The sequence below is a fragment of the Luteibacter rhizovicinus genome, from assembly GCF_004342265.1.
In the GTDB taxonomy this organism is placed as follows: domain Bacteria; phylum Pseudomonadota; class Gammaproteobacteria; order Xanthomonadales; family Rhodanobacteraceae; genus Luteibacter; species Luteibacter rhizovicinus_B.
In genome coordinates this window covers 1-57131 of record NZ_SMCS01000008.1, presented here as the reverse complement: position 1 = coordinate 57131, position 57131 = coordinate 1, and the positions used below count along the sequence as shown (strand labels likewise).

55 protein-coding genes (1 of these 55 running past the window's edge) are annotated in these 57131 nt (G+C 62.9%); 19 read left to right on the top strand and 36 right to left on the bottom strand.

Going from position 1 to position 57131, the window contains the following annotated elements; translation table 11 throughout:
* On the top strand, nucleotides 1-417 hold the 3' portion of the coding sequence (gene coq7 / locus EC912_RS16620; RefSeq protein WP_132146220.1) for a 2-polyprenyl-3-methyl-6-methoxy-1,4-benzoquinone monooxygenase. 225 nt of this gene lie to the left of the window's left edge; 417 of the gene's 642 nt are visible here — the last part of the coding sequence; its start codon lies off the left edge, out of view; the stop codon is at nucleotides 415-417.
* A gap of 226 nt (nucleotides 418-643) precedes the next feature.
* On the opposite strand, the gene speD is transcribed toward coq7, so the two are convergent.
* On the bottom strand, nucleotides 644-1429 hold the full coding sequence (speD, locus tag EC912_RS16615; protein ID WP_036109987.1) for an adenosylmethionine decarboxylase: 786 nt from the start codon (nucleotides 1427-1429) through the stop codon (nucleotides 644-646).
* A 316-nt stretch (nucleotides 1430-1745) separates the two neighbouring features.
* On the opposite strand from speD, the gene crp reads away from it, so the two are divergent.
* Nucleotides 1746-2441 (top strand): cAMP-activated global transcriptional regulator CRP, encoded by a 696-nt coding sequence (gene crp / locus EC912_RS16610; protein WP_132146217.1) that lies wholly within the window; start codon nucleotides 1746-1748, stop codon nucleotides 2439-2441.
* Nucleotides 2442-2451: 10 nt separating this feature from the next.
* On the opposite strand, the gene EC912_RS16605 is transcribed toward crp, so the two are convergent.
* Nucleotides 2452-3399 carry a bifunctional helix-turn-helix transcriptional regulator/GNAT family N-acetyltransferase gene (locus EC912_RS16605; protein WP_132146214.1) on the bottom strand — a complete coding sequence of 316 codons (948 nt, stop codon included), beginning with the start codon at nucleotides 3397-3399 and terminating at the stop codon, nucleotides 2452-2454.
* Nucleotides 3400-3534: 135 nt separating this feature from the next.
* Here EC912_RS16605 and EC912_RS16600 point away from each other — a divergent pair, with 135 nt between their 5' ends.
* Entirely contained in the window at nucleotides 3535-4284 is a 750-nt protein-coding gene (locus tag EC912_RS16600) for a sulfite exporter TauE/SafE family protein (protein WP_132146211.1), read from the top strand.
* 17 nt (nucleotides 4285-4301) lie between these two features.
* On the opposite strand, the gene EC912_RS16595 is transcribed toward EC912_RS16600, so the two are convergent.
* From EC912_RS16595 to EC912_RS16580, 4 genes are read right to left on the bottom strand one after another with little or no spacing between them, the layout of a single operon-like run.
* The gene (locus tag EC912_RS16595; protein ID WP_165973652.1) at nucleotides 4302-5006 is read right to left on the bottom strand and encodes an HAD family hydrolase; all 705 of its coding nucleotides are present in this window, start codon (nucleotides 5004-5006) and stop codon (nucleotides 4302-4304) included.
* Between the two features lie 4 nt (nucleotides 5007-5010).
* Complete coding sequence (gene trpC / locus EC912_RS16590) at nucleotides 5011-5805, bottom strand: indole-3-glycerol phosphate synthase TrpC (RefSeq protein WP_132146205.1); 795 nt, start codon at nucleotides 5803-5805, stop codon at nucleotides 5011-5013.
* Nucleotides 5806-5865: 60 nt separating this feature from the next.
* Nucleotides 5866-6897, bottom strand: a complete 1032-nt coding sequence (gene trpD, locus EC912_RS16585; protein WP_132146202.1) for an anthranilate phosphoribosyltransferase — start codon at nucleotides 6895-6897, stop codon at nucleotides 5866-5868.
* Nucleotides 6898-6912: 15 nt separating this feature from the next.
* Complete coding sequence (locus EC912_RS16580; RefSeq protein WP_132146199.1) at nucleotides 6913-7509, bottom strand: anthranilate synthase component II; 597 nt, start codon at nucleotides 7507-7509, stop codon at nucleotides 6913-6915.
* A 101-nt stretch (nucleotides 7510-7610) separates the two neighbouring features.
* Between EC912_RS16580 and EC912_RS16575 the strand changes: the two genes are divergently transcribed.
* Nucleotides 7611-9071, top strand: coding sequence for a S41 family peptidase (locus EC912_RS16575; RefSeq protein ID WP_132146196.1), 1461 nt, complete (start codon nucleotides 7611-7613; stop codon nucleotides 9069-9071).
* A 53-nt stretch (nucleotides 9072-9124) separates the two neighbouring features.
* Here the strand turns inward: EC912_RS16575 and aqpZ are convergent, their stop codons facing one another.
* Both aqpZ and EC912_RS16565 read right to left on the bottom strand, forming a co-directional pair.
* A complete protein-coding gene (gene aqpZ / locus EC912_RS16570) occupies nucleotides 9125-9823 on the bottom strand; it encodes an aquaporin Z (RefSeq protein ID WP_207906876.1) in 699 nt (232 codons plus the stop codon).
* 169 nt (nucleotides 9824-9992) lie between these two features.
* Nucleotides 9993-11438: a PLP-dependent aminotransferase family protein gene (locus EC912_RS16565; protein WP_132146193.1), complete on the bottom strand. Its 1446-nt coding sequence runs from the start codon at nucleotides 11436-11438 to the stop codon at nucleotides 9993-9995.
* 90 nt (nucleotides 11439-11528) lie between these two features.
* On the opposite strand from EC912_RS16565, the gene EC912_RS16560 reads away from it, so the two are divergent.
* Both EC912_RS16560 and EC912_RS16555 read left to right on the top strand, forming a co-directional pair.
* Nucleotides 11529-11996, top strand: a complete 468-nt coding sequence (locus EC912_RS16560; protein ID WP_132146190.1) for a cupin domain-containing protein — start codon at nucleotides 11529-11531, stop codon at nucleotides 11994-11996.
* A gap of 216 nt (nucleotides 11997-12212) precedes the next feature.
* Nucleotides 12213-12914: a hypothetical protein gene (locus EC912_RS16555; protein ID WP_132146187.1), complete on the top strand. Its 702-nt coding sequence runs from the start codon at nucleotides 12213-12215 to the stop codon at nucleotides 12912-12914.
* A 551-nt stretch (nucleotides 12915-13465) separates the two neighbouring features.
* On the opposite strand, the gene EC912_RS16550 is transcribed toward EC912_RS16555, so the two are convergent.
* From EC912_RS16550 to EC912_RS16540, 3 genes are all read right to left on the bottom strand, one after another.
* Entirely contained in the window at nucleotides 13466-14287 is an 822-nt protein-coding gene (locus EC912_RS16550; protein WP_165973651.1) for a DUF2884 family protein, read from the bottom strand.
* A 90-nt stretch (nucleotides 14288-14377) separates the two neighbouring features.
* A complete protein-coding gene (locus EC912_RS16545; protein WP_243649332.1) occupies nucleotides 14378-15070 on the bottom strand; it encodes a M24 family metallopeptidase in 693 nt (230 codons plus the stop codon).
* A complete protein-coding gene (locus tag EC912_RS16540; RefSeq protein WP_165973650.1) occupies nucleotides 15067-15708 on the bottom strand; it encodes a response regulator in 642 nt (213 codons plus the stop codon). Before EC912_RS16540 ends, EC912_RS16545 begins: the two co-directional genes overlap by 4 nt.
* A 113-nt stretch (nucleotides 15709-15821) precedes the next feature.
* On the opposite strand from EC912_RS16540, the gene EC912_RS16535 reads away from it, so the two are divergent.
* Entirely contained in the window at nucleotides 15822-19391 is a 3570-nt protein-coding gene (locus EC912_RS16535; protein WP_165973649.1) for a transporter substrate-binding domain-containing protein, read from the top strand.
* Between the two features lie 133 nt (nucleotides 19392-19524).
* A complete protein-coding gene (locus EC912_RS16530) occupies nucleotides 19525-19746 on the top strand; it encodes a hypothetical protein (RefSeq protein ID WP_132146175.1) in 222 nt (73 codons plus the stop codon).
* A gap of 3 nt (nucleotides 19747-19749) precedes the next feature.
* Here EC912_RS16530 and EC912_RS16525 read toward each other — a convergent pair whose 3' ends face one another.
* The 5 genes from EC912_RS16525 to EC912_RS16505 all read right to left on the bottom strand — a co-directional run bounded on the left by EC912_RS16525 (nucleotide 19750) and on the right by EC912_RS16505 (nucleotide 22706).
* The gene (locus EC912_RS16525; protein ID WP_132146172.1) at nucleotides 19750-20187 is read right to left on the bottom strand and encodes a PA2169 family four-helix-bundle protein; all 438 of its coding nucleotides are present in this window, start codon (nucleotides 20185-20187) and stop codon (nucleotides 19750-19752) included.
* Between the two features lie 67 nt (nucleotides 20188-20254).
* A complete protein-coding gene (locus tag EC912_RS16520; protein ID WP_132146169.1) occupies nucleotides 20255-21010 on the bottom strand; it encodes a DUF2884 family protein in 756 nt (251 codons plus the stop codon).
* A gap of 59 nt (nucleotides 21011-21069) precedes the next feature.
* Complete coding sequence (locus EC912_RS16515) at nucleotides 21070-21612, bottom strand: hypothetical protein (protein ID WP_132146166.1); 543 nt, start codon at nucleotides 21610-21612, stop codon at nucleotides 21070-21072.
* On the bottom strand, nucleotides 21612-22136 hold the full coding sequence (locus tag EC912_RS16510; RefSeq protein WP_132146163.1) for a peroxiredoxin: 525 nt from the start codon (nucleotides 22134-22136) through the stop codon (nucleotides 21612-21614). Before EC912_RS16510 ends, EC912_RS16515 begins: the two co-directional genes overlap by 1 nt.
* A 117-nt stretch (nucleotides 22137-22253) precedes the next feature.
* Entirely contained in the window at nucleotides 22254-22706 is a 453-nt protein-coding gene (locus EC912_RS16505) for a hypothetical protein (RefSeq protein ID WP_132146160.1), read from the bottom strand.
* A gap of 202 nt (nucleotides 22707-22908) precedes the next feature.
* Here EC912_RS16505 and EC912_RS16500 point away from each other — a divergent pair, with 202 nt between their 5' ends.
* Entirely contained in the window at nucleotides 22909-23325 is a 417-nt protein-coding gene (locus EC912_RS16500) for a universal stress protein (protein WP_132146157.1), read from the top strand.
* A 187-nt stretch (nucleotides 23326-23512) separates the two neighbouring features.
* Nucleotides 23513-24334 (top strand): ferritin-like domain-containing protein, encoded by an 822-nt coding sequence (locus EC912_RS16495; protein WP_132146154.1) that lies wholly within the window; start codon nucleotides 23513-23515, stop codon nucleotides 24332-24334.
* A gap of 18 nt (nucleotides 24335-24352) precedes the next feature.
* Here the strand turns inward: EC912_RS16495 and EC912_RS16490 are convergent, their stop codons facing one another.
* Nucleotides 24353-25069: a hypothetical protein gene (locus tag EC912_RS16490; protein ID WP_132146151.1), complete on the bottom strand. Its 717-nt coding sequence runs from the start codon at nucleotides 25067-25069 to the stop codon at nucleotides 24353-24355.
* 121 nt (nucleotides 25070-25190) lie between these two features.
* On the opposite strand from EC912_RS16490, the gene EC912_RS16485 reads away from it, so the two are divergent.
* Both EC912_RS16485 and EC912_RS16480 read left to right on the top strand, forming a co-directional pair.
* Complete coding sequence (locus EC912_RS16485; protein WP_132146148.1) at nucleotides 25191-26450, top strand: MFS transporter; 1260 nt, start codon at nucleotides 25191-25193, stop codon at nucleotides 26448-26450.
* An 82-nt stretch (nucleotides 26451-26532) separates the two neighbouring features.
* Complete coding sequence (locus tag EC912_RS16480) at nucleotides 26533-27831, top strand: thioredoxin family protein (protein ID WP_132146145.1); 1299 nt, start codon at nucleotides 26533-26535, stop codon at nucleotides 27829-27831.
* A gap of 27 nt (nucleotides 27832-27858) precedes the next feature.
* Here the strand turns inward: EC912_RS16480 and EC912_RS16475 are convergent, their stop codons facing one another.
* Nucleotides 27859-28167, bottom strand: coding sequence for a DUF3247 family protein (locus EC912_RS16475; RefSeq protein ID WP_165973648.1), 309 nt, complete (start codon nucleotides 28165-28167; stop codon nucleotides 27859-27861).
* A gap of 114 nt (nucleotides 28168-28281) precedes the next feature.
* Between EC912_RS16475 and EC912_RS16470 the strand changes: the two genes are divergently transcribed.
* Nucleotides 28282-28965 (top strand): glutathione S-transferase, encoded by a 684-nt coding sequence (locus EC912_RS16470; protein ID WP_132146139.1) that lies wholly within the window; start codon nucleotides 28282-28284, stop codon nucleotides 28963-28965.
* A gap of 95 nt (nucleotides 28966-29060) precedes the next feature.
* Nucleotides 29061-29393 (top strand): hypothetical protein, encoded by a 333-nt coding sequence (locus tag EC912_RS16465; protein ID WP_132146136.1) that lies wholly within the window; start codon nucleotides 29061-29063, stop codon nucleotides 29391-29393.
* A gap of 85 nt (nucleotides 29394-29478) precedes the next feature.
* On the opposite strand, the gene EC912_RS16460 is transcribed toward EC912_RS16465, so the two are convergent.
* The 3 genes from EC912_RS16460 to EC912_RS16450 form a co-directional block, all read right to left on the bottom strand.
* Nucleotides 29479-29808, bottom strand: coding sequence for a DUF4377 domain-containing protein (locus EC912_RS16460; RefSeq protein WP_165973647.1), 330 nt, complete (start codon nucleotides 29806-29808; stop codon nucleotides 29479-29481).
* A gap of 110 nt (nucleotides 29809-29918) precedes the next feature.
* Nucleotides 29919-32612, bottom strand: a complete 2694-nt coding sequence (gene aceE, locus EC912_RS16455) for a pyruvate dehydrogenase (acetyl-transferring), homodimeric type (RefSeq protein WP_132146130.1) — start codon at nucleotides 32610-32612, stop codon at nucleotides 29919-29921.
* 181 nt (nucleotides 32613-32793) lie between these two features.
* Complete coding sequence (locus tag EC912_RS16450; RefSeq protein ID WP_132146127.1) at nucleotides 32794-35079, bottom strand: NADP-dependent malic enzyme; 2286 nt, start codon at nucleotides 35077-35079, stop codon at nucleotides 32794-32796.
* A 487-nt stretch (nucleotides 35080-35566) separates the two neighbouring features.
* Between EC912_RS16450 and EC912_RS16445 the strand changes: the two genes are divergently transcribed.
* Nucleotides 35567-37369 (top strand): reprolysin-like metallopeptidase, encoded by a 1803-nt coding sequence (locus tag EC912_RS16445; protein ID WP_165973646.1) that lies wholly within the window; start codon nucleotides 35567-35569, stop codon nucleotides 37367-37369.
* Between the two features lie 21 nt (nucleotides 37370-37390).
* Here EC912_RS16445 and EC912_RS16440 read toward each other — a convergent pair whose 3' ends face one another.
* Both EC912_RS16440 and EC912_RS16435 read right to left on the bottom strand, forming a co-directional pair.
* Nucleotides 37391-38671 (bottom strand): flavohemoglobin expression-modulating QEGLA motif protein, encoded by a 1281-nt coding sequence (locus EC912_RS16440; protein WP_132146121.1) that lies wholly within the window; start codon nucleotides 38669-38671, stop codon nucleotides 37391-37393.
* Nucleotides 38672-38710: 39 nt separating this feature from the next.
* Nucleotides 38711-39457, bottom strand: a complete 747-nt coding sequence (locus EC912_RS16435) for an FAD-binding oxidoreductase (protein ID WP_132146118.1) — start codon at nucleotides 39455-39457, stop codon at nucleotides 38711-38713.
* Between the two features lie 83 nt (nucleotides 39458-39540).
* On the opposite strand from EC912_RS16435, the gene EC912_RS16430 reads away from it, so the two are divergent.
* Genes EC912_RS16430 through EC912_RS16420 form a run of 3 tightly spaced genes read left to right on the top strand, consistent with a single transcriptional unit; the run spans nucleotide 39541 to nucleotide 41966 of the window.
* Nucleotides 39541-40473, top strand: a complete 933-nt coding sequence (locus tag EC912_RS16430) for an ABC transporter ATP-binding protein (protein WP_132146115.1) — start codon at nucleotides 39541-39543, stop codon at nucleotides 40471-40473.
* On the top strand, nucleotides 40470-41243 hold the full coding sequence (locus tag EC912_RS16425) for an ABC transporter permease (protein ID WP_132146112.1): 774 nt from the start codon (nucleotides 40470-40472) through the stop codon (nucleotides 41241-41243). The genes EC912_RS16430 and EC912_RS16425 overlap by 4 nt, the downstream gene beginning before the upstream one ends.
* Nucleotides 41244-41246: 3 nt before the next feature.
* Nucleotides 41247-41966 (top strand): pseudouridine synthase, encoded by a 720-nt coding sequence (locus EC912_RS16420; protein ID WP_132146109.1) that lies wholly within the window; start codon nucleotides 41247-41249, stop codon nucleotides 41964-41966.
* Here the strand turns inward: EC912_RS16420 and EC912_RS16415 are convergent.
* The 4 genes from EC912_RS16415 to EC912_RS16400 form a co-directional block, all read right to left on the bottom strand.
* Nucleotides 41932-42828, bottom strand: a complete 897-nt coding sequence (locus tag EC912_RS16415; protein WP_132146106.1) for a hypothetical protein — start codon at nucleotides 42826-42828, stop codon at nucleotides 41932-41934. The two genes, EC912_RS16420 and EC912_RS16415, sit on opposite strands and share 35 nt — an antisense overlap.
* Before the next feature lie 35 nt (nucleotides 42829-42863).
* On the bottom strand, nucleotides 42864-44123 hold the full coding sequence (locus EC912_RS16410) for a hypothetical protein (protein ID WP_132146103.1): 1260 nt from the start codon (nucleotides 44121-44123) through the stop codon (nucleotides 42864-42866).
* A gap of 80 nt (nucleotides 44124-44203) precedes the next feature.
* Nucleotides 44204-45043, bottom strand: coding sequence for a hypothetical protein (locus EC912_RS16405; protein ID WP_132146100.1), 840 nt, complete (start codon nucleotides 45041-45043; stop codon nucleotides 44204-44206).
* Complete coding sequence (locus tag EC912_RS16400) at nucleotides 45040-46161, bottom strand: hypothetical protein (RefSeq protein WP_132146097.1); 1122 nt, start codon at nucleotides 46159-46161, stop codon at nucleotides 45040-45042. Before EC912_RS16400 ends, EC912_RS16405 begins: the two co-directional genes overlap by 4 nt.
* Nucleotides 46162-46397: 236 nt before the next feature.
* Here EC912_RS16400 and dbpA point away from each other — a divergent pair, with 236 nt between their 5' ends.
* Entirely contained in the window at nucleotides 46398-47774 is a 1377-nt protein-coding gene (gene dbpA, locus EC912_RS16395) for an ATP-dependent RNA helicase DbpA (RefSeq protein WP_132146094.1), read from the top strand.
* Between the two features lie 55 nt (nucleotides 47775-47829).
* Here the strand turns inward: dbpA and hrpB are convergent, their stop codons facing one another.
* The 9 genes from hrpB to EC912_RS19690 all read right to left on the bottom strand — a co-directional run.
* Complete coding sequence (gene hrpB, locus EC912_RS16390) at nucleotides 47830-50337, bottom strand: ATP-dependent helicase HrpB (protein WP_132146091.1); 2508 nt, start codon at nucleotides 50335-50337, stop codon at nucleotides 47830-47832.
* A gap of 46 nt (nucleotides 50338-50383) precedes the next feature.
* Nucleotides 50384-52552 (bottom strand): type II secretion system secretin GspD, encoded by a 2169-nt coding sequence (gene gspD / locus EC912_RS16385; RefSeq protein WP_132146088.1) that lies wholly within the window; start codon nucleotides 52550-52552, stop codon nucleotides 50384-50386.
* 3 nt (nucleotides 52553-52555) lie between these two features.
* On the bottom strand, nucleotides 52556-53299 hold the full coding sequence (locus EC912_RS16380) for a general secretion pathway protein GspN (RefSeq protein WP_132146085.1): 744 nt from the start codon (nucleotides 53297-53299) through the stop codon (nucleotides 52556-52558).
* Entirely contained in the window at nucleotides 53296-53904 is a 609-nt protein-coding gene (gspM, locus tag EC912_RS16375) for a type II secretion system protein GspM (protein WP_132146082.1), read from the bottom strand. The genes EC912_RS16380 and gspM overlap by 4 nt, the downstream gene beginning before the upstream one ends.
* On the bottom strand, nucleotides 53885-55033 hold the full coding sequence (locus EC912_RS16370; protein ID WP_132146079.1) for a type II secretion system protein GspL: 1149 nt from the start codon (nucleotides 55031-55033) through the stop codon (nucleotides 53885-53887). Before EC912_RS16370 ends, gspM begins: the two co-directional genes overlap by 20 nt.
* Entirely contained in the window at nucleotides 55030-55890 is an 861-nt protein-coding gene (locus EC912_RS16365; protein WP_132146076.1) for a general secretion pathway protein GspK, read from the bottom strand. The genes EC912_RS16370 and EC912_RS16365 overlap by 4 nt, the downstream gene beginning before the upstream one ends.
* Nucleotides 55887-56552: a prepilin-type N-terminal cleavage/methylation domain-containing protein gene (locus EC912_RS16360; protein ID WP_132146062.1), complete on the bottom strand. Its 666-nt coding sequence runs from the start codon at nucleotides 56550-56552 to the stop codon at nucleotides 55887-55889. The genes EC912_RS16365 and EC912_RS16360 overlap by 4 nt, the downstream gene beginning before the upstream one ends.
* Nucleotides 56549-56974 carry a prepilin-type N-terminal cleavage/methylation domain-containing protein gene (locus EC912_RS16355; protein ID WP_132146060.1) on the bottom strand — a complete coding sequence of 142 codons (426 nt, stop codon included), beginning with the start codon at nucleotides 56972-56974 and terminating at the stop codon, nucleotides 56549-56551. The genes EC912_RS16360 and EC912_RS16355 overlap by 4 nt, the downstream gene beginning before the upstream one ends.
* A partial coding sequence (locus tag EC912_RS19690) for a GspH/FimT family pseudopilin (protein WP_243649337.1) occupies nucleotides 56971-57131 on the bottom strand: 161 nt, incomplete at its 5' end. The genes EC912_RS16355 and EC912_RS19690, both read right to left, overlap by 4 nt.

The window sequence follows — 57131 nt, the reverse complement described above, 5'->3', positions numbered from 1 at the left end:
GCGCGCACGCCGGAGACCCGCGAGCACCTGATGCATGCGGCGGCCGAGGAAACCGATCATCTGGCCTGGTGCGCCGAGCGGCTGAAGCAGCTCGACAGCCGCCCCAGCCTGCTGAACCCGCTCTGGTATGCCGGCAGCTACGCCATCGGCGTGGCGGCGGCGGCCGTCGGCGACCCGATCAGCCTGGGCTTCGTCGTGGAAACGGAACGCCAGGTGGAGGCGCATCTGGCCGAGCATCTGGAGCGCCTTCCCGCCGAAGACGAACGCTCGCGGGCGATCCTGCGACAGATGCAGACCGACGAGATTCGTCATGCCGAAAGCGCCCAGGCACGCGGCGGTGTCGACCTGCCCTGGCCGATTCCCGGCGTGATGCACGCCGCCTCGGCCGTGATGAAGGCGGTCGCTTACCGGATCTGACCTCGTCGACACATCGGGTGCTATTAAGAGCGCTTCATTATGACGAGAGGAGGCCCTCGGCCGCCGCTGCGCGGCTCGTCTTAGGCAGTGTCCGCTTTCACCGCTCCGTTGGCTTTTCGCGCGCAGGCGCGCCCCCACCGAGCCGGCTCCGTCAGGAAGCGTAGATGAAACCCTGCAGTGGTCCCATAACGCGAAAGCCCCGCTTTCGGCGGGGCTTTCCAGGCGATTACATCAGGTTGCGGCCGTGGAACAGTTCTTCGATTTCCCGGCGCAGCAGCGATTCGATGCGCTGACGCTCCTTGAACGAGAGATCGTCGGCCTGGGCCTCGAACAGGTAGGTGTCGAGGTCGAAGTCCTTGATGTGCATCTTCGTGTGGAAGATGTTTTCCTGGTAGACGTTCACGTCGAACATCTCGTACTTCTGACGGATGTGCTTGGCCAGGTAGTCCTGCACCGAATTGATCTTGTGATCGATGAAGTGCTTCTTGCCCTTCACGTCGCGCGTGAACCCGCGGACCCGGTAGTCGGCGATGACGATGTCCGACTCGAAGCTGTCGATCAGATAATTCAGGGCCTTCAGCGGCGAAATGACGCCACAGGTGGCTACATCGATGTCCGCGCGGAAGGTGGCGATACCGTTGTGCGGGTGCGTTTCCGGGTAGGTATGGACGGTGATGTGGCTCTTGTCCATGTGCGCCACGACGGCGCCCGAGATGGTATCGCGGCCGAGCTTTTCGACCACCGGCTCCTCGGAAATGAGGATGGTGACCGACGCACCCTGCGGATCGTAGTCCTGACGTGCGATATTGAGGATGTTCGCGCCGATGATCTCGGCGACGTCCGTCAGTATCTGGGTCAGGCGATCGGCGTCATACTGCTCGTCGATGTATTCGATGTAGTTCTGACGCTGCTGCTCCGAGACGGCGTAGCAGATGTCGTAGATGTTGAAGCTCAGGGCCTTGGTCAGGTTGTTGAAACCCTGCAGGCGAAGGCGAGGAAGCGGTTTAACCACAGCGGCTCTCCGAGGCCGCGATGGCGGCCAGCAGTAGACGCGGGTTAGCTACATGGGTCCCCGCAAGATGGATAGAGGCGTCGAACGCTTTAAGTGTCCGCGACTCGTGTTACCGGCTCGCGACCCGAGGGGGCCGCCGTCCGAAGGGGGGAAATTATGGGGCAAGATGCTCGAAATTTGAACAAGCAGGCTCAGACATCATTGATTGCCCTAACTCTGCAATAATCCTCGATGGACGTGGCGGATGGATGCTACCGGTCACTCGACCGGCCCATCGAAGGGGCCGCCACCCCCCATTCGGATGACGGAATCAGCTGTGGCTCAACTTAAATATCTGCTGCAACAGGCGTTCGAACGATCACAGGCACCTCTGGGCTTCGCTCCCGATCCCGCATCGATGGAGCGTTTTCTCGAGGCCTGTCATCGCCGGCGCTATCCCGGAAAGACCGCAATCATCCGACCCGGAGACCCGGCGAACACCCTTTACTACGTTGTCGAGGGCTCTCTCGCCGTGTGCACGGAGGACGAGGAAGGCCGTGAGCTGATCCTTGCCTACATCAACCGCGGGCAGTTCATCGGGGAGATGGGCTTGTTCGTGGAACAGGCGCAACGCGAGTCGCTGGTGCGTACGCGAACCGCCGTCGAGATGGCGGAAATCAGCTACGAGCGCCTTTTCCAGCTACTGGAAGGCTCGCTGGCGGCCGAATGCCCGAAGCTGCTGTTCGCTATCGGTTCGCAGCTGACCCAGCGTCTGCTGCGCACCTCGCGTCAGGTCAGCCGCATGGCGTTCATGGACGTCACGAACCGGGTGTCCCGCACCCTGCTCGATCTCTGCACCGAGCCGGACGCCATGTCGCATCCGGACGGCACGCAGATCCGCATCTCCCGTCAGGAAGTCAGCCGTATCGTGGGCTGCTCCCGCGAAATGGTCGGTCGCGTCCTGAAGCAGTTGGAAGAAGAGCGGATGATCGACGTCGCCGGTAAGACGATCGTCGTTCGCGGCACCCGCTAAGCGCTCCCGGTCAGCCCTTCCAGATCATGTAGACGTCGGCTCGCGCGTAATGCGAGCCGGCGCGTACCTGCGCCTGGCGTTCGAAGCCCGCGCGTTCGTACATGCCCAGCGCGCGTTGCAGCACGCTGTTGGACTCCAGGAACAGTGTCTGTCCGTTGAGACGGCGGAACTCGGCGATCGCCGCATCCAGCAGTTTCCGGCCGGCTCCCAGGCCCCGGTAGTTCTCGTCCACGCCCATCTTCGAAAGCTCGTAGACGCCCTCGGATTCGCGCAGCAGCGCGCAAGTACCGACGACCTCGCCGGAGAACAGCGCGAAGAAGATGGCACCGCCCGGCGCCAGCACGGTGTTTTCGGGGTCGGCGAACATCGCGCGATCCAGGTCCTCGACGGCGAAATGCCGTTCGAGCCATTGCTGGTTGAGGCGGCGGAAATGATCGCGCAACGCCGGATCGAACGGCACGACCTCGATCTCCAGTTCGGCCAGCGCGTGCCGGTGAGCGAGAATGGATGAGACCAGTGGCCGCTTGGCCAGCGTCTGTTCGCAGCCATCGATCGCTTCGAGCAAAGCCGCCGCTTGCGGCCCCAGCGAACCGACGATACCGCGGCGAATAGCCAGCCAGACCGGACCCAGTGCCGCCAATGCGCGGTCGGCCTCGTCGGTCAGAGCCAGCACACTGCGCCGCCCATCCTGGGGATCGCGCTGACGCGTGACCATGCCGGCCTCGACCAGACGGTCGGCAAGCTGGCTCACGGCCGAATGCGTCTGACCAATCGCGGAGGCTACGTCGGTCACCGTGCTGGGACCGGCGTCGCGCAGCAGGCGCAGGACGGGAAACCAGCGCGATTCGATGCGGGCATCGCACGCGCGGTAAACCTCGTCGACGGCCTGGTAGAAGTGGTCGCTTAGTGCCTTGAGACGACTTCCTAGCGCGAGTTCACGCAATGTGGGGAGATACATGTATGCCCGTTCGTTCCCTGTGGTTGGTCTAAGCTAGCTGCGGGCCTTTGCCATAAGCAAGCGCCATCCTTCATCCCGTGTACGCATCGTTCTCGCTTATGTTGGTGCCGCGCTCTCAATATCGTTGCGACACTTATGGACTGGACCCAATTTCTCATCTTCGTTGGCGTCGGCCTGCTCGCCCAGTTGGTCGACGGCGCGCTGGGCATGGCCTATGGGCTGGTGTCCAATGCCGTATTGCTTTCGATCGGCCTTCCGCCGGCCGTGGCGAGCGCGACCGTGCACACGGCCGAGGTTTTCACCACGGGCGTTTCCTGCGGTTCCCATGCATTTTTCGGCAATGTCGACTGGAAGATCTTCCGGCGGCTGGCCATTCCCGGCGTGATCGGCGGCATCGCCGGTGCCTGGTTCCTCGCCAGTGTGCCGGGCGAGGCCCTCAAACCCTTCGTCTACGCCTACCTTCTGATCCTTGGCATCGTCGTTCTGCTACGCGCCTTCGGCCGCGCGGTCTCGCACCACCGGGTACGCCACAAAGGGTGGCTCGGCTTCTTCGCGGGACTGCTGGATGCCATCGGCGGTGGCGGCTGGGGCCCGATCGCCACGTCGACACTGCTGGCCCGCGGGGGCGCGGTGCGGACCACCATTGGCTCGGTCAACGCCGCGGAATTCGTGGTGACCGTCGCCATTTCGGCAACGCTGATCTTCCACATCGGCATCCCGCACTGGCCCATCGTGGCGGGCCTGCTGACCGGCGGCGTGATCGCGGCACCGGTCGCCGCCTGGCTGGTCAAGCACCTGCCACCACGTGGCGTGATGGGCGCGGTAGGCGTGCTGATTATCGGTATCAGTCTGTATCAGCTATCCGCGTATGCCCTGAAGCTGTAGTAGGAACACGGAACGACTCAGAACCAGTGCACCACTTCGAGCGACTTGCCGACCGCCTTCGCTGCCTTCCTCGCCAGCTTGGGCGTCGGATTCACGATGAACGCCGTTTCCGCAGCGCGCAGCAACGGCACGTCGGACAGTGAATCGCTGTAGGCGATAGCCGCGGGCAATGGCACACCGGCCGATTTCAGCGCCGCGACCTTGGCCTTGCCCACGTTGTGGAAGGTCATCCGCATGCCGAACAGGCCACCGCGGGTCCGCGACGTCAGTAACTCGACGCCCGAAAGCCTGACCTCGTCGAGGATCGCCTCGATCAGGGTAGGGTCGTTGCCCGTCACGATGACCACGCGATCGCCCGCATCGACATGGCGACGCATCGTGGCGACCGCATCGCGCAGGAAGACACCCGGGCGACGTGCGTAGGTGCGACCGAACTCGGCGGCGCGGCGGCGATAGACGGCTTCGCTGCGACCGAAGGTCGCCACACGAAGGAAGACCCGCGCGAGAAACCGGTTGCCCGCCGGAGACGGCAACAGCAACGGCACGAACGGAATCAGCGGCAACACCGTGAGCAGGCGCCAGCGGCCCCGTGCGATGCGCTCGCGAATAAAGAGTTCGAGTGTCTGGTGGCGCACGATGACGCCGTCGAAATCGAACAATACGACGCGCTGCGCGTCCGCGACCGCCTCGGGAGCGGTCGCTTCGAGAATCCCCTGATTCATGTCGTCAGCGCGGGCCGAAGAGCTTTTGCAGCTCCGCACCGGGGTCGACGGCGCGCATGAAGGCTTCGCCGACCAGGAACGAATCGATGCCCGCCTTACGCAACCGGCGAACGTCCTCATGGGTACTGATGCCGGACTCGGCGATCAGGACGACATCGTTACCGACGTATTCCTTCAGCTTTTCCGAGGTACCCAGCTCGGTCTCGAACGTGCGCAGATTGCGGTTGTTTACGCCGAACAAAGGTGCCGGCACCTCGAGAGCGCGTTGCAGCTCTTCCAGGTTGTGCACTTCGACGAGGACGTCGAGTTCGAGTTCGGCCGCCAGCATCGTGAGATTCATGAGCGCGCTGTCGTCGAGCGCAGCCGCGATGAGCAGGATGCAGTCGGCGCCGATGACACGCGCCTCATACACCTGATATTCGTCGATGATGAAATCCTTGCGCAGCACGGGCAACTTGCAGGATTCGCGGGCGATATGCAGGTAGTCCTCGCAGCCCTGGAAAAAATCGGCGTCGGTCAGCACGGACAGGCACGCCGCGCCGCCCGCTTCGTAGCTGCGCGCAATGGCGGCAGGGTCGAAGTCCGGGCGAATGAGGCCCTTGCTCGGGCTGGCTTTCTTGATCTCGGCGATGACCGCCGACTGGCCGGCATGCAGCTTCGCGTCGATCGCCGCGGCGAACCCGCGCGTGCCGGGAAGATCCGCGGCTTTCGCAGCTAGCTCGGCAAGAGGCGTCCGGGCGCTGCGCTCGGTGATTTCCTCTCGCTTGCGAGTGAGGATGCGGTCGAGAATATCGGACATCGGGGAAGCTTCCTTGGGGTATGCGGGAACGAAAGGAGGCGTCCGTTCCCGTCTACGACATCAGGCGCCGAGCCGCTGGGTTGCGGCCACGAACGCGTCCATTTTTACACGAGCCGCGCCACTGGCAATGGTGGCGCGTGCCAACTCGATGCCCTCGGCGATCGACGCGCTGACATCGGCCGCGTACAGGGCCGCGCCAGCGTTGAGACAGACGATGTCATGAGCGACCCCCGGAACGCCAGAGATGGCTTCCAGAAGCATGGCCTTCGACTCCTCTGCGTTCTCCACGCGAAGGTTGCGGCTGGAGGCCATGGCAAGCCCGAAATCTTCCGGCTCGACCTCGTATTCCCGCACTTCTCCGTTGCGAAGCTCACCTACAAGCGTAGCAGCGCCCAGGGATATCTCGTCCATGCCGTCACGCCCCCACACGACCAGCGCATGCTTCGTCCCCAGGGCCTGGAGCACACGCACCTGGATGCCGACGAGGTCGGGATGGAACACACCCATGAGGATATTCGGAGCGCCCGCGGGATTGGTCAGTGGCCCCAGGATATTGAACAGCGTACGCACGCCCATCTCGCGCCGTACCGGCCCGACGACCTTCATCGCCGGATGGTGGTTGGGCGCGAACATGAAGCCGATATCGGTTTCTTCCATGCAGGCGGCGACCTGGGTGGGCGAAAGGTCGATGCGCGCCCCCAGAACCTCCAGCACGTCGGCGCTGCCCGACTTCGACGACACGCTGCGCCCGCCATGTTTGGCGACGCGCGCACCCGCCGCCGCCGCGACGAACATCGACGCGGTGGAGATATTGAACGTGGACGCACCGTCGCCACCCGTACCGACGATATCGACGAAATGCGGATGCGGCGCCGTATCGACCGTGGCGGCCAGCTCGCGCATCACGCGCGCGGCACCGGTGATCTCGCCGACGGTTTCCTTCTTCACGCGCAAGCCGGTCATGATGGCCGCGGTCATCAGCGGGCTGACGTCGCCGCGCATGATCTGACGCATCAGTTCGATCATCTCGTCATGGAAGATCTCGCGATGTTCGATGGTGCGCTGGAGCGCCTCGGAGGGGGTGATCGGCATGCGGGACACTCGGAATCAGGCCGCCAGCGGAAGAGGCAGGCCCAGGAAATTGCGCAGCAGGTCGTGACCATGCTGGGTGAGGATCGACTCGGGGTGAAACTGCACGCCCTCGATCGGCAACGTGCGGTGGCGCAGGCCCATGATCTCGTCGATCGAGCCATCCTCGCGCTCGGTCCATGCCGTGACTTCGAGGCAATCGGGCACCGAGGTCTTCTCCACGACCAGCGAGTGATAACGCGTGGCCTCGAACGGATCGGGCAAACCGGCAAACACGCCCCGTCCGCGATGGCGAACCGGCGAGGTCTTGCCGTGCATGATCTCGCGGGCCCGGATGACCTTGCCGCCGAACACCTGGCCAATCGCCTGATGCCCAAGGCAGACACCGAAGATGGGGATCTCGCTGGCCAGCTCACGGAGAATATCGAGCGATACGCCAGCATCGTCCGGCGTACCCGGCCCCGGCGAAATCATGATGCGCGACGGCGCCAGCGCGCGGATATCCGCGACAGTCAGCGCATCGTTCCGCATGACTTTCACTTCCTGCCCCAGCTCGCCCAGGTACTGGACGAGGTTGAAGGTGAAGCTGTCGTAGTTGTCGATCATCAGGAGCATGGGCGGGCACGGCACAGGCAGGAACGATCGGCGATTGTAGCCCTACCGGCGCGTCTGGCACCCTCTGTCGACGCACCATCCTGTCATCTCAAGGACTTCCGATGCTCCGACGGGTAGCCGCCCTCTTCTTGCTCGCCCCTGCCCTCGCCGCCGCCCAGACCGCCGATCGCGACTGGGCGCAGGCGCTTCGCCAGGACGCTACAGCCCTGCACGACGATGTCGCGGCCAATCATCCGGGGCCGGTCGATCCGCTGAACCCGCGCTTCGCCACCGCGAACGATGCGGGCCTCGCCATGGCACTGGACCGGGCGAAGCGGACGAAGGACTTCGCCGGCTACTGGTATGCCATGCGTGCGTACGCCGCCGGGTTCGACGACGGGCATCTCAATTTCTCCGAGGCTAAAGGCACGAAAGTCCCGGTGATGGCATCGCGCTGGCCGGGTTTTCTGACCGCCTTCGACAACGAGGGAAAGCAGCGCGTCGTAACGCGCGACGATCGGGCGCCTCTCCCGTTGGACGCCACCCTGCTGGCCTGCGATGGTCGACCCGCCGACCGGCTGGCAGCGGAAAACGTGGGTGCGTTCACCGGTCGCTGGAACCTCAAGGCACAGCGCGCATGGGCCGGCGGCCGGCTCTTTCTCGACAACGGCAATCCGTGGATCGCGCGGCCATCCGTATGCACGTTCGATGTCGCTGGCGAGCAACGCTCGATAACGCTGACATGGATTCCCATCGACCAGGCGGCACTGAAGGAACGGCTCGCTGCCACTTCCCGTCGCGCCCACGATCCCATCGGCATGCGCAAGCTTCCCGACGGCACGATCTGGCTGGCCCTGAGCGACTTCGACGGCGATCCCAGCGGAGCCGCCGCGAAGGCACTCGTCCCTCTGATCGCCGATCTGGCGAAACAGCGCGACGCGATCGTCGCCGCGCCAGCCATCGTGCTGGACCTGCGCGGCAACAACGGCGGCTCTTCCGACTGGAGCCTGCAGATCGCGCGCGCGCTTTGGGGCGCGGCACACGTCGATGCGGCGAACGTCGACTCGACCACCGTCGAATGGCGCGCCTCCGCGGCCAACATCGCGACCATGAGCGAACTCGCGGACAAACTTCGCGCGAGCCCCGATGGGTCGCATGAAGTCCTTGCCTGGGTAGACGGCACCGTCGCCGGCATGACAGCGGCGAAGAAGAACGGACAGGCGCTCTGGCAAGCACCGAAAGAAGCCGAAGCAAAATCTGCCGCACAAGCTCCGGTCGCGCCGCCGCGCGCCCGCATCTTCATGGTGACGGACGCCGGCTGCGGGTCCGCGTGCCTCGACGCCGCCGATCTCTGGCTTGCCCTGGGCGTTATCCACGTCGGCGAGGAAACGAGCGCGGACACGCTCTACATGGACATCCGCAAGGACGACCTCCCGAGTGGTGTCGGACGCGTAGTCGTCCCGATGAAGGTGTACCGCGGCCGCAAGCGAGGCGCGAACGTGCCCATCGTTCCCGCCCACATCTTCCCGGGCACCGTGGCGGACACGCCCGCACTGGAACGCTGGATAGCGACCCTGCACTGACAACTGAAGCACCCCAGTGGCACGACGGCTCCGTCGCCGTCGTGCCGGCGCGATCAATCCTTGCTCTCAAGCAGATAGCGATAGATCAAGCCGCCCACGATGCCGCCAACCAGCGGCACCAGCCAGAACATCCACAGCTGCTGGATCGCCCAGCTCCCCTGGAACAGCGCCACGCCCGTGCTGCGCGCGGGATTCACCGAGGTATTGGTAACCGGAATGCTGATCAGATGGATCAGGGTCAGGGACAGGCCGATCGCCAACGGACCGAAGCCCGCCGGTGCGCGCTTGTCGGTCGAGCCATGGATAACGATCAGGAAGAATGCGGTCAGCACCAACTCCGCGACCATGCATGCGTGCAGGGAGTAGCTTCCGGGCGAATGGGCACCGTAGCCGTTGGACGCAAAACCGAGGCTGGCGTCGAAATTGGGTCCGCCGCTCGCGATCGTATAGAGCACAGCGCCGGCGGCAATGCCGCCGATGACCTGGACGACGATGTAGGGAACGACATCCCTGGCCGGAAAGCGACCACCCGCACAGAGCCCCAGGGTGACCGCGGGATTGAAATGCCCGCCCGAAATATGACCCACGGCGTACGCCATGGTCACGACGGTCAGACCGAACGCGAGAGCGACGCCAGCGAAACCGATGCCCGTATCGGGAAACTTCGCGGCCAGGACCGCGCTGCCGCAACCACCGAAGACCAACCAGAAGGTGCCGAAAAACTCGGCGCCCAGACGCTTGCCCATGCTCATGACAGCTCTCCTCGGATACGTAGGAAGGTACGAAAAACTTCCGTGCGCTACATCCATGTAGGGACTGCAATGTCGGCGCTGCAGCGGAAAGACCCGCGGACGCGGGAGCAGGCTAGCAAAAGTATCGTTCGGCGTCTCCGGTAGCTTTACCGTTGACAGGAAAGCCGCATCAGCGACGTATCGCCAGCGCGGCCGCCAGACTTCGAAGCGCGACCACGGCGCCGTCGACGTCGATACAGCCAAACCCGAAAGAAACACCGCTCGCGGTCGATGTCGTTTTGCCGAAATCGCTCATCGATTGCGCGCCTGGCGCATGACGACGGATATGCGGAAGCATCCAGCCCGCATCGTCGGCATCGCGATAGCGAACCGACAAATGGATGCCTGCTTCCGATGCGATGGGTTCGAACCACGGACTCAGCTCGGCGGCGAACACGTCGAGCATCGCTGTGCGACGTTCGGCATACACCTTGCGCATGCGCCGCACGTGACGCAGCAGATGACCTTCGGCGATGAAGTGCGCAAGCGCATCCTGCACCTGCACATTCCCGTGGGTGTCGATGCATTGTTTCGCGGAGACCAACGCATCCCGCGCCCACGGAGGGGTCACGATGTAGCCGACACGCAACGCGGGAAACAGGCTCTTGGAAAAGGTACCTACGTAAAGAACGCTGGCGTCGCGATCGAGTGTCCGCAATGCATCCAGTGGCCGGCCGCCGTAGCGGAACTCGCCATCGTAGTCGTCTTCGATAACGACGGCGCCACGCTGGCGCGCGAAGTCGAGCAACGCTTTGCGGCGATCCATCGACATCGCGACACCGGCCGGAAACTGATGGGATGGCGTGACGCAGACGACGCGTACATCGTCGGGAAGACGATCCACGCATAGTCCCTGGTCGTCGACCGGCACGGGAACCAGTTGCGCGCCAGCCGCGGCCATCGCACTACGCAACGGCGGATAGCCGGGATCTTCGACAGCGACACGGGTTTCGCCCGGCGTCACCAGAACGCGCGCGAGAAGGTCGAACGCCTGCTGCGCACCGCTGGTCACGACGACATCGTCGGCGTGACAGGCCACCGCGCGCGCGAACGACACATGCCGGGCAATACCCGCGCGCAGTAGCGGGCGCCCTTCCGGCGCCTGATAGCCCAGCGAAGTCAGCGACGCAGGGCCCGATGCCCTCACAAGCAACCGGCGCCATACGTCGAAAGGAAACTGTCGGCAGTCCGGCATACCGAGATAGAAGCCCGGTTGCCCGTCGTTGGCATGGCGGGTGGCTGGCCAGATGGGCGCGCGCCATGCGGGAGCGAGACGCGTGTCCTCCATCGGATGGGCAAGACGAACGGCGGCCCCCTTTCCCATCGCAACGTCCGCCACGACAGCGCGGGCGCCCACCCGCGTCAGCAAATAGCCCTCGGCCATGAGAAGGTCGTAAGCGGCGATGACGGTGTTGCGTGCGATGCCGTAGCCCGCAGCCACTTTACGGGTGGACGGCAACTCCGCGCCGGGCAGAATGCGACGATCGAGAATGGCGCCGCGCAAGGCCTCGTGCAGCGTCCGCCTGCGGCCACCCTCACCGTCGAGGTCCAACGGGAACGCAAAAACTGGTTCCATTGAATTCATCTGCATTGGCACTTTTTAGGGACCAGTCCAAGCGTACGGTATTCCTCACCGGCTACCAAGCCATCCGAAGGAAACCACGCCATGAACCACCCCGCCCCCAGCCTCTCCGACTACCTCCCCGCCCGTATCGCCGGCACGGCGGGCATCCCATGGATTCCGATGTCCGCCCAGAAGTCGTGGAAGCCGCTGCGTTTCTTCGCCGACGACCGGGGTTTCGTCGAACTGCTCCGCATGGAACCCGGCGCGGTCATGCCCTTGCATCGCCACACGGGCGAAATCCACGCCTTCAACCTGGCCGGCCAGCGGCAACTGTGCACGGGCGAGATCATCGGCCCGGGCGACTACGTCTACGAGCCGAACGGCAACCGGGACTGGTGGAAGGTCGTTGGCGACGAGCCGATGACGGCACTCGTCATCGTCATGGGCACGGTGGAATTCGTCGGCCCGGGCGACGTCGTCAGAGCACGCGCGTCGGCGAGTACGCAGTTGGAGGCGTATCGCAGTTATTGCGCGGAGCACGGCCTTGCCGTACTCGACCTTGTCGACTGATCGGAGAGAAAGAAACACCATCGCAGTGGAATTTCGCGATGACAGATCACCAACGCATTCACTGACAATGAAACCATCTCGGCAACCCATCTATTGCGTCCATCGACCATCGCTGCGATGGCAGCGCACCGACTTCAGATTTTGAAATTCTGCGCCATGCTTTCCAAGTCGTGAGACAACCCGATCCAAGCAACAAACACGTCAAGGAAGATGACCATGAAACGCCAATTACCATTACTTCTGACTCTCGCCAGCAACATTATGTGCGCACACGCTGCCGATCCGAGCCCTCAGTTACAAGGGTTTACTCGTGTAACGAAATACCACGGGATAGACGCGCCTACTGGCCCATTGCAGACTGCACTATCTGAACTAGTTGCCCGATCAACAGCTGGGGACGCGAAAGCTGCTGCCCAAATATACGCGGGGTTAGTCCGATGCCGCGCACTCCGTGCCAACGGGTCACCTGAGGAAGCAAGTGGCTACTGCGAAGCCACAACACCTGCTCAGATCGCAACCGCAGGCTCCTATCTCGAGATGGCCGCGAAGCTAGGCGATGCCGATGCAAGGTACGTATACGTGAGTGCGGGACTGCACGAAATGGACTTGGCACATACATCAGGACGAGCGACCGAAATTAATCACTACAAGACGTCCGCTGCTCGCTACCTAAAAGAGCTTTCGCAAGAGTGCAACACTGATGCGATCGGAAGGCTATATAGCGAAACCAGTAAAGGTGGTTATGCAATGAAGAAAAGTCCTTCCGAGGCGTACAAATTCCTTAATGTAATGCACCTTCTATCGCTCATGCGCGTCACCCCAGAACAGTTTCGTATCGCAGAGAAAGAAATCGACACTCGCGACGTCTTTTCAATACGCACGGAAGCCGATGCTTTTGTAGAACGTTACTGTCGTTGAGGGGGGAGCCACTATGCACAGGATTGCGCAATCTTTGATTTGCATTGCAACAATGTGCTCCGCTCATGCGGAGCGGTACCACATCACGAAAACGTGTCATGACTGCGTTCTCGAAACTCCATCACCCGATACGAAGACAAAATCCACCATTGATGACTGGACGAGGGGGCACTTCGTCAATCTTGATTCCGGCGACACCGTTCAGTTGTGCAATGTCGTCGACTGCGCCACATATGTGCGCGCAGCAAGAGGCGAGTTTGTCGATGGCAACCGGCAGCAGCGAACGACTTCAGGACCTGGCTGCACACCTACTTCAATACCCCGCCAGGTATCCGGTGGCATAGGCGGTGGGCCGAGCGGTGGCGGGACAGTCACCGTCGGCGACCTGATCCCCAACGGTAGGCTCTGTTACTAGTCAATCCATTGGATCACCGCGCGCAAAACGCCGGTGATCCAAAAACAGTCGGCATGAGTAACTGAACTACCAACCGACGAATGACCTTGAAATACCAAATCAACTAAATCGCATTGATCTATGCGCCATAACGCTATCACTCGGACGCCACGCTACTGCCATCGTGATCGTGATCGTGATCGGTCTTCGGCTTGATGGTCATCAACTGCAACAGCGAGCCGTCGGCGAGTTTGACGTGCCAGCCTTTCTGGATGCCCGCCAGATCGTTCAGACGTGGGCAGATAGCGTCCGTGCGTTCCTCGAGCCGCTTCGAACGCGCGTCCATTTCCTTGTTCATGGATTTGTCGAGCGACTCGGCACGCGCCTGTAGCGCCGCGACTTTAGAGCTGTCGCCGCTGAGTGCCGCCGATACCGCTTCGCCCGTGACGGTACCGACCAATTCTCCGACGGTGTCGCCAATGGAGTCTTCGAGAAGATTCTGTGCGCGCTTTGCCTGCCAATGGCCCTGCCCCAGCGTAGCGTCGACTTCGCGCAGCGCGTCGGCGTGCTTGCGATTCAGTTTTTCCAGAATGCGGGAGCGGCTGCCCGGATCGGCGAAGCTGGCGGTTACCGTCGTCATGGCGGAGAACCCGACATCGATGGCATCGCGTGCGATAACGGCGACCTCGGGCATCACCTGACGCACGCCCGCTTCGTAGCGGCGTAGCGCCTCGGCATCGTCGGACGAGACGCTGACGTCGCGCCCGTCGACGCGCAACGCGCCGTTATGGAGGAATACCTTGGCGGGAGTACCGTCGGTTCGATGGAACGAAATGCCGTCACGCTCCACATCGACGTCGTACGGCGTGCTGTAGTCGTGGGTGCATTTGCTCATGCCGATATTGACGGTACGCGCGGAAAGCGGCGCGGCGGCGGCCATGACGGCGGCGATAGTGCAGGCGATCAGCGTACGGCGCATGGCGCAACTCCCCAGTGATGTCGTCGGATGGGATGCATCCGGCATGCAATAGGTTTAAGCCTACAAGGCGCGCGCCGCATGAGCGTCAAGTCATGCGTGACTTCCGGCAGGGTCGATACCGCGCACCAGCAAATCTTCGTAAAACGCCCCTACCGGCAGATCCGGATGCCGTATCTGGATTTCGAGAATCCACAGTCCGGCAGCGGGTTCGCCCTCGAAGTCCCCCAGGTCGCCGGCTTTCCAGATGGCATGGGGATAATCGCCTACCCGGTGCCCTTTGGTTTCGTGATTCAGAACCCAGCCCGCGACGTCGGCCTGCCGCGCCGCGAAATCGTAAAGCGCCCTGCCCGTGGTGCTATTCTCGCGCCATTCGCTCGCGACGGCGTCGAAAATCGTCCGCGCCGCCATCGCACAGGCGCTGGCGATCGGGTCGTTACCTGCCGCAAAGGTATCGCCCACGTCGCCTTCGTGGCCCTCGAACACAAGACCCAGGTCGACGAAGAAGATGTCGTCTTCGCCGAGCACGGTGTCGGGCGCCGAGCGCTGGCGGAATGTCTTGAGCGTGTTCGGTCCGAACCGCACGATGCTCGGGTGCCAGATCCGCTGCGCGCCGGAAGCGGCGATGGCCTCCGCCGCTATGCGCCGGGCGTCGTCCTCGGTCATGCCGGGCCGGATGGCCGCCGCGATATCGTGGAGCACGCGCCAGCTTCCTTCGCGTGCGGCAAGCATGGCTTCGACGGAGAAGATCGTTCCGACCCGCTCGCTGGCATGGACTGTAGTCACGACGCGATACCTCGTTCGCGTGCGTATTCGGAAAGGCGGCTATCGTGATCGACGCCCAGTTTGCGCATTGCATCGCGCTTCTGCCGGCTGACGGTTTTCACGCTGCGATTCAGGCGATCCGCGATCTGCGAAATGGACATGCCGCCGACATACATGCGCACCACTTCGATTTCGCGCGCGGAGAGACGCAGTTCGTCGTCGGACGAATGATGGAGTCCATGTTCCTCGAACTGCGCGCGGATCGACTCACTGAGATACAGGCGGCCCTGGGCGACGTGCCTCACCGCCACGGGAACCTCTTTCAAGGGCGAACGCTTGTCGCACAATCCCTGCGCGCCACGCTGACGCATCGCCTGGAGCACAGCCATGTTGTTCACCATGGTCAGTACGACGATGGGTAGCCTCGGAAAGCGTCGGCGTACCAGGTCGATCAATGACAGCCCATCCCCATGGCGACCGCCAGGCATCGAGAAATCGGTGACCAGGATGTCGCAGGGACGGTTCGCCAGCATATCGATAAGCTGGTCGCCGTTCGCGGCCTCGCCAACGACCTCGAACTCGCCACCAGCCTCAAGAGCCGCACGCGTGCCCATGAGTACGACCGGATGATCGTCGGCAATGATTACTCGCAGAGCCATTCTTTCCCTCGCCCGAGCGGATGGGTCGCCGCCACTCTCCATGAGTAAGTGCAATTCGTCGTACGATGAATGCCGAGATTACAGCAACCTTCGCTCGTGGTCGAAGGGCCTCTATGTCGTCGTTCAAATACTTCGTTCTCATTTTCCTTCTCGCTGCCACGAGCGGCGTGCGTGCGGGCGCCGGCGATCCGACACCTGCCGAGAAGACCTGGCTCGTGCGCCATCCAATCATCGAGGTGGCCACTTACAGTGAAGGATTCGCGCCATTCGAGATGGAACGCGATGGTCGCATCGAGGGTCTCGCTCCGAATTATCTCAGAGAGCTCGCGCGACGCCTCGGCGTCGAACCGCGCTTCAAGGTTTATCCCACGTGGGACGACGCACTCGCGGCGGCGCGCGCGGGCGAAGTGGATCTTCTGATGAACGTGACGCCGACACCGGAGCGCTCGCGTTTCCTGCTGTTCGGCCAGCCCTATTTCGAGCAGATGCCTGTACTGGTAACGCGCCGGGACGATGCAAACCTTACCAATTTCAGCGATCTCAATGGCAGGACAGTCGCCACCCAGAAGAGCTTCGTCGAAGCCGAAACCATCGACCGCTACATGCCGGATGCGAAGGTAATCGAAGCGGCATCGGCTGAGGGGGCGTTGCGTATGGTGGCCGACGGAACCGCCGATGCCACGATCGACGACCCCAATTCCGCTCGTATCGCCATCGACAAGGCGCAACTCGGCGATCGTCTTCGCATCGGCCCGGTCGCTGCCTTGCCCATATCGACATTTGGCTTTGCCGTGCCGCGCGACCGCGACCGCGCGCCATTGCTCGGCGCACTCGATCGTGTGCTGGGCTCGCTGACCGCCGAGGAGCACGCGCGACTTCGCGCACCGTGGGTAGGTGGCGATCCGGGCCGTTTCGCCACACAGTCGGGCGTGCCGTTTTCCGACGCGGAACGCGCGTGGCTCGCGCGTTTGCCCGTGCTGCGAATCGGCATCGATCCTACGGCTGCGCCGATAAGCATGGTCGATCGCGACGGACACGCGGAAGGCATCGGCGCCGACTTTCTCGCAGAAATCTCGCACACGCTGGGCTTGCGAACATCCTTTATCGCCACGCCGGGCTGGGCCGCCACGAGGGCGCGGGTAGCGCATGGAGACATCGATATCCTGCCAGCCGTGTCGCCATTTGGCGACGCGCTGGAGCGGCCGTTCGACTTCAGCACGCCGTATCTCGAATTCCCGATCATGATCGTCACGCGCGAGGACCGGCCCACGATGTCGGGTCTTACGGAACTCGCCAACCTGAAGGTCGCCGCGAACATCACTAAGCCACCCGTCGCCGCGGTGGCAAACCAGCTTCAGCATTCCACCATCGAACCGGTCGACAGCACGGCCGAAGGTCTCGCAGCGGTTGCCGAAGGCCGCGCCGATGCTTTCATCGGCGATATCGCGACCAGCGAATTCATCATGCGGCGCGACTATCCCGGCCGACTGAAGTTTGCCGCACCAACAGGCCAACTTGCGATTTACGCTGTCGGTGTCAGCCGCGAATACGCGCCGCTGCTACCCCTGATCAATCGCGTGCTAGGGCACATGTCGGATCGCCGGACGCGCGAAATTCGCAACACATGGTTGTCATCCGAATACACCTATGGCGGTTCCTGGGGCGCTATCGCGCGCAAAACGCTGCCGGCATTGCTGTTGGCCCTGGCCCTGCTCGCAACGATTTCCTATGCCTATCTGCGGTTGCGGCGGGAAACCCGCAAGCGCATGGACAGCGAGGCGCAGCTGGCCGACGTCACCCACCATATCCCGGCCGTGGTCTATCGCTGCCGGTACTACGAGGACGGCCGGCTGGACTTCCTCTACGTGGGCGGCAATCCCGAGCCAATCTTCGGCATTCCGGCGGCATCGTTCATCGCGGACGAGCGGCTTGCCTTCGCGCGCATCGAGCCGGACGACCAACCGGTACTCATGGCGGAAGTGGCGCGCGCAGCCACCACGCTTACGCCCATCAAGGCCGTCATGCGCATCCGGGATACCGATCCCGTGCGCTGGGTGGCCTCGCATGCGATTCCCAGCGAAGTGGAGGGGGCCGTCGATTTCACCGGCTACTGGGTGGACGTTTCGCATGAGCGCCAGCAGGCGGAGCAACTCGCCGCCGCGCGCGATCTTGCGGAAAGCGCTACCCGTGCGAAGAGCGAATTCCTGGCCACGATGAGTCACGAAATCCGCACGCCGATGAACGGCGTCATCGGCATGCTGGAGCTGCTGGGAGACACCCCGCTGGACGCGCGTCAACGCCGAATGCTCGGCACCGTGGAGACATCGGCGGCCGCCCTGCTGCAAATCCTCGACGATGTGCTGGACGTGTCGCGCATCGAAGCAGGCCGGTTATCCATCGAACGCACCCCCGTCGACCTGCGGGCCCTTGTGCGCAGCGTGCGCGACCTGCTCACCCGTCAGGCGGATGAGAAAGGACTCACTTTCGTCGTCGAGGTCGAGAAAAACGTGGCAGGACTGGTGCTGACCGACAGCGTACGCGTGCGACAGATCCTGCTGAACCTGGTCAGCAACGCGCTCAAGTTCACCGCCAGCGGCAGCGTGACGGTGTCGCTCGCGGCAACTGCCGAGTCCGACACGGCCGAGCCCGCCGAAAAACAACGATTGCTGTTCTGCGTTGCCGATACGGGTATCGGTGTTACGCCCGAACAAGCCGCGCGGCTATTCGAACCGTTCAGCCAGGCGGAGTCTTCCACGACGCGCCGGTACGGTGGCAGCGGGCTCGGCCTGGCTATCTGCCGTCGACTGACCGACCTGTTGGGCGGCACGATCGCGATGACCAGCGAGCCGGGGCGCGGTACACAGGTCGTTGTCGAATTGACCGTCGACATCTGTCCCATCGGGACCGTAGTGGCCGCGAGCCATGTAACCACCCCGGTGACTCCGCGCATGGCGGACGGCGGTCACCTGCATGTGCTGGTCGCGGAAGATAATCCGATCAATCAGGCCCTGGTCGCCGCGCAATTGCAGAAACTCGGCCATACGAGCCACGTCGTGGCCAATGGGGTGGAAGCGCTGGAAGCATGGAGCACCGGCGTCTACGATGTCCTGGTCACCGATTGCCACATGCCCGAACTGGACGGCTACGGCCTGGCCCGCGCCATACGCGAGCGCGAGGCTGGAACGGGTAACCATCTGCATATTGTCGCCATGACGGCGAACGCATTACCTGACGCGGAAGCACGCTGTCGCGCGGCAGGCATGGACGCTTACGTCGCAAAGCCCCTGCGCAGCGCGGAGCTTCAGGCGAAGCTGATTGCGTCCGCGGTTCCGGTAGCTGGATCCCATGCGGACTGGGACCTGGATGAATTGCTGGAAACCTTTGGCGACCCGGACGTACTTCGTGCTCTGGTAACGCAATTCGTGACAGCCACGAAGGTCGATATCGAAGCCCTGCCCGGTCTCGTATCGCGCTGCGACGGCGCTAAAGCGATCGAATGGCTGCATCGTGTGACGGGCGGCATGCGGGTTTTCGGACCCTCGTCGACCGCGGCGGAGGGCGAGGCCCTGGAACACGCGTTCCACGCTGGCGGCGGCACGGCCGAGTGGTCCCGTCTGGAGGCGTTCGGTCCGCGGCTCGAACTCTATCTGGCCGGATTAGCGAGGTCCGCCCAGGATTTGTAGGGCAACGCCAGATGGCGGCTGCCGATAAATCCGTTCGATTTTTCAGACTAATCTGATTTTTTTGCGAAAGGCGCTCCCCGATCCTCTTTGATCGCGCGCGCCAACCCGGCGTGCGATCCAGTCGGGAATCGCCGTGCCATCAAATGACATCGACTATCACGTCACCGATATAGGAGGCGTCTGGGGCATTTTTCGGGGCGAATCGCAGATCGGGATGCGCCGCTGCCCGCACGAAGCCGTTGCATTCGCCAACTTCTTCGCCGACTGGGAAAGTCTGTCCACGAACGGACAGGTCAGGGTCGTCGGGGACTGCTATCTCGACCGCACGCTGCGTGGCTATCGCCCGGCGGCCTGAATCTCAGGGGCCCGCCGCGCGGCCCATACTCGTCATATCCAGGTGCAGCAGGCGCAGCCGCGCGATATGACGCGTCACCAGCGCCCGATCGGCCGACGAGCCCTCCAGTTTCACGAACGCGTGCAGCAGACGGCGTTCCATATGTTCCAGCGAACGCACGTAGGACATATCCGGGTCGCTCGACAGACGGACGGAGGCTTCCATCATGGTCCCGCGCATGCCGTTCACCCCGACGCCAGCCGCCCTTGCCGCACGGCCACCCGCAGAATCCACTTCGCCCTGAAGGTCCGCGGCAATCGTGGAAAGGGCATCGGCCGATTCGTCCAGGATGACGCGCAGGCCCGGCTCACGTACGCCCCGCGCGGCCTGCCGGTACAGATCACGGTCCGCAATGACGCGGCGAATCAAAGAATTGAATGCACGAACCGAAGACCGTTCCATGGGGGCTTACGTTAGACCTTTCGGACTTAGCCTCCGCTAAACGCGGCGGGCTTCGGTCAGCCGGCGGTCATCGGCCCTCGATGTCGACGAGGTTGAGGGGCTGGCCCGAGGCGTTATGCAGCCCGGTCTGCAGCTCGGCCAACTGGCGAATCGAAGGACACAGCGCCTGGACGCGGGGGCGCAGCCGGGCTTCCAGCTGGCCCACGATGCGGTCCTGCCCGCCCGAGGTAAGCGCACTTACGCGGTCGCGCAATGCCGCGGCACCTTCCAGATCGCCATTCATGGCCAGATTCATGGCCTGAGTCCCCACATCATTCGTCAGGATGGGCGCGACATCGGAGACGATCTCGTTCGCATATTCGCGCATGGCCTCCTCCTGCCAGTCGCGGGTGCTTCGGCTGGCGGCGATGCGTCGTTTGATCTCGGTCACCCGCTGCGCCAGCACGCGATCCAGCTCCCCGCTGCGCACCGCGTCGGGTGCCGCCGTAGCGGCTTCGTCGCGAACCGCCCGGGCGGCGAGGTCGATGCCATCGGACGCTATCGCTTTCACCTTTGGCACCAGCGCACGCAGATTGCGCTCGAACAACGCCACGCGATCTTCCTCGTCGGGCCGCAGCGCAACCGTCCGGCCGTCGGTCGACAGCGTGCCATCGTGCATGACGACTTGTCGCGGCGCCGGCTGCGGGCGGTCGAATACGACATTGCTGTCGTTAACCGTGACGTCGTAGCTGCTGGCCGCGTGGCAGATGTTGGACAGATCCTGGGCGCTGGCGTCGAAGATCGCCAGCGCCAGGGTCAAGGCAAGTACCACGCGTACGGTCATCGGATGGTCCCGGGTAAATCACTTCGATACCGGTGCAACCGCCAACGCCCGCTGAATCGTCAGGCTATCGGCTCCGCGAACTGCGCACGGACCGCCGGACGCCCCAACTGCCACGCCAGCCATGCCATCACGGGAACCGAGACGGCCTTCAGCACGGTGCTGGCCAGAATGGTGCCGCGCACCTTGAGGACCACCGCGACGGCTTCTTGCGGAAATCCCGGCTGGGCGAGCACAACGCCAAGCTGCTGCCACTGTCCGAACGAAATCCATGCGGTGATCGCAGCCCAGACCAGCAGGACCAGCGCCACGACACGCATGCCGTGACGCCCCCAGTTACGCCAGCGCAGGGCGGCGAGCGCCATCACGATCACCACGAAGGCGATCACGATGTAGCTCGTCGCCCACGCCATGGCCGCCCTGGCGTCCGGCATGGCGGCTGCGGCCTCGGGCGTTACCGTCTTCATCCCTTCGACGATCTGCATCAGGCCGCTGACATTGATGACGAAACCCACGGCCGCCAGCAGCATCACCAGCCAGGTGACGATGCGCCACGCCGCGAACGGACGGGCGCGCTTCACCCCTTTACGTGCGGCGAAAACCATCAGGCGTTCGCCGCCTTCAGCGCGGCGAGATCAGTCAGCACCTGCTTGGAGTTCTTTTCCGGATCGACGTCCTTGTAGACCTTGACGATCTTGCCGGCCGGGTCGATCAGGAAGGTTTCGCGACGTGCGTACTTCATACCCATCTTGTTATTGAGCACGTCGTACTTCTGCGCCACCGCACCGTCGGCATCGGACAGCAGAGGGAACGGCACGTGATACTTCTCGGCGAATTCGGCGTGCGACTTGACATCGTCCAGGCTCACACCGAGCACCGTGGCGCCCGCCTTGCGCAGCTTGAGAATGTCGTCGCGGAAGGTGCAGACCTCCGTGGTGCAGCCGGGCGTGAAATCTTTCGGATAGAAATACACGACCAGCCACTGGCCCTTATGGGTTTCCAGCGTATGCCAGTCGCCCTTCTGATCCTGAAGCCTGAAATCGGGGGCCTGATCGCCAACGACGGGCGCGGAGGCCCATGCGGCAACGCTGACGAGGAAAAGCATGAGGAAAACGGTGAGGCGACGCATGGGAGAACCTCGGTCTGGGGAAAGAAGGCAGTTTACGCGCGTGTCGCGCCGCCGGTGAAGAAAAAGAAAAGGGCGCCGGAGCGCCCTTTTCCTTACCCAGCGAAACCGCAAGCGGCCTTACTTCACCCGCGTGATCTTGAAGCCCGACACGTCGATACCGAGGTTGATACCTTCGCCGGTGCCTGCCAGTGCGAGCGAAACCGTACCCTTCGTCAGAATGCTGGCGCCCGCGCTCTTCACTACGCCTGCGTCGGCATTAGCCATCGCGTAGTCGCCAAACACGTCGTCGATCGTCTTGACGTGGGTGATATCGCCCTTGCCGTCATTGATACGCCACTTACCCGCGCTCAGGCCGGCACCGTTGATTTCAATCTTGACGTTTGCCTTCTGGCCATTTTCGCAACGGACGGTACCCGCCCCTTCGGCGTGCTTGTAGATCGCCGACCAACCCTTGAGGTTGAACGTCATGTGGCACTTGAGATTCGCGTCGTCCGCCCGTGCCGGCTGGGCCGAGAACATTCCTGCCGCTGCCAGTGCCAGTACAGCCAAACCCGTCATGCGCTTGATCATTTGCTATCTCCGTTGAAAGTGGCAGGAAGTTGCGGAATCGGATTCTCCACTCACCAATGTGAAGAAAACCAATCCGCCGAAAACCCGTTCAGCATTGGCAAGGTTTCGTGTACCGCCCGTGATGTCCATCCCCGCCCACCCGTCGCGATAACGGGTGGGTTGCGCCTACTATCGGGTCGACAGCAAAGAAGGAGCAAAACCCATGCCCAAGAACATTCTGGTCGGCTACGACGGTTCGGAAACCGCACGCCGCGCCTTCCTTTTCGCCCTGGAGCTTGCCCGATGTTCGGGTGCCCGGGTCCGCGTGGTCTCCGTGATCCAGATCGCCGAAGGCGGTCCGGACGTCACGACCCTGATGATGAGCGACACCAGCGCGAAGCGCGTCCGGGAACTGCTGGGCGAGCTGAAATCCCTGGAACCGGACGCGGAGTCGCTGGTCGACCTCGAAGTGGTGTATGGCAGTCCGGGCGATGCGCTGCTGACCCAGGTCCTCCAGAACGGCATCGATCACATCGTGATCGGACACACCGATCGCGGCGCCCTCGCCCGCTGGCTGGTCGGTTCGGTGTCGACCGACGTGCTGGCAAAGGCACACGTACCCGTAACGGTGGTCAGGTAAGGCACCGCCTTAGCCCGGGTGAGCGCGGCTACGGCCGCGTCGCTGCGCGTCAAGATCCTGCGATGACCGAAACCCCTGGTTTACCGGGGCTGCCCCATAGCGGCACGTAGCCACGGAAGGCCCCGTTTGTCACAATTCGGTCACCCGCCCCCTGGGCCGACACCGAGCAAGACGAGGAAAGCAAAGCGTGAGCTACACAGCATCGTTGCCATGGACGCTAGAGAGTCTCGACCTCAGCAAAATAGAGATCGAACGCGTCCGGCAGAATGAGGACCTGTTCCTGCTGCTTTGCGGCTCGTCGTTCGTTGAAAGCGGATCGGACCTGTACACGCACAATCTCGTCGACCATTTCGCTGGCGACGACGAACTCCAGAGCTGGTTGCGCGACTATTGGGAACACGAAGAACTTCAGCACGGACGCGCACTGGCCGCTTACGTGCGTCACGTGTGGCCCGAATTCGACTGGGATACCGGCTTCCGCAATTTCTTCCAGGAGTATGGCGCCGTATGCACGGCCGATGAGCTCGAGGAAAGCCGCGGCCTCGAACTCGCCGCGCGTTGCGTGGTGGAAACCGGTACGGCCAGTTTGTATCGCGCGCTGAACGATGTGACCGACGAGCCCGTGTTGCGTCAGCTCACCAACTACATCAAGAGCGACGAAGTGCGGCATTACAAGCACTTCTATCAGTACTTCCGCATTTATCGCGAACGCGAGAAGCTCAGTCGCTTCCAGATATTCCGCACGCTCCTGAAGCGCTTGCGGGAGATCAAGAACGAAGACAGCGACATCGCATTTCGCCATGTCTTCAACATCCGCTATCCGGACAAGGCCGCGGACGATGCCGAGTTCCGTCGTGTCACCAGTCGCGCGGCAGGCATGCTGAAGCGTCATCTTCCCGCGGCGATGACCGTGAAGATGCTGTTGAAGCCACTGGACCTGCCGCCGAAGATCAACATGACGCTCGAATGGCCGCTGACCCGCATCACGGAGAAGCTATTCCTGCATTGACGCGAAGTTGTGCGGGGATCATTTTTTCTTCGGCAACGGCGCCCATTTCGATGCATCGTAACCACCCACTTCGAAAACCAGCGTCTGCTTGCCACGGGTCTTCGTCGTAACGTCGATCGTCAGACGCTTCGTTTTCTGCAATGCGACCAGGAAAGCCGCGTCGTTGCGCAGGATAAGCGCCGGCTCGCCAGTCGGCGGCGAGAAACCTTTCAGGCCTTTTGCCTTGCCGTCGAACGTGGCCGGCAGCGAGCAGTCGCCCGCGCACTGAAAGCCCTTGCCGCTGCCATAAAGGAACACGGTCTGACCCCAGTCGGTATGCCGGCGCAGCACCAGCCGTACGCGATCGTCACCCGAGGGCTGACTGTTATAGATCGTCGCCGTACTCTGCGTGCCGCCCTGCATCGGGGCTATCTGGTACTGCCACAGATTCGTGAGCCGGGCTTTCTCGCTCGCCTCCTTCCATGACGATTCCAGCGCCGGCAGCGTTTTGCCGACTTCGGTCGCCGCCGCGCTACCAGGGTATTTGTCGACGATTTCCTTACCGAGCTGCACGGCCAGCTGGTCGTTGTGGATTTTCAGCAGTTGCTGGTAGGTCGCAAGCTTCTTCGCCGACTCGTCGGCGGCCGGCGCCTGCGCATCCGTCGCGACGGGGGCATCGGGTTGCTTCGAACACCCTGCCGCAAGCGCAAGGCCGCCGACGGCGATCGTGAAGAAAGAACGGCGGACATACGACATGAAGGCATCCTTGAACGGTGGCGACCGAGGTAGCTTGGACCGGGCGGGGGCGCGATGGCAACACATCCCCATACGGTGAGCATCGCGGCCTTACAATGGCGCGCTTATCCAAGGATATTCCATGTCTTCCACCCCTCGGGGCGACGCCTCGTTGTTCGCCCATCACGCGTTCGTGCGGTTCTGGTTCGCGAAGAACGCGTCAAGCTTCGGCTTCCAGATGATGTCGGTCGCGGTCGGCTGGCAGATCTACGAACTCACGCATCGTGCGCTCGACCTCGGCCTGATCGGTCTCGCGCAGTTCGTTCCCTCCGTACTGCTCGCCCTCCCCGCCGGTCACGTCGCGGACCAGTTCGATCGGCGCCGCATCGTCGTGTGCTGCCAGATCGTCGAATGGATCGCCATCGCCCTGCTAGCCATCGCCAGCGCGATGGGATGGCTGAGCGAAACAGGCATCCTTTCCCTGATCTTCGTCGTCGGCGTGGCGAAAGCGTTCGAGTTTCCCGCTATGCAGGCCATGTTGCCGGCGCTGGTTCCGACGCCGTTGCTACCGCGCGCCATGGCCGCGAATGCATCGGCTGGCCAGGCGGCCATGATCATGGGGCCCGCACTCGGCGGCTTGCTGTACGTGGCCGGCCCCACGGCGGTCTGCGGTGTATCGGCGCTGCTGTACCTCGCCGCGCTGATCCTGATGTCGCATCTGAACTACGACCACATTCCGCCACGACGCGAACCGGCCACGCTGAAGACGCTGTTCGCCGGCGTGCACTTCATTCGACGTCGTCCGGCGGTATTCGGCGTGATTTCACTCGATCTGTTCGCCGTACTCCTGGGTGGCGCCACTGCCCTGTTGCCCATTTTCGCGAAGGACATCCTGCACACCGGGCCCTGGGGGCTGGGTCTGCTGCGTGCGTCGCCCGCAGTGGGCGCCCTGCTTATGTCGATCTTGCTCGCACACAACAGTCTCACGCGCCGCGTGGGCCCGATCATGTTCGCTTCGGTCGCGGGCTTCGGTGCGGCGACGCTGGTGTTCGCGTTGTCCACGTCGTTGTGGCTGTCGATGGCATCCCTGTTCGCGCTGGGCGCGTTCGACATGGTGAGCATGGTCATCCGCGGTGCACTCGTGCAGTTGGAAACGCCCGACGATATGCGCGGCCGCGTCAGCGCGGTCAACGCCATATTCATCAATACGTCGAACCAGCTCGGCGAATTCGAGTCCGGCATTCTGGCCGCCGCCCTCGGTGCCGTAAACGCTACGCTGATCGGCGGCATCGGCACGCTGGTCGTTGTCGGCCTGTGGATGTGGTGGTTCCCGTCGCTCAGGCGCCGGCAGGGACTGGTGTCGGACCCGGAACCCACCGAAGGGGCCAGCGGCACGGTCTAGCCCCGCCCCCTGTGGGAGCGCGCTTGCGCGCCGCCGGCTACACCATGCTAGTCTGGCCGTCTATACCGCCAAGGGGGACACCATGTATCGCCTCGTCGCAGCCAGCCTGCTCGCCCTAGCTTCGCCCGCCTTCGCCGCCCATGAGGGGCCCGCCACCATCGACGCGGCGCTTGCGCAGGGCAAGAAGGAGCACAAACCCGTGCTCATCGATTTCCAGGCGGTGTGGTGTTACTCCTGCTATTACATGGCCAGCCATGTGCTGACCGGCCCGGAATGGAAGGCGCTGAACGACAAGGTCGTCTTCGTCGAGGCCGATGCCGACAAGCCGGATGGCCAGGCATGGATGAAGAAGCTCAGAATCCAGTTCCTTCCGAGCTATGTCGTTATCGGCGAGAACGGCGAGGAACTCGGCCGCATCCTGGCCGAACGGCCGCGCGACAAGTTCTATCCCGAGATCGCTTCGATCCTCGCCGGCGACGCGCGGCTGGATAAGCTGAAGGCGGATGCGGCCAAGGGCTCTCTCGCAGCCACGGCCTCGGTACTGGACACCTATCAATCGCGATATCAGGGCGATGAGGGCATGGCCTGGTTCGCCGCCCTTCCGTCGACGGTGCGCAACGTATCCGATCAGGACAAACGTGTCGCATTGGCCAAGCAGCGCCTGATCCTGTTGCAGGCCAAGGCGGCGAAAGACGATAAGGCCATCGCCGATGCCGCCACGAAAGTCCTCGCCGGCAACATCGGCTGCGATCGCCCGTATGTCCTGGACGACCTGATCGGCGCGACGGAAAAACTTCCCGCCGACCAGCGCAAGACACTTCTGTCGCCGCAAAAGGCTCCGCTTGACAGCTATATCGACACGCAGGTCTTCGCGGCATCGCCGGCATGCGCCGACCAGCGCAGTGCGGTTCTTTCGACGGCGGATCTCGACGCGGCCATCGGCGACACGGCCGGCGAGCAGGCCGTACTCCAGCGCGCGATCAAACTCACGCGCGAGCGCATCGGCGGCAATCTGGGTGGGGACCGCAACCTCGCGGACAACCTGCGCGTTTACTACGTCCGCGCGAAGAACACGACCGAACTGGACGCATTGCAGAAAGATCTGATCGCGGCCTACCCGAACGATTATGTCTACGCCTACCGTTACGGACGCAGCCTTATCGACGCAGGTAAGCCAGAGGAAGCCCTTCCCTGGCTGGATCGCGCCGCATCGAAAGCCTATGGCGCGAATCGCATCTCCGTCGCCAGCGCCAAGGTGAAAGCGCTACGCGCGCTGCACCGCGACGCCGAGGCGAAGAAACTCGTCGATGCGACGGTATCGGCCGAAGGCAAGGCGTTTCCCGATCAGGCGAAGAAGTTGAAGGAAAGCCTGCAGTCCTGATCGACCGATCGGTTCGGCCGCGGCACGTCAGGTCTGCGACGTGCCGCGTGCTACTGAGTCGAGGTGTTCGATCCTTTCGATATGATCGAGCCAGATGGTGGCCACCCAGTCGGGACGATCGGGGTCGAACAGCTTCACCACGCCGTTCATCCCTTCATTGCCCTCGCCATCGAGGAATGACTGAATGGTCGGCAAGACCGTCACGATACCTGTCGTTTTCGTACCGTCCTTTTCCACGATGGCGACCTTCGCATTGTCGGCAAGATCGGCGATCCATCCTTCCAGCCGCGCTATCGCGCCGTGGTCCGTATAGACCTTTTCCGCGCTGCGTCCCATGGTACTCACCTCGCTATGCGATCTGACCACTCCCGACCCTACTCGCCGTACGTCGACGCCATGTCTACGCGTTACTGCTGTTAATCTCCGCAGATTCCACGCGGGTGCAGACTCATGATCGTCGTTCATCATCTGAACAATTCGCGCTCGCAGCGCGTGCTCTGGCTTCTGGAAGAACTGGGTCTGCCCTACGAGACCAAGCGCTACCAGCGCGATCCGAAGACCATGCTTGCGCCGAAGGAACTGCGCGCCATACATCCGCTGGGCAAGTCGCCCGTGATGACCGACGGCGACGCAACGCTCGCCGAGTCCGGCGCCATCGTGGAATATCTCGTTGGCCGCTATGGCAATGGCCGCTTCGTACCGGCACAGGGCACCCCCGAACACCTGCGCTATACATACTTCCTTCACTACGCCGAAGGTTCGGCCATGCCGCCCCTGCTGATGAAGCTGGTCTTCGTGCGGATGGAGACGGCGCGGGTGCCGTTTTTCGCCAAGCCTGTCGCGCGCATGCTGGCCAAGGGGGCGCAGAAGGCGTTCGTCGATCCGCAACTGAAGCTGCATCTGGATTACCTTGAAGGCGAACTGGGCAAGTCCACCTGGTTCGCAGGCGAGGAATTCACAGCGGCCGACGTCCAGATGAGCTTCCCGCTGGAAGCCGCCGCCAGCCGTGGCGGCCTCGACGCCTCGCGACTGCGATTGACCGCGTTTCTCGACCGCATCCATGCGCGCCCGGCCTACCAGGCTGCGCTGGAACGCGGCGGAGACTACGACTTCGCGCCCAAGCGCCCACGCTGAATACGCGTTCAACTGGATGGCCTTCTTTTTACACGGCACTCACGGGCGAGCTTGCAAAGTCGTTGTTCGAAACGCCATGACGAGGGAGCCATCCAATGAGCAGAAACCGTGAATTTGCCCGGCAGGTGGAGAGCGCCGTCGACGGCGTATCCGGACGCGTCCGTCACTATGCGGACGAAGCGACCGGCACCGCGAGCAATCTGTACGAACGCACCCGCCGCATCAGCAATAAGCTCGCGAAGAAAACCAACGGCAACGGACAGCGCGCACGCTATCTGGCCGAGGATTTCGCCGACGAGGCCACCTATCAATACCGTCGCCTGCGCAAGCAGGTGCGCCGCCATCCGGCAACGACGATCGGCATCGTTGCGGCCGCGCTCGGTACATTCCTGTTGATTCGTCACGCGCTTCGTAGCAACGACGATTGAGTTCGCCGGAGTACCCATGAAAAAAGCCGGGATGATTCCCGGCTTTTTTTTTCGACCACTCCCATACCCGCTGTTGCAGGAACGCTCAATGCACAGGATGCTGCTCCACGATCTTCTCCACGCGCCAGCGTACCGCTGATGCATCCGCGGGCGGATTCGCCACATGCGTCTCGGTGATCTTCAGCAGGTACTCGTTGCCCGGTTCATAGTTGAAGTTCTCGATCGGCGTATACGAGAGCTCCCAGGGCTTCGACGGCTCTTCGCGAATCTGCATGCATTCGGTCTTCATGACACCCGCGCTGCAGGGCGCCTTGCTGGCGGCGACGTAGATCAGACGCGTGCGCGATCCATGGTCGGATTCCATCGTGGCGCAGCCCGCAAGAGTCAGGGTAAGGGCTAGCAATAGCATTCGCATGGCAAGGGCCTTCGTTGATCCCGATGAAAAAATAGCAGTTCGTCCGTGCAGACACGATAAAGGCCGGACAGGCCGGCCTTTATCGTGCATGACGCGACCGCGACGGTTAGTTACACCGTGACCGGGTTGGGCTTGTCGCCGTCCAGCTTGTATTGCTTGATCGCACGGCTGACGTCCTTGGCATTGACCTTGCCATCCTTCGCCAGCGCGGCGAGGGCGGCATGGGCGATCCAGTAACGATCGATCTCGAAGAAGTCGCGCAGGTTCTCGCGGGTATCGCTGCGACCGTAGCCGTCCGTGCCCAGCACCGTGTAACGCATGCCGTCCGGCATGAACGCGCGGATCTGGTCGGCGAACTCGCGTACATAGTCGGTGGCGGCGATAGCGGGACCCTGACGATCCTGCAGCAGGCCCGTGACGTACGGCACGCGCTGTGCGTCTTCCGGATGCAGACGATTCCAGCGCTCGGCATCGAAGCCGTCGCGACGCAGTTCGATGAAGCTCGGGCAGGACCAGATATCGGCACTGACGCCGAAGTCCTTTTCGAGCAGCTCGGCGGCGGCGATCACTTCGCGAAGGATGGCGCCCGAACCCAGCAACTGCACGCGCGGCTCGTTCTTCTTCGCCTTGCCGGCGTCCTTGAACAGGTACATGCCCTTGATAATGCCCTCCTCGCTGCCCTTCGGCAGATCGGGGTGGACGTAGTTCTCGTTCATCACGGTCAGGTAGTAATAGACATCTTCCTGTTCCTGCATCATGCGGCGCGTGCCGTCCTGCAGGATGACCGCGACTTCGTACGAGAACGTCGGGTCGTACGACTTCACGTTCGGGATCGTGCCGGAGAACAGGTGCGAGTGACCGTCTTCGTGCTGCAGGCCTTCGCCATTCAGCGTGGTGCGACCCGAGGTACCGCCGATCAGGAAGCCGCGCGCACGCATGTCGCCCGCCGCCCAGCAGAGATCGCCGATGCGCTGGAAACCGAACATCGAGTAGTAGATGAAGAACGGCAGCATCGCGACGTTGCTGACGCTATAGCTGGAAGCCGCGGCCATCCACGCGCCCATGCCGCCGGCTTCGCTGATGCCCTGCTGGAGCACCTGCCCCTTCTGGTCTTCGCGGTAATACAGCAGCTGGTCGGCATCCTGCGGACGATACTTCTGACCGAACGGCGCGTAGATGCCGATCTGGCGGAACATGCCTTCCATACCGAACGTACGGGCTTCGTCGGCCACGATGGGCACGACGCGGGGACCGAGTTCCTTGTCGCGCAGCATCAGGTTCATGCCGCGGACCAGCGCCATCGTGGTGCTGATTTCGCGATCGCCCGAGCCCTTGGTGATCTGCTCGAACGCTTCAAGCGCCGGCGCGACGAACTGCTTGTCGGCCTTGCGACGACGCTGCGGGAGGAAACCGCCCAGCGCGCGACGACGCTCGAGCAGGTACTGCACTTCCTCGGAGTCCTTGCCCGGATGGTAGAACGGCACTTCTTCCAGCTTGTCGTCGGGCACCGGGATGTTGAAGCGATCGCGGAAGGCGCGGATCGAATCGGTGTCCATCTTCTTCTGCTGGTGCGCCGGGTTCAGCGACTCGCCCGCGCGACCCATGCCATAACCCTTCACCGTCTTGGCGAGGATCACGGTCGGCATGCCCTGGGTGTTCACGGCCGCGTGGTAGGCGGCGTACACCTTGTGCGGATCGTGGCCGCCACGGTTCAGGCGCCAGATGTCGTCGTCGGACATGTTGGCGACGAGCGCCGCCGTTTCCGGATACTTATTGAAGAAGTGTTCGCGGGTATACGCGCCACCGAAGGCCTTGCAAGCCTGGTATTCGCCATCGACGGTTTCCATCATCAACTGACGGAGCCTGCCGGTGGTGTCGCGCGCCAGGAGGGGATCCCAGTAGCTGCCCCACACCACCTTGAGTGCGTTCCAGCCGGCGCCGCGGAACACGCCTTCGAGTTCCTGGATGATCTTGCCGTTGCCGCGCACCGGGCCATCGAGGCGCTGCAGGTTGCAGTTGACGACGAAGATGAGGTTGTCGAGGCCTTCGCGGCCGGCGAGCGAAATGGCGCCGAGCGATTCCGGTTCGTCCGTCTCGCCGTCGCCGAGGAAGCACCAGATCTTGCGGTCGGTCTTCGGGATCAGGCCACGGTGTTCCAGATACTTCCAGAACTGCGCCTGGTAGATGGCCTGGATCGGACCGAGACCCATCGATACCGTCGGCACCTGCCAGTAATTCGGCATCAGCCACGGATGCGGATACGACGAGAGACCCTTGCCCTTACCGGCCACTTCCATACGGAAGAGGTCCATTTCGGATTCGTTGAAACGGCCTTCGAGGAACGAACGCGCGTAGACGCCCGGGCTGGAGTGGCCCTGATGGAAGATCAGGTCGCCGGGGTGGTCTTCGCTGGGTGCGCGCCAGAAGTGGTTGAAGCCGACGTCGTACAGCGTGGCCGACGAGGCGAAGCTGGAGATGTGGCCGCCCAGTTCACCGGGCCTGCGGTTGGTGCGCACGACCATCGCGAGCGCGTTCCAGCGGATCAGCGAACGAATGCGCCATTCGATGGCGGCGTCGCCGGGGCTGCGCGCCTCGAGGTGCGGCGGAATCGTATTGACGTACTCGGTGGTCGGATCGAACGGCAGGTAGCCGCCCGCGCGACGCGTCGAGTCGACCATCCGCTCCAGCAGGTAATGCGCTCGCTCGGTGCCGTCATGAGTGATGACCGCATTCAGCGATTCGACCCATTCCCGGGTTTCGGTGGGGTCGAGGTCCTGATGGAGGATGTCGTCGATCTGGTCCATGGAGTACTCCGCGGCGCGAACGCGCGCTCATGGGGGTAAGGAAGGCCCGCTGGGGAGCGGGAAAACCTTTTCATGATAGCGCCGGGAGGGGCATTTCGCACGTGACAACACCGTACGGGGCCGTATCGGCAGAGCCGGTATCCGTGGAAACGCCACGAGATACCGGCTCCGATGGGAGCCTTCAGCGCCCCTTCGTCGTCCGGATCTGGGCCTCTACGCAGGCCACCGAGGTCATGTTCACCACGCGGCGGACCGTCGCCTGCGGCGTCAGGATATGCGCCGGCTTGGCCACGCCCATCAGGATCGGGCCGATGACCACACCGTCGCAAAGCACGCGGACCATGTTGTATGCCGTGTTGGCGGCGTCGAGGTTCGGGAACACGAACATGTTCGCCTTACCTTCCAGCCGCGAATTCGGAAAGATGCGCTCGCGCAGTTCCGGCGTCAGGGCGACATCTGCCTGCATCTCGCCTTCCACCTCCAGCTTCGGAACGCGCTCGCGGATGATCTTCAGCGCTTCGCGCATCTTCAGCGAGCTCTTCGTCTCGCGGCCACCGAAGTTCGAATTCGACAGCAGCGCCACCTTCGGCTGAATGCCGAAGAGCTTCAGGCGAATAGATGCCTGCAGCGTCGACTGGGCGATCTGCTCGGCACTGGGGTCGTCCTGCACGTACGTGTCGAGGAAGAAGAACGTTCCCTTCTCCGTCGAAACCGCCGCCATCGCGGAGGCTTCCGATACGCCCTCGTCCAGGCCGATGATGCTGGTGATGTATTCGAGCTTGCTGTGATACGTGCCGACCAGACCGCAGATCATCGCATCGGCTTCGCCGCGCTCGACCATCAGCGCCGCGATCACCGTCGAACGCGAACGCACGGCGGCTTTCGCGGATGCCGGCGTGACGCCACGGCGCTCCATGATGCTGTGATACAGGCGCCAGTAATCCTCGAAGCGCGGATCGGAATGGATGTTGCACATTTCGAAATCGATACCCGGGCGCAGGCGCAGGCCCGCACGCTGGATACGACGTTCGATGACGTCGGGGCGGCCTACCAGGATGGGCTTGGCCAGGCCTTCGTCCACCACCGTCTGCACGGCACGCAAGATGGTTTCCTCTTCGCCCTCCGCGTAGACCACACGCTTCGGATCGGCCTTCGCGCGATCGAAAACGGGCTTCATCAGAAGGCCCGTGCGGAACACGAAGCTGGTCAGCTGATCGACATACGCGCCGAAGTCCTCGATGGGACGCGCGGCGACGCCGGAGTCCATCGCGGCCTGCGCCACGGCCGGCGGCAGCTGGATCAGCAGGCGCGGATCGAACGGCTGCGGGATGAGATAGTCGGGACCGAAGCTCGGCGGCTTGCCGCCATAGGCACGTGCGCTGACGTCGGACGCTTCGCGGCGCGCCAGCTCGGCGATGGCGCGCACGCAGGCGACCTTCATCTGCTCGTTGATCACGGTGGCGCCGACATCCAGCGCGCCGCGGAACAGATACGGGAAGCAGAGGGCGTTGTTCACCTGGTTCGGATAGTCCGAACGACCCGTCGCCATGATGCAGTCCGGGCGGACCGCCTTGGCATCCTCGGGCAGGATTTCCGGATTGGGATTGGCCAGCGCGAAGATGATCGGACGGTCGGCCATGGTGGCGACCATCTCGGGCTTCAGAATGCCGCCGGCCGACAGGCCGAGGAAGATATCCGCGCCGACGACGATTTCCGCCAGCGTGCGCTTGTCGGTATCGCGTGCGTAACGCAGCTTGTCCGGGTCCAGATCGGTGCGCCCGGTATGCAGCACGCCGTCGCGATCGAACGCCAGGATATTTTCCTTGCGCATGCCCAGCGCCACGAGCATGTCTACGCAGGAAATGCCCGCCGCGCCCATGCCTGTGGTGGCCAGGCGCACGTCCTCGATCTTCTTGCCGGTGACGAGCAGCGCATTGATGACCGCGGCACCCACGATGATCGCGGTGCCGTGCTGGTCGTCGTGGAATACGGGAATTTTCATCCGTTCGCGCAGCTTGCGCTCCACGATGAAGCATTCCGGCGCCTTGATGTCTTCGAGGTTGATGCCGCCGAAGGTGGGCTCGAGGCTGGCGATGATGTCGACCAGCTTGTCCGGGTCGTTCTCGTCGATTTCGATGTCGAACACGTCGATGCCGGCGAACTTCTGGAACAGCACGCCCTTGCCTTCCATCACCGGCTTGGATGCCAGCGGACCGATGTTACCCAGGCCCAGCACGGCCGTACCGTTGGTAATGACCGCTACCAGATTGGAACGCGCCGTAAGCTCGGCCGCGGTTCCGGGATCGGTCACGATGGCTTCGCACGCAGCGGCCACACCCGGCGAATAGGCCAACGAGAGGTCGCGCTGGGTCAGCAGCGACGTCGTAGGAGTGACCTTGATTTTGCCGGGGCGCGGGAGGCGGTGGTATTCGAGCGCCGCCTGCCTGAGTTCCTCTGAGATGGCCATCGGAATCCTGTAGTGGGTGGGGATGAGGGCGCGCGGCATGGGGGACGCGCTTAGATCTGAAATGGTAGCACCGGGGTGGCATGGACCGCCCTCCGCACTGCGCCATTCCCTCGAGCCCCACCTACTAATTTAATCGGCCAAGCCCGACAGACCATTGCCGCCCGAACTGGCTCCATGGGCAGGAACGCCAGCTCATTGCAATGCATTCCGACACCACCGCCAAGGAGCTTCACCCATGGAAGATATGATCCGATCCCGTCGACGCCGACTGGCCATCTGCATAGGCTCACTATTTATCGCAGGCCCCGGCTCCGTACTTGCCGATACCAGCCCCGACGGGATTTGGAGCGACACAGCGCTCCCGGCTGTCCGGGTTGCCAGAGCATCGGCCGACACCATGCCCTTGAAGTACCGAACCCTCAGCCTCGCTTCGCCGGGTCTTGCATCGTTGACCGCCCGTTCGCGCGCCGGGGAACCCAAGAGTGCCATGACCATCGATCTGCCGCTGCCCGAAGGCGGGTTCAGCCGGTTCACGCTCACGTCGTCCGATGTTCTGCCCGCCGGCCTCGCCAGCAAGTTTCCACAGCTCGTAAGCCTTAAGGGCAGCGACGATACGGGACGCACCGTTCGTCTCGATACCGCTCACGGACAACTGCATGCGCTCGTGGCCGACCGTGACGGCAGCTGGCTCGTCCAACCCGTCTCCACGGTAATCGATAGCTCCGTGACTGGCCGGAACGGGAAGAACGACGACACCTATGTTGTTTATCGCCGCAAGGAAGCGGCACCCGGATCGTCCCGATTCACCGAAGGCGACACGCCCGCCCTCAGTCGGAACATTCAGCCGCAAGCACTCGACGGCGCTCGCACCGCCCGAGGGGGAACGCCCGTACTGCGGACGTACCGCATCGCCATGACCGCGTCGGGAAGCTATACGCAGAAACTTGGCGGAACCAAAGAAAATGGCATGGCCGGCATCGTCCGCACGGTCAACCGACTCAACCAGGTATTCGAAACCGATCTCGGCATACATTTCGTACTTGCGGAAAACAACGACAAGCTTGTCTTCACGCCATCGAAGGATCCTTTCGCTCGCATCTACGACGACGTCGACATGTTTCGCGAGAACGTCCAGATCGTGCACCGCGAACTGGGCACGAAGGGCTTCGATGTCGGGCACCTTCTCGACGCCAAGTCCGATGCCGGCGTCGTGGGGACACTCGGAAATACCTGCGTGAACTACGACCCGGGAAAAGTCGATGAAGATGTAACGAAAGCCGCGGGCATGACCGGAAGCAAACGGCCCCTCGGCGATGCTTTCCATATCGACTTCGTCGCCCACGAGCTTGGCCATCAGTTCGGCGCACATCATTCGTTCAGCGGATGCCACGCCGGCTCCAACAACAACGCGCACCGGTTCGCACCCGGCACGGGCTCGACCATCATGGGTTACGCCGGACTGTGCGGTGAACAAAACCTGCAACAGAACAGCGATGCCTATTTCCATGCAGCGAGCATCGACCAGATTCAGAAATGGACTGCCAGCATTGGCGGCAGCTGCGCCACGACGCGCGTCAACCCGGGACATGCCCCATGGATCGATCCCGAATCCCTGCCCGAGCGGATGGTGGTTCCCGCCCGGACACCATTCCGACTCACGGCACAGGCCGGTTTCGCCGACCCGGAGGCCAGGCTGACCTATACCTGGGAACAACTCGACCCCGGTCCCTTCCGCGAGGAATCGATACTTACCGACATCGGTGAGGGTGCGCTCTTCCGTTCGCGGCCGCCGACACCGGACGGGGAACAGACGTTCCCTGCCATGGGAGTTCTGCTCGGCGACGAGCCCATGGGTGTTGGCGACGGGCTCCCCACGACGACACGCGATCTCAACTTCAGGCTATCCGTCCGCGACAACCTCGACCATCGCTCCCACGTCGTTACGGCCGACCAGCGCGTACGGGTGGTCGACACAGGCGAAGCATTCGAGGTCCTTTCGCCGAAGCCCTTCGCTACCCTGAAAAAAGGCAAATCCCACACGATACGCTGGCGCGTCGCCAGGACAAACAAAGCGCCGATTTTGTGCCGAACCGCGACAGTCCATTTGTCCCTGGATGGTGGACGCACATTTCTTGAAACACCGCTTATCGAAGAGACGGCGAACACAGGAAAGGCATCGTTCAATATGCCCGACGACGCGCGGGAGACAACTCAGGCACGGCTGCGAGTGATGTGCGGCAATGGCTCATTCTTCGCACTATCGCCGGGTGATTTCACCATCCGCCACTAAACCGTCAACACCGTCCGGACGTTACAGGCCGAGAGAGATTTCCTCGGCCTGTACGCCCGCCATGTGGATGTGATTCACGAACAGCGAGAACGCCAGTTTCCCGGCAAGCCCATGCACATGCTGCATCCACGGCGGCAGATAGCGCGGCCCCGCGATATCGCCATTCAGGAAATGCGGTTCCAGACTCATCACGTCGTGCAGCGCAAGCTTGCCCGCGAAGAGGTAACGCAATAAGTCGAGACGTCGCTGGCGTAGTGCCCAGCGGAAGAATGTGTGCACCGCCAGCAGGCCGGTAAGGTAGACGTTGTCCTTCGCGAATGCCGCGCCGCCGGTGAGCGGCACGCCGCGGAAGACGCGCTGTGCCGAATGAAAACTGTCCGGGACACTCTGTCCGCAATCGCGAAAGAAACGGAAGACGTCGACGAAATCGGCCCCGTTCAGCGCCATGTCGATGGCCAGAATCCGCAGGCTGATACGTTTCAATCGCGAAATATCGATCGCGCCGGACATCAGCTCCGCGAATACCGCCAGACCTTCCTGGGTCGCCGTCACCCGCGGCGACGTACGCGCCAGCGAGGCAAGCACGGGCTGTTCGCGCCCGTTCAACGCCGTCAGGGAATGCACGAAGGCTTCGTGCGCCAGCAACTGGTGACGATCGTATTCCGTGAATCGCGCACCGCCACGCAAGCGGATGCGCGTGGCGCCGGCCGCCGCCTTGGCGGTCAGCTCGGGGTCGACCTCGACGGAAATGATGCCCGGCGAGAAGAACGCATCGAGGGCTGCGGCCATGTCGCGCCGGAGATCCTCTGCCTGGATATTGCCGGTGGCGTCTTCGGTTTCCAGATCGGCACCCAGCTCGTCCGCCAGGTCGACGAAGTAACGTGCGGCGTCCAGGTTGCTGCGGTTGCTGCCGGGAATCGCATCGCCCGGGCGCCCGTACAGCGCGATCGACGACGCCGTGACGCCGTCGGTCCCCACGGCATCCAGCAGATCGGCCGCTATACGCCAGGATTCGGCGGTACGCCTCAGATAATCGGCGATCGGATGCTCGCCGGAAGCCTCGGCTTCGATGGCCTCCAGCTCATGCCGCGCGGCGGTCAGATCGGGCGGGTTGTAGCGGATATCGGGAAGCGACAGGCGCCCCGCGCCGAATTCGGCGATGAGCCGCTCTTCCACCGACGCGGGCCAGGCCACCGTGGGCAGGATGCGGATCGGACGCACGGCGGCGAGCAACCGCTGGTCCAGCGTCGCGAAACGCTGCATGTCGGGGGACAAATGGGCGACGACGAAAGGTGCGTGCATGTGGCGACGAGTCTATCCCGCTTGCCGCCGCGCTGGCGATCAGCGCGACGAAATGTATTTTTCGCGACGGATATGCTGCACGGCGAGGCCAGCCTCCTTCAGCGCGGCGAACGAGGCGTCGACCATGTTCGGATTGCCGCACAGGTAGGCGATATCCTCGTCGGCCTTGGGCTCCAGCTCGGCCAGAATCGTCTGGACGTAGCCCAGGCGGTCGTGGGGCCGGGGGGCCGGGCGCGCACCGCGGCTCAGGCAGGGGTGGAAGTCGAAACCCTCGTGCTTGCGCGCGAACGCCTCGAATTCCTCGCCATAGAGCAGTTCGCCCTCGTTCCGGGCGCCGTAAAGCAGTACGAAACGGCAGCCCCGGTCGCGGATAAGCGCCTCGATCTGGGGAAGCATGGCCCGGTAAGGGGTCACGCCGGTGCCCGTGGCGATCAGGATGTAGCGCTTGTTGGCGTCGCCCTCCATGAGGCAAAACCGGCCGTAAGGCCCGCTGGCATTGATGATTCCGTCCTTGGGAAGTTCGCTCAGCAGCTTGGTGGCGGCCCCATTGTCGACGTAGCTGACCGCGATTTCCACGCGCTCGACCGGACTTGAACCGTCGCCGACCGTCCCTACCGAATAGCTGCGCTTGGTCGGCTTGCCGTCGTCGTAAGCAAAGTGAATCTGCAGGAACTGGCCTGGAACGAAGGCCAGAGGCTGACCGTCCACCCGCTCGAACGACAGGTGTCGCACGCTGGGTGCGAGCATGAAACTGTCCGCGAGGCGGAGCTGGAATTGTTCAGCCATGGCAACTCTCTATTGACCGAGCGACACAAGGTCGTCGTGGGAAAGCCCGGTATAATAGGCGGCTTGTCAGTCCGGCGCAGCCCATGACCACTCCCGCTTTACACGTCAAGGATTTACGCAAGACCTACGGCAACGGTGTCGAGGCCCTCAAAGGCGTCTCGCTGACCGTCCAGCCGGGCGATTTCTTTGCCCTGCTCGGCCCCAATGGCGCGGGTAAATCCACCCTGATCGGCATTCTTTCGTCCCTGGTGAACGCCAGCAGCGGCGAAGCCGAGGTTTTCGGCGTCTCGATCCACAAGAACCGCAGCGCGGCGATGCAGCTGATTGGCCTGGTACCCCAGGAAATCAACTTCAACCAGTTCGAGAAGCCTTTCGACATCTGCGTGAACCAGGCCGGCTTCTACGGCATCGGTCGCGTCGAAGCGGCCATACGCGCCGAGAAGTACCTGAAGGAACTGCGCCTGTGGGACAAGGCCCACCATCAGGCCCGGATGCTCTCCGGCGGCATGAAGCGCCGCCTGATGATCGCCCGCGCCATGATGAACGAGCCGAAGTTGCTGATCCTCGACGAGCCCACCGCGGGTGTCGACATCGAGATCCGCCGTTCCATGTGGCAGTTCGTCAGCGGCATCAACGCGGCGGGCACCACGGTCATCCTCACCACGCATTACCTCGAGGAAGCCGAGCAGCTCTGCCGCAACATCGCGATCATCGACCACGGCCGGATCGTGCAGAACACGTCCATGAAGAGCCTGCTGTCGACCCTCGACGTGGAGACTTTCGTACTCGACGCCGTGACGATACCCGCCGCCCTGCCGGAACTGCCCGGCGTCGTGCTGCGCAGGATCGACGACCATACCCTCGAAGCCGAAATGTCCCGTTCGCACGATCTCAACTCGCTGTTCTCCGCCCTTTCGTCGCACGGCGTGACCGTCACGTCGATGCGCAATAAAGCCAATCGCCTCGAGGAGCTGTTTGTCCGACTGGTCGAAAACGGCCGGGAGACCGCGGCATGAGCACCTCGACCAATCTCGTCGCCCTCGGCACCATCGTCCGTCGCGAGATCACGCGCATCGCACGCATCTGGACGCAGACGCTGATTCCGCCCGCAATCACGATGACGCTGTACTTCGTCATCTTCGGCAAGCTGATCGGCAGTCGCATCGGCGTCATGCATGGTTTTACCTACATGCAGTACATCGTGCCGGGCCTCGTGATGATGAGCATCATCACCAACAGCTACGGCAACATCTCCAGCTCGTTCTTCGGCGCCAAGTTCGGCCGATTCGTGGAAGAGATGCTGGTTTCGCCGATGCCGAACTGGGTCATCCTGCTTGGTTACGTCACTGGCGCCGTGGTTCGCGGTGTTGTCGTCGGCGCGTTGGTACTGGTGATCGCGCTCTTCTTCACCGACCTGCATGTCGCGCATCCGATCATCACCATCCTGTCCGTGATACTCGGCGCGACAGTGTTTTCGCTTGCGGGCTTCGTCAATGCGGTATTCGCGAAGAAGTTCGACGATATCGCGCTTGTACCGACCTTCGTGCTCACACCGCTCACCTACCTCGGCGGCGTCTTCTACTCGGTCGATCTGCTTGGCGAGCCGTGGCGCACTATCTCGATGGTCAACCCCATCCTGTACATGGTCAACGCGTTTCGCTTCGGCGTACTCGGCGTCAGCGACGTGCAGATCGGTACGGCCTTCATCGTGATGCTCGTTTTCGTCGCAGGCCTGTCCGCGGTCGCATTGCGCCTGCTCAGCCGCGGCGTCGGTCTGCGTTCCTGACCGATGCGCGTCAATAAGTACATCAGTGAAGCGGGGATCTGCTCGCGCCGCGAAGCCGACGAACTATTGGTCGCCGGCCGCGTCACGATCAATGACGCCGTCGTCGGCATGGGCGCCAAGGCGCTGGACGGCGATATCGTGCGCGTCGACGGAGAAGTCGTCGTCGCGCGCACGCTGGCGCCAGCCTCGCCGAAAAATCGTGCCATCTATATCGCGCTGAACAAACCGGTCGGCATTACTTGCACCACCGACCAGACCGTCGACGGCAATATCGTCGACTTCGTGGATCACGCACAGCGCATTTTCCCCATCGGCCGACTGGACAAAGATTCGGAAGGGCTGATTCTGCTGACCAGCAACGGCGACATCGTCAACGAGATCCTGCGTGCCGAGAACGGCCACGAGAAGGAATATCTCGTGGCCGTAAACAAAGCCGTCACCGACGAGTTCCTGTCCGCCATGGCCAAGGGCGTGCGCATCCATGGACAAATGACGAAACCATGCCGCACGCGTCGCATCGCGAAGTACGGCTTCTCCATCGTGCTTACGCAGGGCCTGAATCGCCAGATCCGTCTGATGGCCGCCGAGTTCGGCTATCGCGTAACCCAGCTTCGCCGCGTACGCATCGTCAACGTGAAGCTGGGGCACCTGAAGATCGGCCAGTGGCGCAACCTGACCGAAGCCGAGCTCAAGGGCCTGCTGCCGCAGCGGACGCAGTGGTAGCCCACATCGCCCGCTGTCTCAGGTTCGCGGGCACCGGACACGTGGCGAACACCTCATCGTCTCCGACCTCCCCTGTAGGAGGCGGATTCTGATCCTCCGTGGACGTCCCCGCCGCGATGCGGCGCAAGCGCAGTTCGTTCCAGAGGCTTTTCATGTATTCCTTGCGCGCTTGCCGCAACACGTCTATTTCGGCGGTATTCGTGTGGTGGAGGTAGATCACGAAGATATCGACATCGTACCTGTCCGCCAGAGCCTGGACAGCGGCTTCGCATGAAGTACACATCGGCTGGCTCACCACAGCCCGTATGGTTCCACCGCTAAGCTCGACACCACGTTCCCTGTCGGCTCTTATATCGCGTTCGATGGTCTGGACAGCTTTCAGCTCCGCATCCGCCTGGTGCGAGTCCGGCTTCGGTTCGCCTTCCACCGGCTGAACTTGAATGGTCGCATCGGGAACCAGCACCGCGCGGGTGATAACGGGATCTCCGCGAAAGAATGCTTCCACTCCGCTCTGCGGAGGCACGAGATTCGGCGCTACGTGCGAATCGAAATCCCATCCCGACATGGCGTTGTAAACGCGCGTATCGATGACCCCATTGCGCGTCGCCGTAAATTCGAACTGGGCGATCGTGCCACGAAGGACCACGTGTTCATAAGGGCGTACATCGCCGCGCACCACGCTGGAGATAACCGGATTGCTGGCTTCATAGAGCCAGCGGTCCAGCGCGGTCGCATAGTAGTCGAAGCTCGATGCCAGAGCCGATACGACCATGGGACTGGTCGTACTGCTGACCTCCTCTTTATGCAGAGAGCCCGCGATGCCCTGGCGGCCGATGAGAAAAAACGCGAACAGCAAGGCCACGAAGGCCTTCTTGCATGGTCCGATCATCGACATGCTCAAATCCTCCCGCACGTGAGTCGCAACGCACGGTCGGACACCACTTCCGCATCCAGTGCCGCTATTTTCCCCTCGGCCAACAACTGTTTCGCCATCTTCGCCTCGAACACCTCCACCCGGGACGTGAATCCCGACATGTGAGGCGAAAGACTACCCAACCGGCCCTGACGCATGTTGAGCATCGGTCCGATCATCCTGTCGATGAATAGCGTCGAGCTATCGCCCTTCGGCTCCCGCGAAACGATCTGCTCCCGATAATCGCGGACATACCACGCGTAGACCGCGCGATCAGTGGCATCCACATGGCACAACGGCCGTAAATCGGCGCCCCCTCCACCTGCGATGTAGCTGCGGAACGTGCCATCGGCATTGCAGGGCTGACCGTTGTCGTAAGGCGCCAGATCGCGGAACGCCGCCGCTGCACGCGCCACACGCAGTACCGCGGGAAGTTCGCGAATGCCGTACGCACTCAGGCCACCCGCCTTCCAGCGGGACATTTCGCCATCCAGAAGCCGCATAAGATAGAACCGATCGTAGTCCGGCAAATCTTGCGGACCGTTCGTATCGAGAAATCGGGTCAGGATGTCCTTCCGAAGCCCCAGAGCGAAATGTCTCTCCGCCGGAGCACCGTCAAGCAGCTCTTTGAGTGTCTGCACCGCAACGGCGTAATTCGCGGCGACAATATGATTCTCTTCGCCCGTCAGGGCCAGCGCTTTGAAGAAGATATCCGGTTCTATACCGGCTTTCACCGCGCTGGCACCGGCGAAAACATTTGTGAAGCGCGAAGGAAGCGCCGAAAGAGGAATATCGTCGTTTAGCCGGGCTTTCGTGCTGCCGTAATCCCAAAGCGCAGCGTCAATGGCCCCTTCGACGCTCATGGGATGCCCGGGAACCGAAACGGAGGCAATCGCCTGCAGTACCGCTGCACCGGGCGTGTAGCGTGAGCCTTCCTTGATCCCCGAATACGGCGACACCGGATCGATCATCCACGCGCGAATGTAGTCGTCGTCGGAAAGGGCCACAGCCAAATGCGCGCCTTCGACCGATATGCGCTCGTGGAGCAGGACCTTGAGGAAATCGCCAGGCGGCGGAGGCGCCGCCGTGGCAGTGAAAGGAAGAACGCTGGCAAACAGCACGAATCGCGGCCATGGCTTCATAGGCTCTCTTTCTCCCGCAGGATGTTCTGCCGCCTGAAGTGACGGCAGAACACGCATTGCAACGAGAAACCCGACTGATCGGCATCGGCCGTCGTCACCCATATAGCAGGCGAACTATTGCAATACCGGTAGTCTTCGAACCGGACACGCCCGGGCGTCCCGGGCGCCATGTCATGAACGCATCATGCACCGACCCGGATACAACCGACCGCTCCTTTGTACTCGTCGTCCAGAGTGAACATCGGCTGGGGTGCGTTCCGTACATTCCTCACCTGATTCACGGCTTGCTTGCGCAGGCTGGTGAACTCGACCTCGATAGGCGTGCCTACTTCCCTGAAGTAGTCGATTTTCACGTCGATGTTGTATTCCTTGGCGAAAACACGGACTGCGTTATCGCAGGAATCGCAAAGATCCTTGCTGACGAACCCTTTCACGCTGCCCTGCCCAGGAACACGCCCTTCCACGATATCGGCCTCGATAGTACGCACGGCCTTTAGCTCGGCATCCGTTGCGCGGTCCTTACCGCCAGCGGGCGACGAAGGGATCTTCGATTTCGATTCGTTTCCTGGTGAGGCCCTGCTGTATTCGTCCGCGAGAGGGAAGAATTTTTCGACGTTCTCGACACCCGGCGGCAACGGTCCATCGCCATAAAATGCCTTGGACACATCCGGACCCGACTTCGAGTGATACACCTTGGTATGGGTATTTCCATCGGTTCCTACGTACGTGTATTCGAAACGGGCGATCGTCGCGTATTTGAAATTCGTTTCGACTTTATTGAACGTACTTCGAATGCGCTGTTCCGGCGTCGTATTGGCTTTGATCCATCGATCGGCGGTGCGCAGATGATAGCCATAGGTATCCATCAAGGCGCCGAGGGCATCGGCATCGACCTTATCGACGGGAATCAGCTCTACGGACTGCGCGAAAGCTCCGCCAGAGGCCACCAGAAGCATCGCGCCGGTGGCGATGCCAGCAACGATTCGGCGCATCGGATGCCACGAAATAGTATGACTTTTCATTTCTTGCACATCCTGTTTATTTTCGTGGGAAGACGATTGACGCCCGGACGCGCCCATGATGTTTTCTTGGCGAAAATTCGCGAAGAGAGCGCGAACCTGGTGAAATTCGCGATATCCAAAGCTTCCACAATGATGCTGGCCGGTCGAAGCAGCTTGAAGATCGCCGGATCGTCGTCGCTTGTCGAGTATCGCTTGATGCCTTGCTCCTGATCGGCAAGGTGACGCACAAACCATGCGTGCGTCGCGCGATCGGTAGCGGCGGAGAAACAGATTTCCTTTGCGTCGATGTCCATACCAAGACCCGCATGACCCGGATTTTCGTCGCCGGACGGCAAACAGGGCGACTGTCGAGGAGTCATATAACCGGATTTCATGTAGTAAGCGGCGGCGAGCCGGGCAACGCGGAAATGAGCGGGGATATAGGGTTGCTGCGTCGAAGGCGATACCCCCGGCTCGAACGCGCGAATCTCGGAATCGAGTACGCTGAGAAGGTATTCGCCGTCTTCTTCGGAAATCTGCGAATAGTGTGCGTGCTTCATGAACCGCTGAAGCACTTCTGGCCGGATGTTCTGCCCGGCATGCTCGGACGGATCGACGCGCGCGGCCATTTCCCGAAGCAACTGCGCGCCAACGGCATAGTTCGCTGCGATGGATGCCTTGCTGTAGTCGAACATATCGAGGACGGTATTGAAGATATCGCGATCGATCGCCGCTTTCGTCGCGCTCGCACCGATCAATCTGTCAAGATCGCTATAACCGCGATCGACCCGCACTTCGATCAAAGGCCGGGCCCTTGTCAGGCCCATGCGTAGCGCGAATGCCGCCCATCCCTGCTCGGGAGAAAGAGGATTCCATGGCCTTGCCTTGATTAGTGCAGTCGCCCAGGCGGGGCTCGGCGGAGTATTCGGAACGGGGCGCAGGTCGCTGTAGATCGAATCGGTTTTCAACATCAGCTTCGCCGCATAGTCGTCGCTGAGCTCAATGACATCGTCGCCATCCAGCGCCGACGTCTCTTCCATCAGCACTTCGACAAAGTCTCTTTCGACAAGGGGAGTCTGCGCGATGGCGGATATAGGCATCCATGCCATCACACAGGTAAAGCGCGTCCATCTTTTCATGCTTGGTTTCTTCTTCTGGGGAGGGGGAGGAAGAGCGATCCGCACGGGTAAAAATGCGGATCGAGAGAATGTCGAATCCGCCCGTGGATGGCTGTCAGGAAATGCCCCTTCACGCTCAGGGCAATACACTGGGTAGCATCAGTTTCGTACCCGCGTCGCCCAGGCATGCACATGCTCCCTATCCCTGAACAGCGCGCGATCCTGCGCCTGGCCTCCATAGATGCGATCATATGGACATGACCGCCTTCAACCAGCTCGCCCTCAAACCCGCCTTGCTCGCCGCAGTGGAAGCCCTTGGCTACCCAGGCATGACGCCTATCCAGGCGGCCAGCCTTCCTCCGATCCTCGAGGGCAAGGACGTCATTGCGCAGGCACAGACCGGCAGCGGCAAGACAGCGGCGTTCGCCCTCGGGCTGCTTCAGCATCTGAATGTGGACACCATTCGATTGCAGGCGCTGGTGCTCTGCCCTACCCGCGAACTGGCCGACCAGGTCAGCAAAGCCATCCGCAAGCTGGCGGCCAATATTCCGAACGTGAAGCTACTGACGCTGTGCGGCGGCATGCCGCTGGGACCACAGCTGGCCTCGCTCGAACACGACCCGCACGTCGTCGTGGGCACGCCAGGCCGTGTGCAGGAACACCTGAAGCGCGGCAGTCTTCACGCGGGTGGCGTGAAAACCTTCGTGCTCGACGAAGCCGACCGCATGCTCGACATGGGTTTCGAAGAAGCGATCGACGACATCGTGTCGCGCATTTCCAAACACCATCAGACCCTGCTGTTCTCGGCCACCTATCCCGACGAGATCCGCGCGGTCAGCGGCCGAGTTCAGCGCGATCCGGTCACGGTGACCGTCGATACGCCACATAGCGAAGCGACCATCGAGCAGCGTGTCGTCGAGGTCGAGCCGTCGCAGAAAGTCGATACCCTGTCGCAGATCATTACGCACGAACGACCCGAAGCCGCGCTGGTGTTCTGCAATATGCGCAAGGATACCGAGACGCTTGCCGCCGAGCTGGACCGGCGTGGGTTTTCCGCACTGGCGTTACACGGCGATCTGGAACAACGCGATCGCGACGAGGTGCTCGTGCAGTTCGCCAATCGCAGCTGTTCGATTCTCATCGCCACCGACGTCGCTGCGCGCGGCCTGGATATCGCAGCGTTGCCGCTGGTGGTCAGTTACGACGTCGCGCACGATGCGGACACGCATACGCACCGCATCGGACGCACGGGCCGCGCGGGTAACAGCGGACTGGCGATTACGCTCGCCGGATCGCGCGACCTGCCGAAGATCGCGACCATCGAGGAACGTCTTGGCACCCGGATCAAGCGTTATCCGGCGAAGCCCGTCGTCGGCGCGCGCAAGGTACTGAACCTCGCGCCGATGAAAACCGTGGTGATCGACGCTGGCCGCAAGGACAAGCTCCGCCCCGGCGACATTCTCGGCGCACTCACGGGCGATGCGGGCCTCGCAGCGAAGGACATCGGCAAAATCGACGTCTTCGCGACGCGCGCTTATGTCGCTATCAGTCGCGACCTGGCGAACAAAGCTCTGGAACGGCTGCGCGCGGGCAAGATCAAGGGCCGCAACTTCCGCGTACGCCCGCTAGGCTGATTCAGCTCTTGCAGGAGCGCGCTTGAGTGCGCTCCTGCACGATCCATACTGGCAATCAGGTACCGCGGGGTTTGGCCCGATGCGTGGCCGTCGCCGTCCACGGATCGTCGGGCCAGGGATGTTTCGGGTAGCGGCCTTTCAGTTCCTTCTTCACTTCCGGGTACGTACGTTCCCAGAAGCCGTGCAGGTCCTGTGTCACCTGGATCGGGCGACCCGCCGGGGACAACAGATGCAACGTCACGGGGACGCGTCCCGCACCGACACGCGGCGTATCCGCCAGTCCGAACAGTTCCTGCAGTTTCACCGACAGCACCGGCGAGGCCCCCGGATCGTCCGGCAGCGTTCCGTACCCCAGTCGCCGGGTCATGCCGCTGGGTACGCGTAATTCGTCGGGCGCATCGGCGTCCAGAGCGCGACGCTGGTCGTAGTCCAGCAACGCGGCGATGGCCTGCGACAGATCCGCCGCCTGCAACGCACTCAGCCGGCGTTTGCCTTCCAGATAAGGTGCGAGCCAGCGATCGAGCGACGCCAGCAAGGCGTCGTCCGACACGTCGGGAAGCCCCAGCTCTGGCCGCCAGACACGCAGCGCGCCCATGCGTGCGCGCAGTCGTCGCGCCGTTTCGCTCCAGGGCAATGCCTCGATGCCGCCCGCACGAATCGCCGCGAGCAGGGCCGGCAATGCGTCGGCACCGGTGACCGGAACGCTTTTGCGTTCGAGCACCAACGCATCGAAGCGCCGTTCCTCGAACGCTTCCGCGATGTCGCGTGCGTCGTCCCAACGCAGCACGCGCTCCGTGACGAAACGTGAGGAGTATTCGATTTCCAGTATCCGCGGATCGAATGGGGCACCCGCGAAGATCAGGCTATCGCGTGCATCCAGCTTCAGGTCCAGCACGACCAGCCATGGCTCGCCATGCAGTGCGCTGTTCTCGTGCAGCCGCGCGCCACGACCGTTCGCCAGTTGATAGCGCATGGCGTTGCCTTCGTCGCGACGCGCTATGCGATCAGGAAAAGCATGCGCAAGCAGGTCGCCGATGGCATGCGCGTGCGGCACGCCGCTGGCGCCGGTGCGCACGCCCAGCCGACGGCGCCACCCACCGGCGGCTTTTTCGATAGCGGCCAGCGCAGCGATATCCGCCGAGCCTGCCCTCGCACCACGTGCGCCTCCGTCGCGCCACAGGTGCAGCGCGGCGACGCGCGCGCGGAAATCGTCGGTGCGTCCCAGCTCTCCACGCAAGGGCGAACGCGCCTCCATCAACGCGAGAAGATCCGCCACCAACGGGTGAAGTTCGGGCGGCGCGCGCAGCGCCGCGGCCGCGAGTCGGGGCGAGGCACCGAGTGCCAGCATCTTTCGACCCAACGTCGTGATGCGCGATGTGTCCAGCGCTCCCAACCGGCGCAACAGATCGCGCGCCTGTCCCATGGCGCCCGTGGGTGGGGTATCGAGCCACGGAATGTCTTCGCTACCCCAGGCGGCAAGTTCGAGGACAAGTCCGGATAGTTCGGCCTGTGCGATTTCCGCGGTGCGCTGCGCGTCGAGACGCCGACTCTGCGGCCAGAGGCGATAAGCGACACCCTCGGCGACACGCCCCGCACGCCCCGCGCGCTGATCGGCGGATGCCTGGGAAATCGTGATGGTTTCCAGCCGCGTAAAACCCGACTGCGGATCGAATCGCGGTTCGCGCGCCTGGCCGCTATCGATAACGGCACGTATACCCGGCAGCGTCACGCTGGATTCGGCGACATTGGTCGCAAGCACGACGCGACGCGTACCCGGATCTGGAGCTGCCAGCGCGAGGTGTTGTTCCGCCAGCGACAGTTCGCCATGCAACGCGACGACTTCCACGCCTTCGTGTTGACGTTCGACGATCGCACGGGTGCGTTCGATCTCGCGTCGACCGGGAAGGAAGGCGAGTATGTCGCCGTCGGTCTCGCGCAACGCCTGATTTACTGTACGCGCGAGATGTTGCTCCACCGTTTCCTGCGTGCGTGCCGGCGGATGCTCGATGCGTACCGGATAACTGCGACCTGGGCTGCTTATCCGCGGCGCATCGAGCCATTGCGCGATGCGTTCGCCGTCGAGCGTGGCCGACATGACGATCAACCGCAGATCGGGCCGGAGGTTCGCCTGAACGTCCAGCGCGAGCGCCGCACCGAGATCGCCCGCGAGATGGCGTTCGTGGAATTCGTCGAACAGGATCGCGCCAGTCCCCTCAAGCGACGGGTCGTCCTGAATCATGCGGCTAAGAATGCCCTCGGTAACCACCTCAATGCGCGTGCGGGGTCCAATACGAGCGTCGAAGCGGATGCGATAGCCGACCGTCTGACCGATATCCTCGCCGAGCTGCGTTGCCATGAATTCCGCCGCTGCCCTTGCAGCGATGCGGCGCGGCTCCAGCATCACGATCTTGCGGTCACCGAGCCATGCGGCTTCCAGCAGCGCCAACGGAACCTGTGTCGTTTTACCCGCGCCGGGCGGCGCCTCGAGGACGAGACGCGGATGACCCGCCAGCGAAGCAACGATCTCCGGCAGTAGCGGCGTAATGGGATAGGAAACGGGCATGGACCGACTATGTTACGTAAGCCGGTCCATGCGTGCGAGCAATGCCTCAGACCTCGTCTTCGGCCTTATTCCCTTGTCCGGCTGGCTTCGTGGGCTCCAGGGAGCGGAATCGCTCGCGGAATTCGTCGGCGACACGCTTCGCATCCTCGCCGTTGGCGATCACCTTGGGCGTAATCAGCACGATCAGTTCGGTCCGTCCGTCATTGCGGGTGGTGCCGCCGAACAGATTTCCCAGAACGGGAATTCGGCTCAGGTACGGAACGCCCGACTTCGTTCGCGTGTTCTTCTGCTGGATAAGACCGCCAAGCAAGACCGTCTGCCCGCTCTGGATCGCTACCTGGGTCGAGAGCTGCCGCTTCCCGATCGTGAGATTTCCGCTACCGTCGGACGGCCTCGCATCGCTGACCTCCTGCGATATCTGCAAATAGACGAGGCCGCCCGGATTGATCCGCGGTTTGACTTGCAGGATGACGCCGGTGTCCTTGTATTCGACCTGACCGACCTGATTACCGAGATTCGAATTGGTTTGCACATAGGTCTGCACAACGGGAATCTGATCGCCGACCTGGATACGCGCTTTCTGGTTATTGACGACGACGAGCGAGGGCGACGATAGCGTCTTCGTATTGCTGTTCGTCTCCAGCGCACGAACCTTCGCCTGTATCTCGTTATTGACGAACGAGTAATAGAACGTGTCCTTGCCGGAATCCTTGGGGAAGTTGGCCCCCAGCTTCCATTGCTGCTTATTGCCAGGCTGACCGCCGCCGATCAGACCTTCCAGATACCACTGCACGCCAAACTCGAATTCGTTCCTTAGCGCCACTTCGAGAATGCGCGTCTCGATCTGCACCTGCAGCGGGATGGCATCGAGACGGCGAATCACTTCTTCGATCTCGGCCCATTGCGCCGGCCGCGCGCGGACGATCAGCTGGTTGTTCGCCTCCACCGCCGCGATGCGCACGCCCAGGTCGCCAGCGGCCGGACTCGATCCCACGGATGTCGCCGGGGAAGTGACTGATGACGAGAAAAAATCGGGATTACTGTCGCCGCGACCGGATTTATTGTCCGTGTCGAACGATGTGGCGGCACCAAAATCGTCCGCGCCTTGCGTGCCCGAATTCAGGCCGGGTGCGACGCGCCCCGCACCGTCGCTACGCTGCGATGTCCCACCGCCGTACAAATTCGAAAGATATTCGGCCATATCGGTCGCCGGAAGATTACGGACGTCGTAAACGAACAGCCGCGGTTCGTTACCGCCGCCGCCATCAATCCGGTCGATCCATCCTTTCACTTCCTCGAGATATGCAGCCTGTGGACTGATGACGACGAGTGCGTTGCTGCGCTCGATCGGCATGAAGCGCATCAGGCCAGCAACCGGCGTACCGCTTTTTGCGCCGAACAGACCATCGAGCGCAGGCATGATCTCTTTTACATTGGCCCGTTCGAGATTGAACACGCCAACCGACATGCCACGAAGCCAGTCGACGTCGAACGTGTCGATCGTTCGCTGGTAGTTGTCCAGCTCGCTCGACGAACCCGCCATCACCAGCACATTGCGCGCCGGATCGGCGAGCAGCACCGAGTCCTGACGGGCGAAAGGTTTTATGAGCTTCTGCATCTCGACAGCCGAGATGAATTGCAATGGAAACAGGCGTGCCTGCAGGCCATCCCGTGGCGTCGACGCCCCGAGACTCGGTGCGATATTCCCCGCGACGGCATCCCGCGACGGCATCACCACATAGCGATCGCCATCGCGCACCAGCGCATTCTGTGTCCACGAAAGCAGCGTTTCCAGAATGAGCAACGCCTGATCCTGACGGACCGGCTTCGACGTCGAGAACGAAATATTGCCGGCGACTCCCGGCGTAATGCTGTAGTTCTCGTGGAGCATATCGCCGAGAACGACCTTGACCACCGCCTCGATGGGCTGGTCTTCGAAATTGAACGTGAAGGTGTCCTTGCCGACGGGAAGCACCCTGGGTTTCGCCAACCCCACCGGACGAATGAACTGGCCGCTGCCTTTCGCTATATCGCTGGACGGAATCACCGCGACCTCGGCCCCGGGTGCCGTCGCCAACGCTTGCGGAACAGGCTTTTCGAGGCCCTTCAGCGCCTCGCGCTGAAGGGCCAGGTCGTCATGTCGTGACGACAGCGACGCGCAGCCGGACAACAGCGCGGCAAGCGCCGCGCCTCCCAACCGGATTCCCGTATTCATGATTCACCGTACTCCTTCCTTGGCGGATTCAGCCTGTTGCTGTTGCTCGGCCCTGCGCTTCTGCACAGCGGCCTTCAATGCTTCGACGCGTTGATCCTGCAACGCGGCATCGTCCTGGCGCGGACGGGGCAGATTCGGACCCGTCATCGACGAACTGGAAACCGGACGCTGTACGCGCGGAGGCGTTCCTCCCGGCGGGAGCGGTGACGGAATGCCCGGAGGGATGCCAGGCGGAGCATCGGCCCGGCGTGGCGCATCCTTCAGCGGCTCCGGCGCACTTACCTTCAACGTGAGTTCGCGATGCTCGCCACCGTTGTCGAACGTGGCGCTGCGCGGCGCGAGCGTCACCAGTGTCCAGTGCCCTTCCAGTACGCCACCTTCGCGCACGCGCACCGTAACGTCCTTGCCTTTGTCGCGCAGCAGCGCCATACGCAGGCCGGACGTCATGATGATGCCGGTCAGTTCGAGGTCGCCGATGTTGCTCGCCTCCGTGTCGCCATCGGCGATCGCCACGGGCTTGCGATCGTTGTTGAACAGCGGCCGTTGCCAGACTTCGGCGAAGGTCGCCAGTGGAACCGGCGTCGGCATCGGCGCGGGACGCGCCGGCGGCGGAGGAGCCGCCGCCATAGGTTCGTCCCAGTGCACGCTGCGACCCAGGCCCGCGAGAAAGACGACAAGTACGATGGCCAGTGCGCCACCGGTCAATGCAAGGATGGGTGTGAGGCGACGTTGTGCGGCGGCGTTCACGAAGCCCCCTTCGGCGCGGGCGCGTTCGCCTGACGGATGTAACCCGACACGGTGAACTGCACTTCCATGGGCACCGGGGCGCCGGAACGCGCTGCCACCGGATTGCGATAGACGCTGAAGTCTTCGATGAACAGGTAAGGCGAGTCTTCCTCGATATCGTGCAGCACGGCTGCCAACGGCTGCATGTGACAACGCAGGCTGATATTGACCGTGACTTTCCGATAGGGATCGGACGCTTTTTCCTGACTGGGCACCGGCTGCTTCTGCACGACGTCGCATGCGCCGTCGTCGTGATGCGCGGCCGCGACATCGACGATGCGCTGCATCAGGCCGGCCGCCGCTGCGTTGGTATCGTCTTCGGGCAGGAAGGCGCTGCTCTGGGTCTGTCCCTGGGCAAGCCCGGCAAGCCGCTTCTGCAGCGCGGGACGTTCCGCGATCGCCGTGGCATATCTGCGCTGCGTGTCGCGCAGGTCGGCCATTTCGTCCGCGATGGCCAGTTGCGGCGATACGAACCACCAGTGCACCAGCACGAAGTAAGCGATGACAATCACGACGATCAACAGGAGTACGGCGGCGGCGCGCGACTCAGCGGGCTTCATTCGCATGAGCGACCTCCGGCTTGGCGACGTGGGCACGCGCCTGCATATAGAAGCGTTCCTTGCCCGACGTCGGATCGGTCTGAATCGTGCCCTGGAAACTCGGCTCACCGAGATAGGTGGCACCCTTCAGGGTGTCGATGAGTCGCGCGGCCTGCGGACTCTGCCCCTGAAAACCGATCTGCCCGCTCGCGTTGAGAGTGAAGCGCTCAAGCCATGTGTCGTCGGGCAGACGATGGGTAAGTTCGTTGAGTACCGGCAGCACGGCGGGCACTTCCGCCTTGCGCTGGGCAAGAAAGCCCGATGCGCCGGCGCTGTCGGTAAGGCGCTGGCGCAAGGCGGCGACACGCTGCGCATCGCCGCGCATGGATTCCACCTGGTCCCGCATCGCGTCCAGTGCCGATTCGCGGTTGTGCAACCACCCGGCCATGCAGGCGAAGATCAGCAGGACACAGGCCACCGCCAACGCCATATTCGTTCGCCCGCGCGCATTGACCCGCCGCGTCGCCCGCCCCGGAGGAAGGAGATCGACACCCGCCCGTACCGCGCCATCGACGACGTCGACACGATCCAGCGGAATGCCCAGTGCCTGCAGACGGTCCAGCAATGGATCCAGCCGGGTACGCGGCACGGCGGCCAGTTCCGCAACGAAGCGGCCCTCGGGCGCCGGACCGGTAAGTTCGCGAACCCCGAAATGCACGTCTTCGGAGCGGAACGGCGTCTGGCGGTCGACGTCGTAGCCGACGACCTGACGCAAATTGTCGCGCGCCGCCAATGGCAGCACGAGACGGCGACGCAACACGTCGGAGAAGGGCAGACACAGTGCGACATACCGATCCGCGGGATCGACGCCGGCCATCGCGTCGATCAGCGAACGCGTCTGCAACGCATCGGCATCGTCGTCGGCGACACGAACCAGAGCATCCGTTTCGCCGGCACGCCGCAACGACCAGCCGTGATCGTCGCGCTCCAGCAGGAACCAGTGGGCGCCTCCGTCCAGCAACGACCGTACGCGGGAAGGCAGGAGCTTGTGCAGTTCGCCGCCCCACCATGCGAAAAATGGCGGCAACGGCGATGTGCGCCAGACGCGGCGCAATCGCTCCAGAGGCACTCCGATGGCGTCCTGCATTGCGGTCATTCACCGTCTCCTTCGCGCCATCGCAATACGGCGTAGGGCTGAGTTCCCGATCTTATCCCACGCAGACGGATCGTCGCTGTAAGGATAGACCTCGTCTGGTCGGTAAGAATGGCTTCCGCACGAATCGTATGGGTGACGCCGTTGCCGCCGGCAAGCGCGCTGCCCGTGGTGTCGTTGCGTTGCGCGAGGATCGCGCTGGCCTGATCGGGACCGAGGCCCGGCACGGCGGCCAGGGCGAGCGGCGAAGCATGCGCGGTATTGGGACGTTCGCGCCCCGACCAGATGGTGATCGCCGGGGCGATCGTCGCGAAAGTCTTCGGGTCCATGCCAAGCACCATCCGCGCTTCCTCCACCGTGGCGAAAGGACCGTTGCGCGGGCCGTAGTCCAATCCGGCCGCTTCGTACTGGGGCTTCTTCGCGCCATTGGGCAGCGATCCCTCGGTCGGATTGCGCCAGTCCTGCACGGCGGCCGACAACCGCTTTGCGCGATCGGCTTCGACGCCCGCGGCAACGAAGAGCGCCACCAGCACCTGGTCCGACGCTGCATTCAGATCGACCTTGCCGTCCTCGTCGCTCACGCTGACGTGCACAGTCGCGTTGTCGAAAGAAAAAGTGTACGAGCGACCGTCGGCGATCCAGCGTGCGTTGGCGTCGGGGTCCTGCAGCGCCTGCACTGCCCGCACGATGCCCGCTTCCGCCGCGTAGTGCGCCTGCGTCTGGGCAAACTGGTAACGCGCCTGCAATCCTTCCGTACGAGCCAGCATCGCGAAACCGCCGAGCATGATGGCAAGCAGCGTGCAGCCCCACAGCACGATCAACAAGGCGACCCCGCGCGATGAGCGATAGGAGCGGATCATCGGATCACCTGACCGCGCAGGCCGCGCGACAATGAATTCGGACCGCCGGTCGCCGAAGGGTCGATGCGCAAGGGCGCGTCCATCGTCGGCCACGCCGTGCCGCCGTTGAGCATGAGGGTCACGCGTACGAGCGAAGGCGTCCGGCGACCGTCAGGCCATGTTTCCTGCCAGTCGCCCGGCTGATTCTGATCGTCCATACCGCGATACGCGAACCCGCCACTGCGGATGCCGCGCAGAAGGACTTCGGGCTCGCCGACCGTTTTCGGTTCGCCGCCATCGGGTGGCAGCAACGCGAAACTGGCTTCCAGTCGAAGGGTCCGATGGCCATCGTCCACGAGGCTGATGGTCTGCAGTTGCGGACCCAGCTTGCCGAGATAGCCCGGCAGCGGTGCCACGAAACGAAGCGTCTTCGCGTCGCCGTTGAAAACGATGGGGTCGCCGTCGTCGTTGCGGTCGAAACCGATGTTCAGTGCCTGGGCCAGTTCCGCGCGCAGGAATCCCTGCGTCGACCGGATCGCATCCATGCGTTCGATCGCGGCATCCCCGCTGCGAACGATGCGCGATGCGGTACGCACGCCGGAGTAGACGCCCAGCAGTACGATCGTGAGCAAGGCGAGTGCCGCCAGCACTTCCATCAGGCTGAAGCCCCGGGCACGCTTCATGGCAGGCCTCCGGGCGGCGGCGCACCCATGCGCAGCGTGCTGAAGCGCGCACTGCGCTCGTTGTTATCGCCGCCCCAGAGCACATCGAGATCGAGCCGGTACAAACGACGGGATGCGTCCTGCGGCACGCCATTGCCGGAAGCAGCGGCCTGCCAGGGCGTCACCGTCATACGCCATCGATACGTATCGTCGAAACGTCCTTCGCTTGAGCCCTCCCGCAAGGGCTCCATCACGAATGCACTGTCGAGCATCGAACGCGCGCGCAGCGCGGCCTGCGTACGTTCGCCAGCGCGCGCCGTGAGACTCATCGAGCTCCCGGCGACCTGCATCAATGCCGCGAACGCAATCGCCAGAATCGCGATGGCGGCAATCACTTCCAGCAGACTGAAGCCGCGCGCTGCGCGGAAACGCGGGACATTCATTGCGTGACAACCACGCTCACCGCCCCGGTCAACCACCCGACATTGACGTGCCACTCGCGCGCGCCCCGTCCCAGCGTCACCCGCCCGCCGGTCGAGCTGCCGTCGGGGAAGAAGCGGATCCGCCCGGTGGTCGCGTTCACCCGGTCTTCCTGCGCGC

Coding starts and splice junctions, on each gene's coding strand:
- EC912_RS16485 (WP_132146148.1), top strand. CDS start 25,191: ATGTCTTCCACCCCTCGGGGCGACGCCTCGTTGTTCGCCCATCACGCG.
- EC912_RS16420 (WP_132146109.1), top strand. CDS start 41,247: ATGCGCGTCAATAAGTACATCAGTGAAGCGGGGATCTGCTCGCGCCGC.
- EC912_RS16605 (WP_132146214.1), bottom strand. CDS start 3,399: ATGTATCTCCCCACATTGCGTGAACTCGCGCTAGGAAGTCGTCTCAAG.
- EC912_RS16490 (WP_132146151.1), bottom strand. CDS start 25,069: ATGTCGTATGTCCGCCGTTCTTTCTTCACGATCGCCGTCGGCGGCCTT.
- EC912_RS16505 (WP_132146160.1), bottom strand. CDS start 22,706: ATGATCAAGCGCATGACGGGTTTGGCTGTACTGGCACTGGCAGCGGCA.
- EC912_RS16400 (WP_132146097.1), bottom strand. CDS start 46,161: ATGAAAAGATGGACGCGCTTTACCTGTGTGATGGCATGGATGCCTATA.
- EC912_RS16430 (WP_132146115.1), top strand. CDS start 39,541: ATGACCACTCCCGCTTTACACGTCAAGGATTTACGCAAGACCTACGGC.
- EC912_RS16510 (WP_132146163.1), bottom strand. CDS start 22,136: ATGCGTCGCCTCACCGTTTTCCTCATGCTTTTCCTCGTCAGCGTTGCC.
- EC912_RS16595 (WP_165973652.1), bottom strand. CDS start 5,006: ATGAATCAGGGGATTCTCGAAGCGACCGCTCCCGAGGCGGTCGCGGAC.
- EC912_RS16460 (WP_165973647.1), bottom strand. CDS start 29,808: ATGCGAATGCTATTGCTAGCCCTTACCCTGACTCTTGCGGGCTGCGCC.
- EC912_RS16435 (WP_132146118.1), bottom strand. CDS start 39,457: ATGGCTGAACAATTCCAGCTCCGCCTCGCGGACAGTTTCATGCTCGCA.
- dbpA (WP_132146094.1), top strand. CDS start 46,398: ATGACCGCCTTCAACCAGCTCGCCCTCAAACCCGCCTTGCTCGCCGCA.
- EC912_RS16410 (WP_132146103.1), bottom strand. CDS start 44,123: ATGGGTGACGACGGCCGATGCCGATCAGTCGGGTTTCTCGTTGCAATG.
- EC912_RS16575 (WP_132146196.1), top strand. CDS start 7,611: ATGCTCCGACGGGTAGCCGCCCTCTTCTTGCTCGCCCCTGCCCTCGCC.
- EC912_RS16535 (WP_165973649.1), top strand. CDS start 15,822: ATGTCGTCGTTCAAATACTTCGTTCTCATTTTCCTTCTCGCTGCCACG.
- EC912_RS16425 (WP_132146112.1), top strand. CDS start 40,470: ATGAGCACCTCGACCAATCTCGTCGCCCTCGGCACCATCGTCCGTCGC.
- EC912_RS16525 (WP_132146172.1), bottom strand. CDS start 20,187: ATGGAACGGTCTTCGGTTCGTGCATTCAATTCTTTGATTCGCCGCGTC.
- EC912_RS16450 (WP_132146127.1), bottom strand. CDS start 35,079: ATGGCCATCTCAGAGGAACTCAGGCAGGCGGCGCTCGAATACCACCGC.
- EC912_RS16445 (WP_165973646.1), top strand. CDS start 35,567: ATGACCATCGATCTGCCGCTGCCCGAAGGCGGGTTCAGCCGGTTCACG.
- aqpZ (WP_207906876.1), bottom strand. CDS start 9,823: ATGAGCATGGGCAAGCGTCTGGGCGCCGAGTTTTTCGGCACCTTCTGG.
- gspM (WP_132146082.1), bottom strand. CDS start 53,904: ATGCGAATGAAGCCCGCTGAGTCGCGCGCCGCCGCCGTACTCCTGTTG.
- EC912_RS16540 (WP_165973650.1), bottom strand. CDS start 15,708: ATGGCTCTGCGAGTAATCATTGCCGACGATCATCCGGTCGTACTCATG.
- EC912_RS16480 (WP_132146145.1), top strand. CDS start 26,533: ATGTATCGCCTCGTCGCAGCCAGCCTGCTCGCCCTAGCTTCGCCCGCC.
- EC912_RS16560 (WP_132146190.1), top strand. CDS start 11,529: ATGAACCACCCCGCCCCCAGCCTCTCCGACTACCTCCCCGCCCGTATC.
- trpC (WP_132146205.1), bottom strand. CDS start 5,805: ATGTCCGATATTCTCGACCGCATCCTCACTCGCAAGCGAGAGGAAATC.
- EC912_RS16440 (WP_132146121.1), bottom strand. CDS start 38,671: ATGCACGCACCTTTCGTCGTCGCCCATTTGTCCCCCGACATGCAGCGT.
- EC912_RS16500 (WP_132146157.1), top strand. CDS start 22,909: ATGCCCAAGAACATTCTGGTCGGCTACGACGGTTCGGAAACCGCACGC.
- EC912_RS16555 (WP_132146187.1), top strand. CDS start 12,213: ATGAAACGCCAATTACCATTACTTCTGACTCTCGCCAGCAACATTATG.
- EC912_RS16360 (WP_132146062.1), bottom strand. CDS start 56,552: ATGAAGCGTGCCCGGGGCTTCAGCCTGATGGAAGTGCTGGCGGCACTC.
- EC912_RS16475 (WP_165973648.1), bottom strand. CDS start 28,167: ATGGGACGCAGCGCGGAAAAGGTCTATACGGACCACGGCGCGATAGCG.
- EC912_RS16365 (WP_132146076.1), bottom strand. CDS start 55,890: ATGATCCGCTCCTATCGCTCATCGCGCGGGGTCGCCTTGTTGATCGTG.
- hrpB (WP_132146091.1), bottom strand. CDS start 50,337: ATGCCCGTTTCCTATCCCATTACGCCGCTACTGCCGGAGATCGTTGCT.
- EC912_RS16515 (WP_132146166.1), bottom strand. CDS start 21,612: ATGGTTTTCGCCGCACGTAAAGGGGTGAAGCGCGCCCGTCCGTTCGCG.
- EC912_RS16405 (WP_132146100.1), bottom strand. CDS start 45,043: ATGAAAAGTCATACTATTTCGTGGCATCCGATGCGCCGAATCGTTGCT.
- EC912_RS16565 (WP_132146193.1), bottom strand. CDS start 11,438: ATGGAACCAGTTTTTGCGTTCCCGTTGGACCTCGACGGTGAGGGTGGC.
- EC912_RS16470 (WP_132146139.1), top strand. CDS start 28,282: ATGATCGTCGTTCATCATCTGAACAATTCGCGCTCGCAGCGCGTGCTC.
- EC912_RS16465 (WP_132146136.1), top strand. CDS start 29,061: ATGAGCAGAAACCGTGAATTTGCCCGGCAGGTGGAGAGCGCCGTCGAC.
- EC912_RS16600 (WP_132146211.1), top strand. CDS start 3,535: ATGGACTGGACCCAATTTCTCATCTTCGTTGGCGTCGGCCTGCTCGCC.
- EC912_RS16520 (WP_132146169.1), bottom strand. CDS start 21,010: ATGACCGTACGCGTGGTACTTGCCTTGACCCTGGCGCTGGCGATCTTC.
- EC912_RS16355 (WP_132146060.1), bottom strand. CDS start 56,974: ATGAATGTCCCGCGTTTCCGCGCAGCGCGCGGCTTCAGTCTGCTGGAA.
- EC912_RS16580 (WP_132146199.1), bottom strand. CDS start 7,509: ATGCTCCTGATGATCGACAACTACGACAGCTTCACCTTCAACCTCGTC.
- trpD (WP_132146202.1), bottom strand. CDS start 6,897: ATGCCGATCACCCCCTCCGAGGCGCTCCAGCGCACCATCGAACATCGC.
- gspD (WP_132146088.1), bottom strand. CDS start 52,552: ATGAATACGGGAATCCGGTTGGGAGGCGCGGCGCTTGCCGCGCTGTTG.
- EC912_RS16550 (WP_165973651.1), bottom strand. CDS start 14,287: ATGCGCCGTACGCTGATCGCCTGCACTATCGCCGCCGTCATGGCCGCC.
- EC912_RS16370 (WP_132146079.1), bottom strand. CDS start 55,033: ATGACCGCAATGCAGGACGCCATCGGAGTGCCTCTGGAGCGATTGCGC.
- aceE (WP_132146130.1), bottom strand. CDS start 32,612: ATGGACCAGATCGACGACATCCTCCATCAGGACCTCGACCCCACCGAA.